The sequence below is a fragment of the uncultured Tateyamaria sp. genome, from assembly GCF_947503465.1.
Classification (GTDB): domain Bacteria; phylum Pseudomonadota; class Alphaproteobacteria; order Rhodobacterales; family Rhodobacteraceae; genus Tateyamaria.
In genome coordinates, this window is sequence record NZ_CANNDN010000001.1 from 2180638 (window position 1) to 2236836 (window position 56199).

The 56199-nt window shown below is 59.9% G+C and carries 57 protein-coding genes (2 of these 57 cut by a window edge); 26 read left to right on the forward strand and 31 right to left on the reverse strand.

Annotation, left to right across the window (positions count from 1 at the left end; translation table 11 throughout):
• From Q0844_RS10845 to Q0844_RS10870, 6 genes are all read right to left on the reverse strand, one after another.
• Positions 1–1261: the 5' portion of an FAD-dependent oxidoreductase gene (locus tag Q0844_RS10845; protein WP_299044654.1), read on the reverse strand. It extends 1184 nt beyond the left edge of the window; only the first 1261 of its 2445 coding nucleotides appear in the window; it begins with the start codon at positions 1259–1261; its stop codon lies beyond the left edge, outside the window.
• A 1-nt stretch (position 1262) separates the two neighbouring features.
• A complete protein-coding gene (locus Q0844_RS10850) occupies positions 1263–1634 on the reverse strand; it encodes a GFA family protein (protein WP_299044656.1) in 372 nt (123 codons plus the stop codon).
• 1 nt (position 1635) lies between these two features.
• The gene (locus Q0844_RS10855) at positions 1636–2256 is read right to left on the reverse strand and encodes a LysE family transporter (RefSeq protein WP_299044657.1); all 621 of its coding nucleotides are present in this window, start codon (positions 2254–2256) and stop codon (positions 1636–1638) included.
• Entirely contained in the window at positions 2256–2828 is a 573-nt protein-coding gene (locus tag Q0844_RS10860) for a helix-turn-helix domain-containing protein (protein ID WP_299044658.1), read from the reverse strand. Before Q0844_RS10860 ends, Q0844_RS10855 begins: the two co-directional genes overlap by 1 nt.
• Before the next feature lie 66 nt (positions 2829–2894).
• The gene (locus Q0844_RS10865; protein ID WP_299044660.1) at positions 2895–3347 is read right to left on the reverse strand and encodes a GAF domain-containing protein; all 453 of its coding nucleotides are present in this window, start codon (positions 3345–3347) and stop codon (positions 2895–2897) included.
• A 73-nt stretch (positions 3348–3420) separates the two neighbouring features.
• Entirely contained in the window at positions 3421–4593 is a 1173-nt protein-coding gene (locus tag Q0844_RS10870) for an acetyl-CoA C-acyltransferase (RefSeq protein ID WP_299044662.1), read from the reverse strand.
• Between the two features lie 91 nt (positions 4594–4684).
• Here Q0844_RS10870 and Q0844_RS10875 point away from each other — a divergent pair, with 91 nt between their 5' ends.
• From Q0844_RS10875 to Q0844_RS10885, 3 genes are all read left to right on the forward strand, one after another.
• Positions 4685–5023, forward strand: a complete 339-nt coding sequence (locus Q0844_RS10875; protein WP_299044664.1) for an STAS domain-containing protein — start codon at positions 4685–4687, stop codon at positions 5021–5023.
• Between the two features lie 83 nt (positions 5024–5106).
• Complete coding sequence (locus Q0844_RS10880) at positions 5107–5502, forward strand: ATP-binding protein (protein ID WP_299044665.1); 396 nt, start codon at positions 5107–5109, stop codon at positions 5500–5502.
• A gap of 231 nt (positions 5503–5733) precedes the next feature.
• A complete protein-coding gene (locus Q0844_RS10885) occupies positions 5734–7308 on the forward strand; it encodes a gamma-glutamyltransferase family protein (protein WP_299044667.1) in 1575 nt (524 codons plus the stop codon).
• A 39-nt stretch (positions 7309–7347) separates the two neighbouring features.
• On the opposite strand, the gene hspQ is transcribed toward Q0844_RS10885, so the two are convergent.
• Positions 7348–7674 (reverse strand): heat shock protein HspQ, encoded by a 327-nt coding sequence (hspQ, locus tag Q0844_RS10890; RefSeq protein WP_299044668.1) that lies wholly within the window; start codon positions 7672–7674, stop codon positions 7348–7350.
• A gap of 85 nt (positions 7675–7759) precedes the next feature.
• On the opposite strand from hspQ, the gene Q0844_RS10895 reads away from it, so the two are divergent.
• Positions 7760–8641, forward strand: coding sequence for an AEC family transporter (locus tag Q0844_RS10895; protein WP_299044670.1), 882 nt, complete (start codon positions 7760–7762; stop codon positions 8639–8641).
• A 69-nt stretch (positions 8642–8710) separates the two neighbouring features.
• On the forward strand, positions 8711–9286 hold the full coding sequence (locus tag Q0844_RS10900) for a lytic transglycosylase (protein ID WP_299044672.1): 576 nt from the start codon (positions 8711–8713) through the stop codon (positions 9284–9286).
• Positions 9287–9289: 3 nt separating this feature from the next.
• Here the strand turns inward: Q0844_RS10900 and Q0844_RS10905 are convergent, their stop codons facing one another.
• The 4 genes from Q0844_RS10905 to Q0844_RS10920 all read right to left on the reverse strand — a co-directional run bounded on the left by Q0844_RS10905 (position 9290) and on the right by Q0844_RS10920 (position 15573).
• Positions 9290–9883, reverse strand: a complete 594-nt coding sequence (locus tag Q0844_RS10905; RefSeq protein ID WP_299044674.1) for an outer membrane lipoprotein carrier protein LolA — start codon at positions 9881–9883, stop codon at positions 9290–9292.
• A 99-nt stretch (positions 9884–9982) separates the two neighbouring features.
• Positions 9983–12838 carry a DNA translocase FtsK gene (locus Q0844_RS10910; protein WP_299044675.1) on the reverse strand — a complete coding sequence of 952 codons (2856 nt, stop codon included), beginning with the start codon at positions 12836–12838 and terminating at the stop codon, positions 9983–9985.
• A gap of 18 nt (positions 12839–12856) precedes the next feature.
• Positions 12857–14035, reverse strand: a complete 1179-nt coding sequence (locus tag Q0844_RS10915) for an aminotransferase class I/II-fold pyridoxal phosphate-dependent enzyme (RefSeq protein ID WP_299044677.1) — start codon at positions 14033–14035, stop codon at positions 12857–12859.
• A gap of 209 nt (positions 14036–14244) precedes the next feature.
• Entirely contained in the window at positions 14245–15573 is a 1329-nt protein-coding gene (locus tag Q0844_RS10920) for an amidase family protein (protein WP_299044679.1), read from the reverse strand.
• A 47-nt stretch (positions 15574–15620) separates the two neighbouring features.
• Between Q0844_RS10920 and Q0844_RS10925 the strand changes: the two genes are divergently transcribed.
• On the forward strand, positions 15621–16883 hold the full coding sequence (locus Q0844_RS10925) for an FAD-dependent monooxygenase (protein ID WP_299044681.1): 1263 nt from the start codon (positions 15621–15623) through the stop codon (positions 16881–16883).
• A gap of 34 nt (positions 16884–16917) precedes the next feature.
• Here Q0844_RS10925 and Q0844_RS10930 read toward each other — a convergent pair whose 3' ends face one another.
• The 5 genes from Q0844_RS10930 to Q0844_RS10950 are packed head-to-tail and all read right to left on the reverse strand — an operon-like array spanning position 16918 to position 19974.
• Positions 16918–17094 (reverse strand): Trm112 family protein, encoded by a 177-nt coding sequence (locus tag Q0844_RS10930; RefSeq protein ID WP_299044683.1) that lies wholly within the window; start codon positions 17092–17094, stop codon positions 16918–16920.
• A complete protein-coding gene (locus Q0844_RS10935; protein WP_299044684.1) occupies positions 17091–17732 on the reverse strand; it encodes an LON peptidase substrate-binding domain-containing protein in 642 nt (213 codons plus the stop codon). The genes Q0844_RS10930 and Q0844_RS10935 overlap by 4 nt, the downstream gene beginning before the upstream one ends.
• A 27-nt stretch (positions 17733–17759) precedes the next feature.
• Complete coding sequence (locus tag Q0844_RS10940; RefSeq protein ID WP_299045289.1) at positions 17760–18677, reverse strand: co-chaperone YbbN; 918 nt, start codon at positions 18675–18677, stop codon at positions 17760–17762.
• A 35-nt stretch (positions 18678–18712) separates the two neighbouring features.
• Positions 18713–19141 (reverse strand): GNAT family N-acetyltransferase, encoded by a 429-nt coding sequence (locus Q0844_RS10945; RefSeq protein WP_299044686.1) that lies wholly within the window; start codon positions 19139–19141, stop codon positions 18713–18715.
• A 44-nt stretch (positions 19142–19185) separates the two neighbouring features.
• Positions 19186–19974 (reverse strand): exodeoxyribonuclease III, encoded by a 789-nt coding sequence (locus Q0844_RS10950; RefSeq protein ID WP_299044687.1) that lies wholly within the window; start codon positions 19972–19974, stop codon positions 19186–19188.
• 329 nt (positions 19975–20303) lie between these two features.
• Between Q0844_RS10950 and Q0844_RS10955 the strand changes: the two genes are divergently transcribed.
• Together Q0844_RS10955 and Q0844_RS10960 are read left to right on the forward strand one after the other, a co-directional pair.
• Positions 20304–21290 (forward strand): TAXI family TRAP transporter solute-binding subunit, encoded by a 987-nt coding sequence (locus tag Q0844_RS10955; protein ID WP_299044689.1) that lies wholly within the window; start codon positions 20304–20306, stop codon positions 21288–21290.
• 83 nt (positions 21291–21373) lie between these two features.
• A complete protein-coding gene (locus Q0844_RS10960) occupies positions 21374–23494 on the forward strand; it encodes a TRAP transporter permease (RefSeq protein WP_299044691.1) in 2121 nt (706 codons plus the stop codon).
• Here Q0844_RS10960 and Q0844_RS10965 read toward each other — a convergent pair.
• Entirely contained in the window at positions 23481–24401 is a 921-nt protein-coding gene (locus tag Q0844_RS10965; protein WP_299044693.1) for a hydrogen peroxide-inducible genes activator, read from the reverse strand. The two genes, Q0844_RS10960 and Q0844_RS10965, sit on opposite strands and share 14 nt — an antisense overlap.
• Before the next feature lie 113 nt (positions 24402–24514).
• Between Q0844_RS10965 and Q0844_RS10970 the strand changes: the two genes are divergently transcribed.
• From Q0844_RS10970 to mnhG, 8 genes are read left to right on the forward strand one after another with little or no spacing between them, the layout of a single operon-like run.
• Positions 24515–25480, forward strand: a complete 966-nt coding sequence (locus Q0844_RS10970; protein ID WP_299044694.1) for a universal stress protein — start codon at positions 24515–24517, stop codon at positions 25478–25480.
• The gene (locus Q0844_RS10975) at positions 25477–27747 is read left to right on the forward strand and encodes a putative monovalent cation/H+ antiporter subunit A (RefSeq protein ID WP_299044696.1); all 2271 of its coding nucleotides are present in this window, start codon (positions 25477–25479) and stop codon (positions 27745–27747) included. Before Q0844_RS10970 ends, Q0844_RS10975 begins: the two co-directional genes overlap by 4 nt.
• Positions 27744–28163, forward strand: coding sequence for a Na+/H+ antiporter subunit B (locus Q0844_RS10980; RefSeq protein ID WP_299044698.1), 420 nt, complete (start codon positions 27744–27746; stop codon positions 28161–28163). Before Q0844_RS10975 ends, Q0844_RS10980 begins: the two co-directional genes overlap by 4 nt.
• Positions 28163–28528, forward strand: a complete 366-nt coding sequence (locus Q0844_RS10985; protein ID WP_299044700.1) for a Na+/H+ antiporter subunit C — start codon at positions 28163–28165, stop codon at positions 28526–28528. The genes Q0844_RS10980 and Q0844_RS10985 overlap by 1 nt, the downstream gene beginning before the upstream one ends.
• Complete coding sequence (locus Q0844_RS10990) at positions 28525–30024, forward strand: Na+/H+ antiporter subunit D (RefSeq protein WP_299044702.1); 1500 nt, start codon at positions 28525–28527, stop codon at positions 30022–30024. The genes Q0844_RS10985 and Q0844_RS10990 overlap by 4 nt, the downstream gene beginning before the upstream one ends.
• Positions 30021–30506 carry a Na+/H+ antiporter subunit E gene (locus Q0844_RS10995; protein WP_299044704.1) on the forward strand — a complete coding sequence of 162 codons (486 nt, stop codon included), beginning with the start codon at positions 30021–30023 and terminating at the stop codon, positions 30504–30506. Before Q0844_RS10990 ends, Q0844_RS10995 begins: the two co-directional genes overlap by 4 nt.
• Positions 30503–30811, forward strand: a complete 309-nt coding sequence (locus tag Q0844_RS11000; RefSeq protein ID WP_299044705.1) for a cation:proton antiporter — start codon at positions 30503–30505, stop codon at positions 30809–30811. Before Q0844_RS10995 ends, Q0844_RS11000 begins: the two co-directional genes overlap by 4 nt.
• On the forward strand, positions 30808–31122 hold the full coding sequence (gene mnhG, locus Q0844_RS11005) for a monovalent cation/H(+) antiporter subunit G (RefSeq protein ID WP_299044707.1): 315 nt from the start codon (positions 30808–30810) through the stop codon (positions 31120–31122). The genes Q0844_RS11000 and mnhG overlap by 4 nt, the downstream gene beginning before the upstream one ends.
• Before the next feature lie 27 nt (positions 31123–31149).
• Here the strand turns inward: mnhG and Q0844_RS11010 are convergent, their stop codons facing one another.
• From Q0844_RS11010 to Q0844_RS11045, 8 genes are all read right to left on the reverse strand, one after another.
• The gene (locus Q0844_RS11010; protein ID WP_299044709.1) at positions 31150–32559 is read right to left on the reverse strand and encodes a 3'-5' exonuclease; all 1410 of its coding nucleotides are present in this window, start codon (positions 32557–32559) and stop codon (positions 31150–31152) included.
• 1 nt (position 32560) lies between these two features.
• Positions 32561–33079, reverse strand: coding sequence for a hypothetical protein (locus tag Q0844_RS11015; protein WP_299044710.1), 519 nt, complete (start codon positions 33077–33079; stop codon positions 32561–32563).
• A gap of 3 nt (positions 33080–33082) precedes the next feature.
• Positions 33083–34495, reverse strand: a complete 1413-nt coding sequence (locus Q0844_RS11020) for a DUF294 nucleotidyltransferase-like domain-containing protein (protein ID WP_299044711.1) — start codon at positions 34493–34495, stop codon at positions 33083–33085.
• A gap of 106 nt (positions 34496–34601) precedes the next feature.
• Positions 34602–36386: a sodium:solute symporter family protein gene (locus Q0844_RS11025; RefSeq protein WP_299044713.1), complete on the reverse strand. Its 1785-nt coding sequence runs from the start codon at positions 36384–36386 to the stop codon at positions 34602–34604.
• Positions 36387–36391: 5 nt separating this feature from the next.
• A complete protein-coding gene (locus Q0844_RS11030; protein ID WP_299044715.1) occupies positions 36392–36676 on the reverse strand; it encodes a DUF4212 domain-containing protein in 285 nt (94 codons plus the stop codon).
• 263 nt (positions 36677–36939) lie between these two features.
• Complete coding sequence (locus Q0844_RS11035; RefSeq protein WP_299044718.1) at positions 36940–37626, reverse strand: adenylate kinase; 687 nt, start codon at positions 37624–37626, stop codon at positions 36940–36942.
• Positions 37626–39599 (reverse strand): acetate--CoA ligase, encoded by a 1974-nt coding sequence (gene acs, locus Q0844_RS11040; protein ID WP_299044720.1) that lies wholly within the window; start codon positions 39597–39599, stop codon positions 37626–37628. Before acs ends, Q0844_RS11035 begins: the two co-directional genes overlap by 1 nt.
• Before the next feature lie 371 nt (positions 39600–39970).
• On the reverse strand, positions 39971–41932 hold the full coding sequence (locus tag Q0844_RS11045; RefSeq protein WP_299044722.1) for a cache domain-containing protein: 1962 nt from the start codon (positions 41930–41932) through the stop codon (positions 39971–39973).
• A gap of 214 nt (positions 41933–42146) precedes the next feature.
• Here Q0844_RS11045 and Q0844_RS11050 point away from each other — a divergent pair, with 214 nt between their 5' ends.
• From Q0844_RS11050 to Q0844_RS11060, 3 genes are read left to right on the forward strand one after another with little or no spacing between them, the layout of a single operon-like run.
• Entirely contained in the window at positions 42147–42851 is a 705-nt protein-coding gene (locus Q0844_RS11050) for an ABC transporter permease (RefSeq protein WP_299045291.1), read from the forward strand.
• Positions 42848–43561 (forward strand): ATP-binding cassette domain-containing protein, encoded by a 714-nt coding sequence (locus Q0844_RS11055; RefSeq protein WP_299044724.1) that lies wholly within the window; start codon positions 42848–42850, stop codon positions 43559–43561. Before Q0844_RS11050 ends, Q0844_RS11055 begins: the two co-directional genes overlap by 4 nt.
• Entirely contained in the window at positions 43558–44358 is an 801-nt protein-coding gene (locus Q0844_RS11060) for a substrate-binding domain-containing protein (RefSeq protein WP_299044726.1), read from the forward strand. The genes Q0844_RS11055 and Q0844_RS11060 overlap by 4 nt, the downstream gene beginning before the upstream one ends.
• A 99-nt stretch (positions 44359–44457) precedes the next feature.
• On the opposite strand, the gene Q0844_RS11065 is transcribed toward Q0844_RS11060, so the two are convergent.
• The 4 genes from Q0844_RS11065 to Q0844_RS11080 are packed head-to-tail and all read right to left on the reverse strand — an operon-like array spanning position 44458 to position 46903.
• A complete protein-coding gene (locus tag Q0844_RS11065) occupies positions 44458–44943 on the reverse strand; it encodes a DUF6505 family protein (RefSeq protein ID WP_299044727.1) in 486 nt (161 codons plus the stop codon).
• Complete coding sequence (locus Q0844_RS11070; RefSeq protein ID WP_299044729.1) at positions 44940–45650, reverse strand: biotin/lipoate--protein ligase family protein; 711 nt, start codon at positions 45648–45650, stop codon at positions 44940–44942. Before Q0844_RS11070 ends, Q0844_RS11065 begins: the two co-directional genes overlap by 4 nt.
• Positions 45647–46708, reverse strand: coding sequence for an Mrp/NBP35 family ATP-binding protein (locus Q0844_RS11075; RefSeq protein ID WP_299044731.1), 1062 nt, complete (start codon positions 46706–46708; stop codon positions 45647–45649). The genes Q0844_RS11070 and Q0844_RS11075 overlap by 4 nt, the downstream gene beginning before the upstream one ends.
• A 3-nt stretch (positions 46709–46711) precedes the next feature.
• Complete coding sequence (locus tag Q0844_RS11080) at positions 46712–46903, reverse strand: DUF6494 family protein (protein ID WP_299044733.1); 192 nt, start codon at positions 46901–46903, stop codon at positions 46712–46714.
• 55 nt (positions 46904–46958) lie between these two features.
• On the opposite strand from Q0844_RS11080, the gene Q0844_RS11085 reads away from it, so the two are divergent.
• The gene (locus Q0844_RS11085; RefSeq protein ID WP_299044734.1) at positions 46959–47690 is read left to right on the forward strand and encodes a hypothetical protein; all 732 of its coding nucleotides are present in this window, start codon (positions 46959–46961) and stop codon (positions 47688–47690) included.
• On the opposite strand, the gene Q0844_RS11090 is transcribed toward Q0844_RS11085, so the two are convergent.
• Entirely contained in the window at positions 47684–49630 is a 1947-nt protein-coding gene (locus Q0844_RS11090) for a 4Fe-4S binding protein (RefSeq protein ID WP_299044736.1), read from the reverse strand. The genes Q0844_RS11085 and Q0844_RS11090 overlap by 7 nt on opposite strands.
• 360 nt (positions 49631–49990) lie before the next feature.
• Here Q0844_RS11090 and Q0844_RS11095 point away from each other — a divergent pair, with 360 nt between their 5' ends.
• From Q0844_RS11095 to fdh3B, 6 genes are all read left to right on the forward strand, one after another.
• Positions 49991–50524 carry a DUF3305 domain-containing protein gene (locus tag Q0844_RS11095; RefSeq protein WP_299045293.1) on the forward strand — a complete coding sequence of 178 codons (534 nt, stop codon included), beginning with the start codon at positions 49991–49993 and terminating at the stop codon, positions 50522–50524.
• On the forward strand, positions 50521–51072 hold the full coding sequence (locus Q0844_RS11100; RefSeq protein WP_299044739.1) for a DUF3306 domain-containing protein: 552 nt from the start codon (positions 50521–50523) through the stop codon (positions 51070–51072). The genes Q0844_RS11095 and Q0844_RS11100 overlap by 4 nt, the downstream gene beginning before the upstream one ends.
• Before the next feature lie 14 nt (positions 51073–51086).
• Entirely contained in the window at positions 51087–51695 is a 609-nt protein-coding gene (locus Q0844_RS11105) for a molecular chaperone TorD family protein (RefSeq protein WP_299045295.1), read from the forward strand.
• A 53-nt stretch (positions 51696–51748) separates the two neighbouring features.
• Positions 51749–51937 (forward strand): twin-arginine translocation pathway signal protein, encoded by a 189-nt coding sequence (locus Q0844_RS11110; protein ID WP_299044742.1) that lies wholly within the window; start codon positions 51749–51751, stop codon positions 51935–51937.
• A 146-nt stretch (positions 51938–52083) separates the two neighbouring features.
• Positions 52084–54981 (forward strand): formate dehydrogenase subunit alpha, encoded by a 2898-nt coding sequence (locus Q0844_RS11115; protein WP_299044744.1) that lies wholly within the window; start codon positions 52084–52086, stop codon positions 54979–54981.
• A gap of 13 nt (positions 54982–54994) precedes the next feature.
• Positions 54995–55603 carry a formate dehydrogenase FDH3 subunit beta gene (fdh3B, locus tag Q0844_RS11120; RefSeq protein WP_039689579.1) on the forward strand — a complete coding sequence of 203 codons (609 nt, stop codon included), beginning with the start codon at positions 54995–54997 and terminating at the stop codon, positions 55601–55603.
• Positions 55604–55711: 108 nt separating this feature from the next.
• On the opposite strand, the gene Q0844_RS11125 is transcribed toward fdh3B, so the two are convergent.
• Positions 55712–56199 carry the 3' portion of a hypothetical protein gene (locus tag Q0844_RS11125; protein WP_299044747.1) on the reverse strand. Its footprint extends 136 nt past the window's final position, so 488 of the gene's 624 nt are visible here — the last part of the coding sequence; its start codon lies beyond the right edge, outside the window — the gene reads right to left on this strand; it ends in the stop codon at positions 55712–55714.

The window sequence follows — 56199 nt, forward strand, 5'->3', positions numbered from 1 at the left end:
GGAAGTGCATCGCATATTCGTGGCCATAGGTTTCCAGCGCCTTGGCCAGACAATAGTCATGATCTGCGCAATCAGTGTAACGGCGCGGATCGACGGCCCACATGTCCCACTCGGTTTCACCGTGCATGATCCATTCCGACAGCACTTTTCCCGCACCACCCCCCTGGGCGATGCCAAAGGTGAACGAATGCGCCTCGAACGCGTTCTTGACACCGGGCATCGGCCCGATCATCGGCAACCCGTCAGGGGCGTATGGGATGGGCCCATTGATGTTGCGACCCACGCCAGCCGTCCCAAGTGCGGGGACACGTTCCATCGCGTCCTCGATGTAGAACTCGAGCCTCTCCAGATCGTCCGGATACAGTTGGAAGCTGAAATCCTCGGGCATTGGATCGTCGGGCGTGACCCAGTGCGCCTTGCAATTGCGTTCGTAGGGCCCGAGATTCAGGCCGTACTTGTCCTGACGCAGGTAATAGCTGATGTCCACGTCGCGGATCATCGGCATCTTGTGGCCCTTTTCCTTGGTCCACGCTTCCAACTCGGCAATTGGCTCGGTCAGGAAGTATTGGTGCGACATGACCACCATCGGCACGGTGCGCCCACCGAACGGCTTGAACATTTCACCCACGCGCTGTGCGTAATAGCCAGCGCAGTTGGCGACATATTCGGCGCGGATGTCGCCCTTCGCGGTCTTCACGATCCATTCGTCGCCATCCCGGTCGATGCCGATCACGGGGCAGAAGCGTTCGATCCGACCACCGGCGTCACGCGCACCTTTCGCCATGGCCTGGGTCAATTGCGCCGGATCGATGTCACCATCCAGCGGGTCCCACAATCCGCCTGCAAGATCATGGGTCTCCATGAACGGGTTGAGCTCCTTCAACTCGTCCGGTGTGCACATCTGCATATCAAGGCCCTGATACCGACCCATGCCAGCCACACGCTCGAACTCCTGCATCCGCTCTTTGGAGTGGGCCAGGCGCAGCGCCCCGGTGACATGGTAGTTCATGGGGTAGTCAACGTCGTCGGCCAGCGTCCGATACATCTCCAACCCGTAGCGTTGCATGTTCATCACCGCCCACGAGGACGAAAAATTAGGGCAGTTGCCTGCAGCATGCCAGGTCGACCCCGCCGTCAACTCGTTCTTTTCCAGCAGTACGCAATCTGCCCATCCGGCCTTTGCCAGATGATACAGGGCCGACGTGCCGACCGCGCCACCTCCGATGATGACCACGCGGGCCGTTGTTGGAAAATCACTCATCTCAGTTCTCCCTTTGCGGAACGTTGTCCGCGATGTCGTAGTAGTCGCCCTTGTCAGCGATAAAGATATGGCGGTCTAGCGTCAGGCCGGTTGCGCCGTCGATGGTGCCGAGCGAATAGCTGATCTTCTCTTCGCCCTTCATTTTCCAGAACAGGAAGCACCCGCAAGTGGGGCAGAAACCGCGCTGGGCAATGTCGCTGGAGGCATACCATTTGACATCGCCCGAAATGGTCAAGTCGGTGTCGTATGCCAGACCGCACGCCCAGTGATGCCCCGATTGCTTGCGGCATTGCCCGCAATGGCATGCGCTGGACCGAATCGTTTCCCTGACTTCGAACGTCACTGATTTGCAGTTACAGGACCCTGTCAGCATGCTACGCCCTCGCCGGTGTGCTGGATGCACCCAAAAGGACGCCATAGATGACAAAACAGACGGCCATGACACGGCGGACCCACACGTTGAACACAGCGCCCAATGCCGCGCGCCCAATGCCGGCCCCCAGCGCGGTAAAGCCCGAATAGCTGAGCGCAGTGATGGTCAGTGCGGTCGGCACAAGCACCCACATCTGGTCCCAGACCGGCACATCCGGCTGCACAAATTGCGAGAACGCGGCAAGGTATCCCGCCACGCTTTTGGGATTGATCGTGGCGATGGCCAACGCCCGAACATAGACCGATTTTCCGGAGTGTGCCGAAACCTGTGGCGGCGTCCGCGCCATCAGCCAACCGCGCACCCCCAAATAGATCAGAAAACCGGCCCCCACCAGTTTCGCCGCAAAGAATGCAGCCGGCGAAGTCGCGACAAGCGCGGTGATGCCGGCCGCCGACAAGATCAGGAAAAGCGTCGCTTGGGTCAGAATGGCAAGGATGCCAGGCACAGACCGGCGGAAACCCAGCGTCATTCCGTTGGTGATACAATTTATTGCATTTGGTCCCGGGGTGGTCACGAACACCACCCAGAACAGCGCGAATATGATCCACCCTTCAAACGACATCAGTAAATCGGCGGTGCAATAACCCAGATCGCGACCGCAGGCGCGTCATAGGGGTTTTTCCACCGAAACGGCTCGCCCCGGATCCGGAAGCTGTCGCCGGGAGCGATGGCAAAGGTCTGGCCGGCAATCTCAAGGTCCAACCGACCCGAGACCAGATAGCCGACCTCTTGCGTCGGGCGCGTGACGGCCTGCGTGATCTCGCTGTGGGGTTCGAAGGTGGAGTGCACCATCTCGAAGTCGTCGGTCAGATCCGGGGACAGAAGCTCTTCGACCAGCCCGGCGGTCCGCGAACCGATTGGCCGCCGTGCCCCGCTGCGCACCACATATCCCTCTTCGTTTGCGGGGGCCGCGCCGCGCCGAAACAATGTGGATACTGCAATGTCCAACTTGGCCGCGATGTGACGAAGATCGGTGATCGACGGTTCCGACAGATCCCGTTCGACCTGGCTGACCCACCCGACGGACCGACCCAAGGCATCTGCCACATCCTGCAATGTCAATCCGCGCGCCTTGCGCAACGCACGCAGGTCAGCACCAAGGCTGTGAGCAGTTGTCGGATCGGATTGAAGCATGGACCGTGAAATTCCTCTGTCGAATTTCACGTAAGGGAAAGCAAAATGAAAAATCAAGCTAGATTTTCACGAGCGCGCAAAAACATCCCGGAGAATCGCGCTGAGCGCGGCGGCGTCGCCTTGGGAAAAGGCGTCGGGTTGATCACTGTCGATATCGAACACTGCAATCAGGGTGTCATCTGCATCCGTGACCGGCAGAACCAATTCTGAACGGATTGAACTGGCGCAGGCGATATGACCGGGAAAGGCATCGACATCTGCCACCAGTTGCACCTTGCCCGTGCGTGCAGCAGCACCGCAAACCCCGCGCGAGAACGGGATTTGAAGACACCCGTGACCGCCCTGATACGGGCCGATCTTAAGCATCTGGGGGCCTGTCACGCGATAGAACCCCGTCCAATCAAAGCGGTCGTCGCTGTGGTGCACCTCGCAGGCGACGGTTGCCATCAACGCAACAGTATCATCTTCGCCATCCGTCAGGCTTTGGATCGTTTTCGAAAGGGTTTCGTAGTCGGGCACGGTTTGTCCTTTTGGTGCATGTCAGGACTGGGGCGCCGCCCCAGACCCCGTCGTATTTTAGGTCGGAAGAAACCTAGGCCCGCTCAATCGCGATGGCTGTACCCTCTCCTCCACCGATACAGATCGCGGCGATGCCACGTTTGAGGTTCCGTTTTTCGAGCGCGTTCAGCAATGTCACCATGATGCGGGCGCCGGATGCGCCGATCGGGTGACCCAAGGCACAGGCACCGCCGTTGACATTGACCATATCATGGCTGACCCCCATTTCGCGCATGAAAGCGAGCGGGACAACGGCGAATGCCTCGTTCACCTCCCAAAGGTCCACGTCATCCGTGCTCCAGCCGATCCGGTCGAGCAGTTTTTGTGCGGCGGGCACAGGTGCAGTTGTGAAAAGGCCCGGTGCTTGCGCGTGGCTGGCATGGCCCAGGATGCGGGCGCGAGCGGTCAGACCTTGTTGCTCTGCCGCGTCTTGAGAGGCAAGAACCAGTGCTGCGGCCCCGTCCGAGATCGAAGACGAATTTGCCGCCGTCACGGTGCCACCGTCGCGGAAAGCTGGTTTCAAGTGCGGGATTTTATCAGGCCGCGCTGTGCCCGGCTGCTCATCTGATTGAACTACGACGGCCCCTTTTCGGGAGTTGACTTCAACCGACGCGACTTCTCCGTCGAACGCTCCGGTCTCAATGGCCGACTGGGCACGTCTAAGCGAGGTAAGCGCGAATTCGTCCTGTACGTCGCGGGTGAATTGGTAGGTTTCTGCGCAGTCTTCGGCAAATGTGCCCATCAGGCGGCCCCTGTCATAGGCGTCTTCAAGACCATCAAGAAACATGTGGTCCACAACCTGCCCATGGCCCAGACGGGCGCCGCCGCGCATCTTGGGCAGCAGATAGGGCGCATTTGTCATACTCTCCATACCGCCGGCGATCATGATGTCGGCATGACCCAGTGCAATTTGGTCATAGGCCATCATCGCAGCCTTCATTCCGGACCCGCACATCTTGTTGAGGGTTGTTGCCGGAACCTCTTCGCCCAAACCGGCGGCAAATCCGGCCTGGCGCGCGGGCGCCTGGCCCTGCCCGGCGGGCAACACGCAGCCCATAAGAACCTCGTCGACCGTTACGACGCCTGCACCCTCCAACGCAGCCTTGATCGCAACACCACCCAGATCAGACGCCGACATATCCGACAATGCGCCCTGGAACCCCCCCATTGGGGTGCGTGACGCCCCTGCGATGACAACTGGTTTCATGGCTCATGTCTCCGTTCGAATGGTGGCAACCGAATAGTAAGGATTGCCGCCTAGACAGACAATGTAACCAGAGAATTGCAAGAGGGCGCATATGGATCTTCGCAGCCGATCAGAAGACAGCCTGCAAGTGGTGTCTGTTCATGACAGTCGCATTGATGCCGCTGTCGCCATCGAGTTCAAGGAAGCCATGCGCAGCGCGACCGACGGCGGCAACGACACCGTCGTCCTGGACCTGAGTGAGGTGCAGTTCATCGATTCAAGCGGGCTGGGTGCCATCGTCGCCGCCATGAAGCAGATGGGCCAATCGCGGAAGCTCGCGTTGGCGGGGCTGACGCCGACTGTCGAAAAAGTGTTTCGACTGACCCGCATGGACAGCGTGTTTCCCGTTTTCCCCACGCTTGATGGGGCCATTACCGAGTTGAAGACCTGAATTTGCCGATCCAGATGAAAGTTCTGTCAATGACCCGCACAACCTCCTTGCCTGATATCCAAATCTCGGTCGTGAGTGGACACATGGCTGTAAGAGACGCACTTGGTCAGCTTCTTGAGGGACTGAAACCTTTGGCGCTTGATATCGAAGAGGCAGGGACAGTCGAACTGGTGATGGCCGAGGCGCTCAATAACATTGTGGAACATGCCTATCCCGAAGGTGCGGCAGAGGGCCCGATCAAAATCACCTGCACACATCAAAACGACGGGCTGCATCTGACAGTGGTCGATTCAGGGCGCGCCATGCCCGATGGGCAAACTCCCGTAGGGGCGGCCGCGGATCTGGACGTGGATTTCTGCGATATGCCTGAAGGAGGGTTCGGGTGGTTCCTGATCAAGGATCTGGCCAAGGACGTCACATATCAGCGGCAGGACATGAAAAACCTGTTGCGCTTGCGCTTGGCCGTGGCCGTCGCCTGACGCACCGCCCGCAGGGAATTGCGGATATCGTAAAAGCGTCCACGATCCACCACAATCCTGCCCGATTTGCCCATCATACCCGGTCTTGTAGCTGCATATAGCTTCCCTCGGTGTCGCGTGTAATTGCCCCCACCCAGTGCGCGGCACCGAGGATCTTCATCCCCAATATCAAGTGGACAAGCCCCCGGAGCCGTTTAGGTTGCGCCGTGCAACGACACGACGGGGACAAATATGCGCGACTTCCATCTGCCGGGACGCTCGCCGGTGCTGGCCACATCCGGCATGTGCGCCACATCGCACCCTTTGGCCGCTCAGGCCGCCATCGACATCCTGAAGTCCGGGGGAAATGCCATGGACGCCGCAATTGCAGGCGCCCTCCTTCTGGGCATCTGCGAACCGCAGATGACGGGCATTGGTGGCGATTGTTTTGTCCTTTGGTCCGATGCTGATGGCAAGATCCAGGCGCTCAATGGGTCGGGGCGTGCACCGGCAGCTTTGAATGCGTCGGACCTGCGTGACGCAGGCGAAACCACTGTTCCGACCTACAGTGCCCATGCCGTGACAATCCCGGGCGCGATTGATGCGTTTTGCACCCTTTCGGATCGCGTCGGTCGCCTTGGTCTGGACCGGCTTCTTGCCCCGGCGATCGAATATGCCGAACGCGGCGTGCCGGTTGCCCCGCGCGTGGCATTTGACTGGGCCAAGGATCAGGCCGTTTTGCAGGGTGCGGCCCGGGCCGCCTATCTGATCAACGGCGCGGCGCCACAGACCGGTCAGATCTTTGCCGCACCGGGCCAGGCAGACGTGTTGCGACGCATCGCGAAAGACGGACGCGACGCTTTCTATACGGGCGAGGTGGCTGACGACATGTTGGCGACCTTGACAGCTTTGGGCGGGACGCACACGGCCGAGGACTTCGCCACAACGGCCTGCACCGACACCAAGCCGATCCGCAGCACATACAAGGACCTTGAGTTGGTCGAGCATCCCCCGAATGGGCAAGGTGCGACAGCCAATCTCATGCTCAATATCCTGGGCCATTTCGACATCGCGGGGATGGACCCCTGGGGCACAGATCGCGCGCATATCGAAGCCGAAGCTGCAAAACTGGCTTATGACGCGCGCAATCGGTTCTTGGCAGACGCAGATTACACCACGCGGCTGGATCACATGATGGCCCCGGAAACGGCAGCGCGACTTGCCGCACTGATCAACCCGAAAAAAACCGTGACGAACGCCACGGTTCTCAGCGAGCAGGTGCACAAGGACACGATCTACATCACTGTTGTGGATCGCGATGGCATGGCAGTGTCGTTGATCTACTCCATTTTCCACGGGTTCGGGTCGGGCATTGCAACGGACAAGTTCGGCATCCTGTTCCAGAACCGTGGCGCGGGTTTCACACTCGAAGCCGGGCATCCAAACGAACTTGAGGGCGGCAAGCGGCCGATGCATACGATCATTCCTGGTATGCTGACAAAGGGTGGGAAACCGATCATGCCATTCGGCGTGATGGGCGGCGCATATCAACCCAACGGCCACGCTCGCTTCGTCTCGAACCTTGCGGACTTCGGGCTTGATCCGCAAACCGCCATCGATGCGCCGCGCGCATTCTCGGATGCTGGCGACATGAAGGTTGAGCGTGGGTATTCGGATCAGGTGCGAGATGAATTAAGCGCCTTGGGCCACAACGTCAGCATACCGGACACGGCGATTGGCGGCGCTCAGGCCATTTTAATGCGCGACGATGGTGTCCTGGAAGGCGCAAGTGACCCGCGCAAGGATGGCTGCGCACTTGGCTACTAAGTGTCACTCGCAAGGCGGAGGTGTCCTCTGCCCTGCGCGTCAATTCAATTGGAAATGCAGCGGATAAGCGCCATCCTCGAACGGGCCGAACAGGTCAGGAATATCGGGGTGGTCCACGGGCTGGCCGGAATAGTCGGCCACAAGGTTCTGCTCGGACACATAAGCCACATAATAACTTTGGTCGTTCTCGGCGAGAAGGTGATAAAATGGTTGCGCCTTCTTGGGCCGGCTGTCTTCGGGGATGGCCTCGTACCATTCATCGGTGTTCGAAAACTCGGGATCCACATCAAAGATCACGCCGCGAAACGGGTGTTTCTTGTGACGGACAACCTGGCCCAGATGATATTTTGCGCGTGTTCTTAGCATGACATTGCGCCCCCTACCGGTCGTGACTACACGGTGCAAGGGACACTTGTCCAATAATTGAGCGCAATTTCGCTGGAAACAGTCTGTGAACCTGGCCGTAACAGTCTTGCACATCGTGGCCCCCGTCTTCCTGCTGGCGGGCATCGGGTTTGCATGGGTCAAGGCGGGTTTGGAATACCGCATTCAGTTCGTCACGCAATTGGCGATGACACTGTCGCTGCCATGCCTGATCTTCGTGTCGCTCATGCAGACTGACATCGACCCGGCGGCCCTGGGCGTCCTGTCGGTGGCATCGGTCGTTGCGTATGGTGCGATCACGATCGCCTTCCTTGCACTGGTCCGCTTTGCACGCCTGAACACCCGCACTTACGCAGCGCCCCTGATCTTTGGCAACACCGGCAACCTTGGCCTGCCCCTCGCCCTTTTCGCGTTCGGGGAAACCGGTCTCAGCTACGCCATCATCGTTTTCGCGATCATGGCGCTGTGGTCCTACACGTTTGGCATCTGGCTGGTCGCCGGGGCCGGGTCACTGGGCAAAGTGCTGCGCGAACCACTGGTTTGGGGCACGGTTCTGGGCGCAGTGTTCTTGTGGCAAGGCTGGCAAACGCCCACGTTTCTGACCAATGCGCTGGACCTTGTGGGGCAAATGGCAATCCCGATGATGCTGATCACGTTGGGCGTTGCCGTTGCACGCCTGTCCGTCAAGGGACTAATGCATGCGGCGGCCCTTTCCGCCGTCAAGCTGGTGCTGTGCACTGGCACCGCGTGGATCGTCGGGCGGTATTTTCAACTGGACCCGATCGCATTCGGCGTTCTTGTCCTGCAGGTTGCCACACCTGTGGCAGTCACCTCTTATCTGTTGGCGGAGAAATACGGTGCACATTCAGACAAGGTGGCAGGCCTTGTTGTCGCATCTACCCTGATGTCCGTCGCAGCCCTGCCCGTGATCCTTGCCTTTGTCCTATGACAAATCGTGATTTCCACCGCTGCCAAAATTCGCTAAACTAACAAAAAACATAAAAAGCGAGTGAGGCAGATGAGCAGACTCTTTCGCGCGATGGCTTTGGTTCTTTTGGCTGCCAGCTGTGGTGGCGGGTCAGGTACGGCCCCCAACCGGTTGGACAACGCCTGTTCCATTGTATCCGAGCGCCCCGAATACCTTCGCGCCTTCCGGGCAGTCGAGCGCAAATATGGCGTGCCTGTGCACGTGCAGATGGCGACGATTTATCAGGAAAGCAAATTCATCTCGGATGCGCGGCCCCCATACCGCTACGCGGCGGGCGTAATCCCGACTGGCCGTATTTCAAGCGCCTATGGCTACAGCCAGGCGCTGGACGGGACGTGGGATGAATACAAGACATCCACCGGCAAGCGCATCGCACGACGTGATCGCATCCGTGACGCCACCGACTTCATGGGTTGGTACATGGCCGAAACGCAATCACGGCTTGGCATTCCCGTCACCGACACGCGCAACCAGTACCTCGCGTATCACGAAGGGCGCACGGGCTATGTGCGCGGGTCCTATCGCAACAAGGCGTGGTTGATGCGTGTCGCGGGCGAGGTTGATCAGCGCGCTAACATGTACGCAGTGCAGCTGCGCTCCTGCTAGGGGTCAGTCGGTCGTTCGACGCGGCGCATCAAACAGGCGGTTCGAAATCGTGCCGCCTGTTTTCAACTCTGCCAGTACAACAGTCGTCTGACCGCCACCGCTGTCGTTGATCACCCATTGACGCAGTTGCACGGGATCACCCGTGAATTTCATCTGTATGTTGCCGTATTCGGGGTTCTCAGGATCTTGCGCTGTCACCACAGTGGCCGTGCCGTCAAAATCGTGACCTACGACCATGTTGGCTTGCGACAGGTTCACATTCCGCGCGAGGATCAGCGACAATGGCGTGCGGCGCAGCGGATAGGTTTCAGGCGGCTGGTTCGACTTTGAATCGACGATGTAGACAGCGTTTGCACTGGCAACAACCAACCCTTCGTTGGGTGGATTGTACTCAAACCGCATTTTGCCCGGCCGCTTGATATAGATCTTGCCGGTATCGACCGTCCCATCATCATTGATCTGCGTGAACGTGCCTTCAGCCGTGCGCAAGTCGTTCAAGTAGCTTGAAATCGTGTTCAATGGCAGCTTGTCTGCCCACGCCGCTTGCGCGGTCACAACAGCCAGCGCGAACGCTGCGACTCGGGTCCAAAGGGTCATACCGCTCACCTTCCTTATTTTGGTCTTCGCCCTGATATAGGCCGAGACCGGGTGATATGCGATATCAATGGGGACCGAAGCTGTGCAGTTCCCCGCCGATCACTGCTCGGGCACCAAAATCTCGCGCTTACCCACATGGTTGGCGCTGCTGACGACACCTTCGTCTTCCATCTGCTCAACCAGACGCGCCGCCTTGTTATAGCCGATGGCCAGCTTCCGCTGGATGTAAGAGGTCGAACATTTGCGATCCTTGATCACAATAGCGACCGCCTGATCATAAAGCGCATCCTCACCATCCGTGTTCCCGCCCAGACCCAGGACAGCATCAATATTACTTTCCTTGTCCTCGGGCGGGCCATCCACCACACCAGACACATAGTCCGGCGCACCAAAAGCCTTGAGGTGGTTCACAATCTCTTCGACTTCCTCGTCGCTCACAAAGGGTCCGTGGCACCGCGTAATCTTGGCCCCACCTGCCATGTACAGCATGTCACCCATGCCCAGCAGTTGTTCGGCCCCCATCTCGCCCAGGATGGTGCGCGAGTCGATTTTCGACGTTACCTGGAAGGAAATCCGCGTCGGGAAGTTCGCCTTGATCGTCCCGGTAATCACATCCACGGACGGACGCTGCGTCGCCATGATCAGGTGGATGCCGCTGGCCCGCGCCATCTGCGCCAGCCGCTGAATGCACGCCTCGATCTCCTTGCCCGCAACCATCATCAGGTCGGCCATCTCGTCCACGATGACCACGATGTAGGGCATCGCCTCGGGCGCAAACTCCTCCGTCTCAAAGATCGGCTCGCCCGTCTCGTCATCAAACCCGGTCTGCACGGTACGCGAGAACATCTCGTCCTTGGCCAGCGCCTCTTTCACCCGACCGTTGTAGCCGTCGATGTTGCGCACGCCCATCTTGGACATCTTGCGATAGCGTTCTTCCATCTCGCCTACGACCCATTTCAAGGCGACAACCGCCTTTTTCGGGTCGGTCACAACAGGCGATAAGAGGTGCGGGATGCCGTCATAGACGCTCAGTTCCAGCATCTTGGGGTCGATCATGATCAACCGGCATTCCTCGGGCGTCAGCTTGTACAGCAGCGACAGGATCATCGTGTTGATGGCCACCGACTTACCGGACCCCGTGGTGCCCGCAATCAAAAGGTGAGGCATCTTGGCCAGGTTCGCCACAACCGGATCACCGCCAATGTCCTTGCCCAAGGCAAGCGGCAGCTTTTGGTTGCCGTCACCAAAATCACGGCTGGCGAGGATCTCGCGCAGCACAACCTTCTCGCGGTTCTCATTCGGCAACTCGATACCGATCACAGACCGACCGGGCACGGTCGACACACGGGCCGACAGGGCGGCCATGGACCGGGCAATATCGTCAGCCAAACCAATCACGCGGCTGGCCTTCAAACCGGGCGCAGGTTCCAATTCGTACATGGTGACAACGGGGCCGGGACGGACCGAAACGATCTCGCCCTTCACACCATAGTCATCCAGCACGTTTTCCAGCATCCGCGCGTTCTCTTCCAACGCTTCGTCACTCAGATGATGGCGCTGCACGACGGTCGGGCTTTCCAACAGGTTCAGGGGCGGCAGTTCAAAGCCCGGGTGCGTGTCTTCAAAACTCAGCTTCGGTTGCGCTTCCAATTGGGCACGGGTGCTGGGCTGCACCGGTTTACGCGCGGGCTGGTGCACCACGGTGCGAGGTTCAGCCAAGGGAATTGTAGGCGTTTCTACCGGCTCCGGAATAGGCGCATCCAACTGCTCTGGCTCAGGCGCATACGCCTGTTGTGGTTCGGGTGCGTGGGCCGCAGTCAAAGGCGGCTCTGACCGACCCAAAGATGCCGCCGCTGTCAGCGGTGGCTCGGGCGGCAGGATCGGTTGCGGCGCTGTATTCAGGACAAGCGGATCGGGACCACGACCACGCCCCTTGGTCAATGGTGCCACGCTTTCGGCCTGCACGGCCGGGTTGGATCGGACCCGGGATTTGATCACATTGGCGATCTTTGTCTTGATCCGTTCGTCACCTGGGCCGTCACCCACATCCACATCAGTCCAGGCTTCGACCAGTTCTTGTTCCGGCATTTCATCCGGCATCGTTGGTTCAGCCCGTTTGATGAGGCTGGGCACCCGCGACAGAAGGCTGGGCTTGGCGGCCTCTTCGTAAGGCTGCACGTCGTATTCAGCCACAGGCGGCGCTGCAGCGGCATAAGCTTCGGCCTCCGCCGCTTCTGCCTCGCGTGCGGCGCGCCGCTCGGCCTGACGTTCCTGCATGGTCCGCGCAGCTTGCAAAGCCCCGGTTGCGCCGCGGCCCAGAACAGTCATCAAAAGGGCATAGGCCATGACCAGTCCAACCAGCAGGAACCGTGCCAAGCGCGCAATTTCCGCCCGGGTAAAGCCCAGAACAAATGCGCCGAACACCACAATCCCGATGCCCATCAACAGCGACATCAGTTTCACGGCAAAGCTCGATCCGATGGGCAACACGGTCAGGATTAAGGCCATGACCGTGTCACCAAAGAGCCCGCCCAGACCGAATCCGTGAGTGGCAAGCCACAATTCACCCGGCTGCAAGGTCGCGGCATAGATCGACCCGAACGCAATCGCGATAGGCGCAAAGATCAGACGCCCCAACGCCCGCTCCGTCCCAAGGTGCAGCGCAAAGCGTACGCCCCAGACCATCAATACAATGGCGATGCCAAAGACACCCCACCCGCCAATCATGAACAGTGGCGCTGCAACAGACGCCCCTGTCCGGCCCAGCCAGTTTTGCACGGGCGCGTCGGTGGATGCCATCCAGTTGGGATCATCAGGCGTATAGCTCAACATCATCGCCGCCGCGATCAGGCCCGCAATCAGCAGACCGATGCCCACCAATTCACGACCGCGTTTTTCCAACGCCGCCTGCATCCCGTGATCAAAAAGCGGATCTCGCCGTGTCTGATATGCCATGCCTCGCCTCGTCTTTTCTTATGTGGCGTAAAGAACGTCGCGGATCGCCATCAGGCCCCGTTCCGTCTCTGCCTTTGGGGCCACAAGGGCGGCCCTGATAAACTCATGTCCCGGATTGAACCCGTCGATCTCGCGCGCCAGATAAGCGCCTGGCAAAACACGTACGCCGGTCTCTTGCCACAACTTCAACGCCGCCGCCTCGCCATCGGGCACGGGCAACCACAAAAAGAACCCGGCCTCCGGTGCCATGTATCCGGGCACGTTGCCCAGGATGCGATCCGCCATGTCGTACTTCTCGTGATACTGCGCGCGGTTGTCGATAACGTGCTCTTCATCGGCCCAAACTGCCGCCGCCGCATGCTGCAAGGGCGTCGGCAGCGGTGAACCCGCATAGGTCCGCAACTGCTTGGCCTCACGAATGGTCGCTGGCCCACCCACAATAAATCCCGATCGCAACCCCGGCAGGTTCGACCGCTTTGACAACGAATGGAACGCCACAACACGCTCGGGATCGGCAGTGCCGATACATTGCAACACTCCCACTGGCGGGACATCGCGGTAAATCTCGGAATAGCACTCGTCGGCAAAGACTTGAAAATCATACCGTTCCGCCAGCGCAATCAGGTCCCGCCAATAGCGCTCCCCTGCCACAGCCCCTTGCGGGTTCGCAGGCGAACACATGTAACAGGCAACAGTCCGGTTGAGGATCGCGGGGTCAACCGCGGCAAAGTCCGGCAAATGCCCCGTCTCAGCCGTCGCAGGCACCAGCACCGGCTCCGCCCCCGTCGAAATCGCCGCAAGCATATAGACCTGATAGAACGGGTTCGGCATCAGCACGACCGGCTGCTGACCGTTTTTCACCTCGGGGCACAGCGCCATACCGGCGTTATAGAGCCCCTCACGCGTGCCATTGAGCGGCATCACGTTGGCATCGGCATCCATCGCCCCGCCATATCGGCGGCCCAGCCAATCACAAAACGCCTGCCGCAACTCGGGCAGCCCTTCGTTCGGCGGATAGTTGTTGAACCCGGCTGCGTGCTGCGTGATCACGTCGGTGACCCAGGCCGGAAAGGCGTGTTTGGGCTCCCCGATGGTCATATGCACGACGTCACCGCCCGGCTCGATATGATCAAGCAAGGCGCGCAAGCGCGGAAATGCGTAAGCCGGAAGGTTCGAAAACCGCTCGGGAAACTTCATAAAACTGCCTCAGCTTCGGGATCGTTTTCGCCCCGTTTGTCTGAATGTACCCCAAGCACGACTCCGCCGTCCAGAAAAACCACGCCAAAACGTCACCTTGTGGCAATTCCGCCAATCCCCGCTTCTTTCGGCCCGATATATCCCGGGGAGCGCGAGGGGCAGCGCCCCTCGTCACCCAAAGATGGTGTCGCCGCAAGGCGTCCTTTGGATCAGCTCAACGCAGCTTCTGCCGCCACGCCCAATCGCAAGAGCGCTTCTTCCCCATTCTCGGCACCCATCAACATGATCCCGCAACTTGGTACACCCGTCGGCAAGGTCAGCGCACAGATACCCATCAGATTGCCAATCCGGGTGTTGCGCAACGCCAGCAGGTTCTCTGTCTTGTAATAATCAGTGTCGCTGTTCAGGCGCGCCAGATTGGGCGGCAGGATGGGCGCTGTCGGTGCCAGCACTGCGTCGAAGGGTGCAACCGCGGTGTCCCACGCGCGCCGTGCCATATCAAGTTTGGCCCAAGCCGCATTGTAGTCCGGCGCGCTGAAATCCTTGCCCAACCGAAACCGCTGCAGGATTTCTGAATACATCGCGTCCGGCTGCGCTTCGATCACATCGCGCCACAATCCATATACTTCGCCGGGCATCAAAGGCCCGGCTTGCGCCATGGCTTCCTCCAATTCCGGGACGTCCAATGGCTGAACAACCGCACCGGCTGCGCATAAACGCTCGATCGCGCTTTCATAGGCCGCACGCGGTGCATCGCGAATGTCGTCCAGCACCACTGTCTTCAAAGCCGCAAATCGACGCCCTTTCAGGCGCGCGCCCCGCAAGTCGCCGGGCGGTTGACCGGCAAGCGCCGCCATCAGCAACGCGGCATCCTCGACCGTCTTGGTCAGAGGCCCAACGGTGTCGAATTTCAACGACAGTGGCACACATCCTTCCAGCGACAGCCGACCATGGGTTGTTTTGAGCCCGACAAGATCGTTCCAAGCCGAGGGGATGCGCACCGATCCTCCCGTATCGGACCCGATCGCCGCAGGCGCGAGACCAAAGGCCACCGACGTTGCCGCCCCAGAGGATGACCCACCCGGCACGGCATCCGCATCGTTCACACAGGGCGGCGTCGCCGTAGACGGGTTGTGGCCCAACCCCGAAAACGCCAGTTCGCTCATATGGGTCTTGCCCAAGCACACCAGCCCGGCCGCCGTTGCGTTTTGCACCACAACCGCATCCCGATCCGACACGCGCCCAAACAGCAGTTTCGATCCCGCCTCGGTCCGGTCGCCCGCCGTATCGAAAAGGTCTTTCCAACTGATCGGCACGCCGTCCAAAATCGACAGGCGTTGACCCGCCCGGGCCCTTTGGGATGCGGCATACGCCTCGGACATGGCCCGATCCTTGGTCAACCTCGCATAGACTTTGTCACGCAGCGCGTGGCCCTCGATCCTGTCAAAGAACGCCTCGGCCAAAGAAACGGGATCGACGTGACCTGCACCGATGGCCCGTCCCATGTCTGCGGCGCTCTTGCCCAACCATTCCTGCATGCTTCACCCTCTGATCACGTGCGCGGACGGTAGCGACGTCGCAGCGCATGGACAATCCCAAGCACCCCGCCATATTGCGGTCTATGACGCATGACAGCGATATCCTGATTGTGGGCGGCGGTCTGTCAGGACCCATCCTCGCCCTCGCGCTTGCCCAGGCGGGCCATTCGGTCACAGTGATCGACGCGCTCAGCGAAAAGGTCCGAAAAAATGCGGCATTCGATGGCCGCAGCTACGCTGTTGCGTTGACCTCACAACGACTGCTTGCCGGCATCGGTATTTGGGATGCGCTGACGGATCACAGCCAACCGATCCTTGAAATCAAGGTCTCCGATGGCCGCGCGGGTGAAGGTCCAGCGCCTTTCTTCATGCACTTCGACCATGCCGAGATCGAAGAAGGACCGATGGGTTACATGGTTCAGGATCGTCATATTCGGCGCGCTCTTCTTGATGCGATGGCCGCCACCCACAGGATCACACATCTGTCTGCGGAAACTGTCGTTGCACAGGATATCGCACCGGGTTCGGTGACCGTGACACTGGCATCAGGTACGTGCCTGTCCGGCAAGGTGTTGGTCGGCGCCGACGGCCGCAACAGCGGCACAGCGCAACGCGCAGGTATCAAGCGCACCGGGTGGGGCTATGGCCAGACGGCACTGGTCTGTGCCATCGCCCATGAAAAACCCCACAACGGCATCGCGCACCAGTTCTTCATGCCGCAAGGACCGCTTGCAATCCTTCCGCTGCCCGGCAATGTCAGTTCCATCGTTTGGAGCGAAACCGCCGAAAACGCCACCCACTTTCATGCTTTGCCCGATGACGACTACTTGACGATGCTCAAGCCAAGATTTGGCGACTTTCTGGGCAACATCAGCCTCGCCGGGCAGCGCTACACATATCCGCTGTCCCTGTCGCTTGCTCAATCCCTCGCCACCGATCGCGTCGCGCTGATCGGAGACGCGGCCCACGGTGTTCACCCGATTGCCGGGCAGGGACTGAACGCAGGCATGCGCGATATCGCCGCTTTGGCCCAGGTTGCCACCGACGCCGTGCGCCGGGGCGAAGACCCTGGCAGTGGTGCCGTTCTAAAACGGTACGAAGAATGGCGCCGCTTCGACAACACGGCGCTTGCCATGGCGACAGATGGATTCAACCGGCTGTTTTCGAATGATAATATACTTATCCGCAACATGCGCGACATCGGGATGGGTCTTGTGAATGCCCTTCCCGGGGTGCGCCGCAGCTTTATTCGCGAAGCGGCCGGATTGACTGGTGATCTGCCGCGATTGATGCAGGGGCAACCCTTGTAGCTGCAGGGCGGATGTGACGTCGACCGCCCGGACATCAGTCCAGTTTGCGTGCCTCGTCTTCCAGCATGACAGGAATGCCATTGCGAATGGGATAGGCCAGTTGCGCGGGTTCGGAGATCAGTTCCTGCTTTTCCGCATCGTACCGCAAGATCGCATGGGTCAGCGGGCAGATCAGCGCCTCAAGAACCCTGCGATCAATCTCGATGCTCATTGCATCATCTCCCCCTCACCACCGCGCAACGCAAACTCGATCAACGTGACCAACGTTTCGCGACGCGTACTGAGCGACGGCGCTTCCAGCAAGGCTTGTTTGTCCTCGGGATCAAAGTCCAGCATCATCGAAAGCGAATTGATCAGCAATTCGTCATCGGCATCCTTCAGTGTATCCCAATCCGCTGAAAGGGACTGCGCAGCAAAATAGCGCCCCAAAAGATCAAGGAACATGGGCCGGTCAAAAGTGAGGTCTTCTTCCGTTCGACCCTGGTCGCGGTCAAAGCCTGACCAAGACACTTCGCACCGGCGGTAGGGTGTGAATCCATCCACTTCAGTCTGGACCCGGAAACGTGAAATACCCGACAAGGTGATCAGATATCGGTTGTCCTCGGTCTCGGAAAATTGGGTGACGCGACCCGCACACCCAATTGTGTGCAAACCGTTGCCCTTGCGCCCTTCCACCTCGTTCGGTTGGACCATGCCGATCAGACGGCCGGGCGTTTTCAGCGCATCATCAAGCATCTGCAAATACCGCGGTTCGAAAATATGCAACGGCAATCGTGCGCGCGGCAAAAGCAGCGCCCCCGGAAGCGGAAAGACCGGGATCACACCGGGAAGGTCAGCCACTTTGATCATAAAATGTCAGCTAGCCCGCAATGCGGCTCAGGCAAATATCATCGATGACAACTTGCGACGCCCGTTCAGCACAATCGGATCGTTCGGCTTGAGCGCGTCAAAGATAGTGAACAATTGGGCCTTCGCTGCCCCATCATTCCATTCGCGATCCTTGCGAAAAATCTCCAGCAGCTCATTCACTGCACTTTCGGTGTCCCCGCTGGCGTGCAGGGCCTGCGCCAGGTCAAACCGCGCCTGCAGATCGTTTTCGTCGGCTGCGACCGCAGCCCGCAATTCTGCCACCGGGCCTGCATCCGCGGCCTGCCGGGCAAGTTGCAATTGCGCATGTGCGGCTTCCAGTTCCGGACTTGCCGATATCTCGGCGGGGGCGCCGTTCAGGATGGCTTCGGCCTGATCCAGGTCTTCCATCGCGATGTGGGCCTGCACCAGTCCGCCATATGCGCCTGCATGATTGGGGTCTTCGCCCAAAATAGCCGCGAAAGTCTGCGCGGCATCCACCGCTGCCCCTTCGGCCAGCATCTCTTCTGCCGCTGTCACGGCGTCGTTCAAACTGTCTCCCGGTGCTTCACCACCAGCCGCCTGAATGACGCGATCAATGAATGCGGTGATCTCGGAACCAGGCACAGCCCCCTGAAAACCGTCAACTGGCTGACCTTGCCAAAAAGCATACACCGTTGGGATAGATTGAATGCGCAATTGGCCTGCGATCATCTGTGCTTCGTCCACATTGATCTTGACCATCCTCACGGCACCCTTGGCCGCTTTTACCGCGTCTTCCAGCAACGGTCCCAGTGTCTTGCAGGGTCCGCACCACGGCGCCCAAAAGTCGACGACAACGGGTATCGTCTGGCTGGCTTCGACAACGTCTTGCATGAACGTCGCTTCCGACCCGTCCTTGATCAGGTCAGCATCGGCAGGTCCTGCGGACAATCCCAAATCCATCATCATCTGTGTTCCTTCGTGGCGCGGCAGTGCGCGCTTTATATGGACCTCTCGGAGGCTGGTGCCAAGTCACTAAGGTCAATCCGCAAATGTGGGAGCATGCGACCCGCAATGGCCTCGGACGGAACCCGACCAATCACACGGGCGCCCATCCGTTCATAAAACGGCGCCGCGTCAGGGTCGGCCTCGATCTCCAGCCTCGTGGCCCCGGCTGCTTGCGCGGTTCGCATCGCCCAGCGCATCAGTGCACGACCGACACCCTTGCCCATTGCTTCCGGTGCCACAAACAGCTTGTCCAGATCCGCACAAGAACCGTCGACGACCAGTTTGCAAATACCCTGCGGTCCGCCTGCATCAAAAACAACAAGGTGACCATCCGCCAGATCGTCTTCGGTCAGCTGCAAGACGGCGCGCGCCGCCTTCATGAATTCCACGTCATACCCCCAATGCGCCTTTGACCGATGCATCAGATCGGTCAGGCGGCGCAGTTCATCCCGTCGCGCGGGCCGGATCAAAGGTCAAACACGGCGAACACAGGCGCGTGGTCACTGGGTTTTTCCCAGCCGCGCGCCTCCCTCAGGATACGGCTGCCATGGGCCGCATTCGCGATGTCGCCGGTGGCCCAAACATGGTCAAGGCGGCGCCCCTTGTCGGCAGCATCCCAATCCTTGGCCCGGTACGACCACCAGGAATACAGTGGTCCTTCGGGAATGTCCTGCCGAGTGACATCCACCCAACCGCCCGCATCCTGCGTTTCGGACAGATGCTCAACCTCTATCGGGGTGTGGCTGACAACTTTCAACAATTGCTTGTGCGACCACACATCGTCCTCGCGCGGGGCGATATTCAAGTCGCCGACAAGAATGGACTTCTGTGGTTTGGCCGCGTGAAACCGATCGCGCATGTCGGTCAGATAGTCGAGCTTTTGTCCGAATTTTTCATTCTTGTCTCGATCCGGAATGTCACCACCTGCCGGCACATAAAAATTGTGCACCGTAACCCCGTTTTCAAGCGTGCCCGCAATGTGTCGGGCATGGCCAAGTCCGGCAAAATCCTCCGCGCCGGCCTCAACCATCGGAATTTTCGACAGGATCGCGACACCGTTGTACCCCTTGTCCCCACGTGCCACCATGTGGGTATATCCCAACGCGTCGAAGCCTTCGCGCGGGATCTTGTCGACCGGGCTTTTGCACTCCTGAAGGCACAAAACATCCGGCGCTTCCTTTTCCAGCAGCTTCAGCACAATCGGTTCGCGCAGACGGACAGAGTTGATGTTCCAGGTGGCAAGGGTAAAGGACATGGCGCTGCTCCGGTTTAGGGTCGAAGATCAGACTAGTCACGCCTGCGGGTGGCCTCCACCCGGAAAATGCGAAACCCGGGCACTATCTGTGCCAGATCCGAAACACCCCGGTCTTTGCACCAAACCCAGTGAAAAGCTGTGCGCACATGATCCGTTCAAGCAAAAGTGTATGGGTCCAAAACCCTTGTCCCGTTGGGCCAGTCGGCACAGAATGGCTTATGCGGGTCCAAATACCTTTTCATGACCATACGTAAACCTACGTTCACGGTGTTCGGCAAATTGAGCCGCTGATCACAGCGGGTATGACCTGACAGGAGGAGCAAAATACCATGACCTATACACCCAAATTGTTCAAAGCGATGGCCCTCGCCAGCGCTCTCGGCTTGGCTGCAACTGCAACCAACGCGCAGGACCGCAGCGATTGGCCCGACAGCTTCTCGGTCGGCACAGCCAGCCAGGGTGGCACTTACTTCGTCTACGGCGCAGGCTGGGCAAACATGGTGTCCGAGGCCCTTGGTATCCCCGGCGGCACCGAAGTTACGGGCGGCCCAGTGCAGAACGCGGCCCTTGTGCAAACGGGCGATCTGGACATGGCCATGGTCACGATGGGTCCTGCCTTTGATGCGCTCAACGGCAACAGCGCGCTGGCACCGGGCCTGCAGCATGACCAGATCCGTGCAATCTTTCCGATGTACAAGACCGGCTTTCACGCGGTTGCACTGACCAGCTCTGGCATTACCAGCTTTGCGGATATTCCCGACGGCGCTGTTGTGGGTGTCGGCCCGGCGGGCGGGACACCCGGCACGTATTGGCCCCGTATCCTTGAAGGGATGGGCAAGAATGTCGAATTTCGCAACGGCGGCGCCGCGGACCTGGCAGGCCAGCTTCAGGACGGGTTGATCGATGTCTACACTTGGGCCGGCGGCCTGCCATACCCGGCGTTCAGCCAATTGGATGCGCAAACCGACGTGACCTATTTCGGCTTTACGCCAGAGGAACAAGCGGCGGTCATCGGGTCCCAACCGGTGGCCGAATTCTCGATCCCCGCTGGGACCTATCCATCACTGGAAGAAGATCAGTTAAGCGTATCGATGTGGAACTTTGCCATTGCCCATGCCGATTTGCCGGACAGCTTTGTTTATGCGGTCGTTGACACAGTGATGGGCAATAACCCCAAGATGCTGGAAATCCACAAGGCGGCGGTCGAAACATTGCCCGAAAACTTCGACAAGAACACGTTCCTGCCCTGGCACCCCGGCGCAGCCCAATGGTTCCGAGACAACGGGTTCGACATTCCCGCGGAACTTGCTGACTAAGCGCGTGTGCACGATATAATCTATCGCGGCACCCCCCCTGTTCGGGCGGGGTGCTGTTTTCATGCAGTTGGGGGACAAGGCGGATGACTGAGACAACGGCGCAGCCACAGCCATTGGACCCACCAGAGGTCGACACGCCCGCAGACACAGACCTGCTGACCCGCATCGGCTTCCTGCTTTGTGCTGTTTATGCTGGGTGGCACCTTTATGTTCTGAACATCGCCCCACTGGAAACCTGGACCTTCCGCATCATGCACATTGCGGGCGCACTTCTTCTTGGGTTTGGCACAAGTGCGGCCATGTCGATGCGCCCTGCACCCATCACACCGGCGACGCGGGTATCGCATCTGTTGGGTGCGGTTGCCTTGGCCGGCACAGGTGTTGCGCTGGCGTCTTTGTTGGCCGCAATCCTTTTCTTTGAGCCGGGCACGCCCGCGCCGCCGCCCTGGACGCTGGCAGCATTTGGCTGGGCGCTTGCGGGTGGTACACTTCTGGCAATTGTGACCGGTTGGTTCCATCCGGCACGCAAAGGCCAACTGCCGCTCACTGACATCGCCCTGATAATCGCGACACTGGCAAGCTGCGGCTTTATCCTGTTCAGCCTAGACGCACTGTCGCTGCGCCTGCGGGCAGGCACACCCTTTGCCGATCCGAACAACGGCTGGGCGGCCTTCGTCATCATCATCATGATCGCGGAACTCACCCGTCGCCTTGCAGGGCTGGCGCTGGTGATCATCGCGATGGTCTTTATCGTGTATGCTTTCGCAGGACCCTGGATGCCGGGTTTCCTCGAACATCGCGGCTACGACGCCAAGCGGTTCTTCACCTATGTCTTTACCGACAATGGCGTGCTGGGGCCGACCACCGCCGTGTCATCGACCTATATCATCCTGTTCATTGTTTTCGCCGCTTTTCTGCAAAGTTCGAAAGTCGGCGACTATTTCGTGAATTTCGCCTTCGCCGCTGCCGGGCGTGCCAAGGGCGGCCCAGCCAAGGTTTCGGTGCTGGCCTCGGGTCTCATGGGCATGATCAACGGCACATCTGCCGGCAATGTCGTGTCCACCGGCTCACTGACGATCCCACTGATGAAAAAAGTCGGGTACCGCCCCCAATCCGCGGGCGCGATCGAGGCGGCCGCGTCAACCGGTGGGCAGATCATGCCGCCCATCATGGGCGCGGGTGCGTTTATCATGGCCGAGATCACGGGCATTCCCTACACGGAACTGGTGGTGGCGGCGCTGATCCCAGCAATCCTCTATTTCGCATCCATCTACTTCATGGTCGATTTCGAGGCGAGCCGCACCGGCATGCGCGGCATGCGGTCGGATGAACTGCCGAAACTTGGAGAACTGGCAAAGCAGGCCTATCTTTTTCTGCCCATTGTCATCCTGATCGGCGCCCTGTTCAGCGGCTATTCGGTGATACGCGCGGGCACCCTGGCCATTGCGTCCGCAGCTGTCGTCAGTTGGCTGACCCCCTATCGCATGGGGCCAAAACAGGTATACGAGGCACTGGGCAACGGCGGTCGCATGTCGCTGCAAATCATTGTCGTGTGTGCCTGCGCTGGGCTGATCGTTGGGGTCATCTCGCTGACCGGGGTCGGCGCGCGCTTCTCCAGCCTGTTGTTTGATCTGGCCCAGCAAAGTACCCTTCTGGCCCTGATTTTCGCAATGATGATCTCGGTCATCCTTGGCATGGGCATGCCCACCACTGCCGCTTATGCCGTGGCTGCATCAGTTGTCGCGCCAGGCCTGATCGAGATCGGGATCACCCCACTCATCTCGCACTTCTTCGTGTTCTACTTCGCAGTCGTTTCGGCGATCACTCCGCCTGTGGCGCTGGCGGCTTATGCGGGGGCGGCAATTGCAGGGTCCGAGCCCATGCGGACCTCGATCACCAGCTTCAAGGTGGGCCTTGCCGCCTTTATCGTACCCTTCATGTTTTTCTACAGCCCGGGCCTGCTGATGGAAGCCCCATGGTATGTCAGCTTGCGCAACCTCGTGACGGCCCTGATCGGCGTCTACATGCTGGCGGGTGCGGTTCAGGGGTGGTTTTTCGGGGCGGCAAGCGCCGTCATCCGTTTGATCCTGTTGGTGGGGGCCGTCTGCATGATCTCGGGCGATTGGCGCACTGACCTGCTAGGCATCGGGATTGCCGGTCTACTGACGCTGCGCGGACTGAAAGAGAGGCCTAACCCAGCATGACCAGTTCGCGTGCCTGGACGGACAGGATATCGCAAATTTCGTCGCCAAGGTCCTGATATTCTGCCGCGCGCGCCGTGCTGCGGCGCCAGACCATGCCGATGGTACGGGACGGCGGTGTGCCACGAAACGGGCGGGACAGAACCAGCTCCTGACTGGTGACTTCGGATCGCACATACAACGCTGGCAGCAACGACAGGCCCATGCCCATCGCCACCATCTGGCGCAATGTATCGAGGGACGTCCCTTCGAATTCGGCGGACAACACGGCCCCGTGTTGCGCGCATATCCGTTCCACCTGATCGTACAGCCGGTGCCCGCGCTCCAACGCCATGATGGTTTCGCCTTGCAACATGCTGGGCGCGATGTCCGTTTGCCTCGCAAACCGATGATCAAAGGGCATGACAACCGACAGGGGTTCCCGAAACAAGGGGCGCGTCTCGAACTCGGCCTCCTTGATCGGAAGCGGGAAAAACAGCAAGTCCAACGCCCCCGTGCCCAACGCGTCCAACAGGTGCTTCGGCAGGCCCTCTCGGACATAAAGCTTGAGCTGCGGATGGCTTTTGTGCAGATCAGGCACAAGGATCGGCAACAGATACGACCCCAAGGACTGCACAACGCCCACTTTTATGGTGCTATTCAAGCTGCCGCTTTGAAGGGTGGAAAGGGTCCTGATTTCTTCGACCTCGCGCAGCGCCGTCCTGGCGTGCTGGATAACCTGCTCGCCCAAGGGCGTTGCGACAACACCGCCGCGGCTGCGTTCAACCAGGACTGCGCCCAGCTTGCTCTCCAGCTCTTTCAATTGCGCGCTCAGCGTCGGTTGTGTCACGTGGCAGGTTTCGGCCGCCCTACGAAAATGCCCGGTATCGGCAACCGCAACCAAATAGCGCAATTGTTGCAATGTGGGCATTGGCGGCTTCCCTCTGATGATAGACGTTATCTATCAATTTTTACCTGAATTTCAATTTGATCAATCACGGATCGTTCCCATTTCAGGTCGATGATGATGCGGGGGATTCACAGATGAAGCGGTTCAGGAACATTCTGGTTGTGTCGAACCCCGAAGGGATATCAGAGGCGCTTATCGCTCGCGCCGCTTGGTTGGCACAGGCAAATGGGGCAAAATTGACGCTGCTGGACGTCTCTGAAACCGACCAGTCGGATTTGTTGCGTCTGTTGTCCACGCTGTCCGGCACCCGTGCTCAGGAAGTGAACGAGGATCTGCTGGCCGCACGCAAGGATCAACTGGAACAGGTGGCACGGACGTTGCGCGACAAAGGTGCGGATGTGTCGACAAAACTGGCCCGTGGCATCGGCTTTATTGAAGTGATCCGGCACGTTCTGATTCATGGCAATGATCTTGTGCTGAAAGCCGCGGATCAGACACCGGCCTGGAGTGTTCTGGGTGGTCCCGATCTACACTTGTTGCGCAAATGCCCTTGCCCGGTCTGGATCCTCAACAGCATGGCGGAACCATCGTCGCGGCGGATCATGGCGGCTGTCGATCCCGACCCCGAAGACGCGACGCGTGATGCGCTCAACAACAAGGTGATGCAATTGGCGACGTCACTGGCCGTTCAGGATGATGCACACGTTGATGTTCTGAATGCCTGGTACCTTTATGACGAGCATCTGCTTCGCAGCACCCGCGTGCACACCCCACCGGAAGAGGTCGAAGCCCTTCTCCTCCGGACCAAGCAGGACAGCCACGGTCGTTTGACTGCATTGACGGACCGTTACGCGGAATTTGCCGACCGGATGCGGGTCATGCATGTCAAAGGAATCGCGGCGGATGTCATCGCGCAGCACGCCCACGAACAACGCGTTGACACGCTGGTGATGGGTACGCTTGGGCGCACGGGTCTGTCGGGCATGTTCATCGGCAATACAGCCGACACTATTCTCAGCCGGGTCACTTGCTCCGTCCTTGCCGTCAAGCCAGAAGGCTTTATCTCACCTGTGACGACTGAAGAACTGGACAGACCTTGAACGATACGGCCACCGCGACCAAACCCTCGGGAAATGGCATTGTCGGTCTGATTCCAGTTGGGATTGCCCTTCTGCTTTTTGGATGGTTCCTGAGCCTTGCCCCGGCCATTGCCGATGGGCAAAGCCTGCGCTTGGTGTGGGAATGGGTGCCATCGCTGGGCATCTCGCTGTCTTTTCTGCTTGATGGTCTCAGCCTGACCTTTGCGCTTCTGATCTCGGGGATCGGCGCGCTGGTTTTTCTGTATTCAAACACCTACCTCGCAGGCCATCCGCAATTCACGCGTTTCGCGATGTTTTTGACCAGTTTCATGCTTGCGATGCTTGGGCTGGTTCTGGCAGACAATCTGATTGGGTTGTTCGTGTTTTGGGAACTGACGACGATCACGTCCTACCTGCTTATCGGTTTCGGGCATGATACGGAAAAAGGCCGCCGATCCGCCTTGCAAGCGCTGTTTGTCACGGGCGCCGGGGCGCTGGCGCTGCTTGCCGGGTTCATCTTGCTGGGCATCAGCATGGGCAGTTTCGAATTGTCGGTCATCCTGGCGCAAGCAGATGCGTTGAAAGCGCACACGCTGTATCTGCCAATACTGATCCTGATCCTGGCGGGCACATTTACCAAGTCGGCGCAATTTCCGTTCCATTTCTGGCTGCCCAACGCGATGGCCGCGCCCACGCCGGTATCGGCCTTCCTGCACTCGGCCACGATGGTCAAGGCAGGGGTGTACCTCATGGCACGTTTGCATCCGGGCATGTCCGGCACCGATGTGTGGTTCTGGACCTTGACCATTGCAGGCGCCTTCACAGCGGTTTTCGCAAGTATTCTGGCCTTGCGGCAGACAGATCTGAAGCAAGCGTTGGCCTACACCACGCTCATGGCACTGGGCACGCTGACCCTGTTTCTGGGCCAAACCTCCGGCTATGCCATGACTGCGTTCGCAACCTTTCTGGTCGTGCATTCGCTTTACAAGGCGGCGTTGTTTCTGGTGGTGGGCTGCATCGACCATTCCACCGGCACGCGCGAGGCCGAGGTGTTGGGCGGGCTGGGTCGCGTGATGCCGGTTACGGCTTTCGCCGCTGGACTTGCCGCGCTGTCGATGGCCGGGTTTCCGCCATTCCTTGGCTTTATCGGCAAAGAACTGAAATACGCCGGTATCCTCGCCATCGGGTCAGAGCCATTCCTGTTTGCGTCCGCCCTTCTGCTGGCGAATGCGTTGATGTTCGCCATCGCAGGCATCGTCGCATTGCGTCCCTTCTGGCAAAGTACCGGCGAAGCCCTGCCGCGTACCCCGCATGAAGCGCCTTGGCCCATGCTGATCGGACCTGTCATGCTGGCCGTTCTGGGTGCGCTTTTCGGGGTGAACCCCGACCTGTTGCAAGTGTCGCTGGTCGATCCAACCGTCAAATCGCTGCTCGGCTCCATCGAAGACGCGAAAGAGCTTCAGCTGTGGGCGGGCGTCAACATGCCGTTGATCCTGTCCATCGCAACCGTAGCGTTGGGAACCGCGCTCTACCTCGGACACAGGCCATTGCGGGTTGCACTGTCTCGACTTGTCGAGGCGTCACCCAGTTTTGACCGCGGCTGGGACCGGTTTCTGGCGGGTCTCAAGGGGTTTGCAGCCTGGCAAACGCGGCTCATTCAACCAGGCGTCCTGCGCATATACATTTTTGCGACATTCGCCACAGTTCTGATTGCCGTCAGCGGCACGATGATTGCACGGCAGGCATGGCCCGCCATGCCCGATCTGTCCGATGTCACCTTGCAAAACATCGCCCTGGTCCTTCTGATCAGCGCAGGCGCGATCCTGACCGCGATCACAAGTTCGCGCATCACCGCGATGGCCGCCCTCGGGGTTGTCGGCATCGGGGTCGCGATGATCTTCATCGTATTCAGTGCGCCAGATGTGGCTATCACCCAATTGCTGGTGGAAACCCTGGTTGTGGTGCTTGTCGCGGTGGCGCTGTTGCGCTTGCCGTTGCTTGACAAGGAGGGGCGCGACCACCGTCCGATTGACGCGATCCTGGCGGGTGCCGTCGGCCTGTCCGTCACGTTGGTCCTGCTTGCAGTCCTTGAAACTCCGCTTGATCTGCGGCTGACCGAGTATTTCGAAGTGACTAGCTGGCCCGAGGCCTACGGACGCAACATCGTCAACGTGATCCTGGTCGACTTCCGGGCGCTTGATACCTTTGGCGAAGTGGCTGTGGTCGTCATCGCCGCCCTGTCTGCCTACGCACTTTTACGCACGACACACCCAAGGAAAGACCCATGAACTCGATTATTCTCAGGGTCGGGACGCGGTACTTGTGCGGAATCCTGGTGCTGTTCTCGCTATACATGCTGATCCGCGGGCATAATGAACCCGGTGGCGGCTTTATCGGCGGGCTGATCGGGTCCACAGGCTTTGTGCTTTTTGCCATTGCGTGCGGCACGGCCGACGCGCGTGCCGCCCTCAAGGTTTTGCCACAGAACATCGCGATGGCAGGGCTGGGCATCGCCTTGCTCGCAGGCATCGCCGCAGCGGTGTTTGGCGACGCCCTGTTCACCGGCCAATGGCTTTTCATTAATGAAACACCCGAGAACAAGGGCCTCCCGATTTCCACCGTGCTGGTGTTCGATATTGGCGTCTACCTCGTGGTGTTCGGATCCATCCTGTCCATCGTCTTCGCCATGGAGGAGGAAATCTGATGGAGGCCCTTCTTGCCATAACAATCGGTGTTCTTGTCGCGACGTCAGTGTACCTCATGTTGGCCCGCAACGTGCTGCGATTCATCTTTGGGCTTGTACTGATCTCGAACGCGGCGAACCTGACGATCTTTGTCTCCGGGCGGTTGACGGCCGGGGCACCACCACTGATCCCCGCAGGTGCGGACGGACCGGTCGGTGATGTCGCCAACGCCCTACCCCAGGCGCTGGTTCTTACCGCCATCGTGATTGGCTTTGGCCTGTTTGCATTTGCGCTTGTGCTGATGTTCCGCGCCTACACAACGCTGGGCACGCTTTATTCGGATGACATGCGGGTTGCTGAGCCGCGTACAGAAGACGCAAAATGACCTGGACACTTGCCACACCTCTTGTGCTGCCCTTCCTGACGGCAGTGCTGGCCTTCCTGACGCGGTTCGGGCCTGCAGGTCGTTGGATCAGCGTGATGGGCAATGCGGTCCTGCTGGCCGCGGCCATCGTCTTGATGGCGCGCGTCCTGGATGAAGGCGTTGTTGCCGCTCAGATGGGCGGTTGGGCAGCGCCGTTCGGTATCACCCTGGTGGCTGACTATCTGAGCGCAGTTATGGTCGTAATCACGGCCATCACCGCACTTGCCGTGTCCATCTATGCGCTGACGGACATTGATGACCGCAAGGAACACCTGGGCTACCACGCCCTGTTCAATATTCTGATCGGTGGCGTAATCGGGGCCTTCCTGACCGGCGACCTGTTCAACCTTTATGTCTGGTTCGAGGTCATGCTGATTTCGTCCTTTGGCCTGCTGGTTCTGGGCGGAAAGAAGGAACAGATCGATGGCGGGATCAAATATGTCACGCTTAACCTGATCTCGACCATCCTTTTCCTGTCGGGCATCGGTCTGCTCTACGGCATGACCGGTACGCTCAACATGGCCGATATCGCACGCAGCTTGCCGAATGTCGAAAACCAGGGGCTGGTGACAGTCATCGCCATGATGTTCATGGTCGCCTTCGGCGTCAAAGCGGCAGTGTTCCCGCTGTTTTTCTGGTTGCCCGCCTCTTATCACACACCCGCTTTTTCGGTGTCTGCCGTGTTCGCAGGTCTTTTGACCAAAGTCGGTGTCTATGCGCTGATCCGCATGTTCACGTTGGTTTTTGACGCAGATATCGGATTCACGCACACCATCCTGTTGTGGGTCGCTGCGCTCACCATGATCACCGGCGTGCTCGGGGCGGCTGCCCAGAACGACATCCGCAAGATCCTGTCCTTTCATATCGTCAGCCAGATTGGTTACATGATCATGGGGCTGGCCCTTTTCACGCCGCTCGCAATGGCGGGGGCCGTGTTCTATCTGGTCCACCACATCGTGGTAAAAGCCAACCTGTTCCTGATCGCAGGGATCGCAGAACGCACGGCAGGATCGACCGACTTGAACAAAATCGGCGGACTGTACAAGGCGGCGCCAGTGCTTGCCGTACTCTTTTTCATCCCCGCATTCTCGCTGGCAGGGTTTCCTCCGTTGTCCGGGTTCTGGGCAAAATACGTGCTGGTGGCCGCCGCCCTCGAAGATCAGGCGTGGATCATCGCGGCAGTGGCTTTGACGGTGGGACTGCTGACGATCTTTTCGATGACGAAAATCTGGGCCGAGGCGTTCTGGAAACCGCATCCGGACGGGATTGAACCATCGCTTTCCGCCCTGACACCCCAGGCCAGACGGCATCTGCTGCTGCCAATTGCCGGGCTTGCGGCCATGACCCTTGTCATCGGGTTTTTCCCGGAACCGTTTGTTTCCTTCGCCAAGGCGGCTGCGGCACAGTTGCTGGATCCTACAGACTATATGACGACGGTGTTGGGAGGTGACGCATGAACACGCTTGTCGCCAACATTTTCTTTGCCGTCACCTGGATGATCTTTTTCAACACGTTCAACTGGCTATCCGTGCTGTCGGGGTTTGCCGTCGGATACGCGATCCTGTGGTTGATCCAGCCGCTGACCGGCGTCAAATCCACCTATTTCAAGCGGGTCTGGTACTGGGCCAAGCTGTTGGTGATGTTTAACTATGAACTGATCGTGTCGAGCGTCGAGGTGCTTTGGGACATCTTCACGCCCACGCACCGGTCAAACCCGGCCATCGTCGACATGCCCCTTGATGTAAAGTCGGACGCGGGCATCCTGCTGGTGACAAATCTGATTTCGCTAACCCCGGGCACGCTCAGCATTGATGTAAGCGAGGATCGCAAAACGCTGAAGCTGCATGTGATGTTCGCAGACGACCCCGCCGCGGTCTGTCGGTCGCTGAAAGACGGCATGGAACGCTGGGTGATTGATGCCGTGGAGGATCGTGAATGACGGCCTTGATGGACACTGCCCTTTTTCTGGGCTTTGCCTTGGTATTTCTGGGCGTGGGATTGGCACTGGTGCGACTGGCCATCGGTCCGACCCTGCCGGACAGGGTTGTTGCCCTGGATCAGATGACTGTTTCGATTGTGGCGTTCTGCGGCTTGGCGGCCATCCGGTCGCAGGACCCCGCTTTCCTGGATGTGGCATTGGTGTTGGCGCTGGTGGGCTTTCTGGCCACGGCAGCTCTGGCACGATTTGCCGAGCGGGTGGTGGTGCGCCGCCGTGCAGAAGAGAATGAGGAAGACGAGACATGATTGATGCCATCGCCGCCATCCTTGTTTTCCTCGGCAGTGCCATGACCGTCGCCGCAGGCATCGGCGTTCTTCGCCTGCCCGATGTATTTACCCGCATGCATGCCGCCACAAAGGTGGGGACATTGGGATCAGGCCTGATCATGGCGGGAACGGCCCTGCATTTTGCGGACCCCGCAATCGTATTGCGCTGTATTCTTGTGGTGTTCTTTCTGCTTTTGACCGCGCCGATCGGTGCACACATGATTGGTCGGGCCTCGTTGCGTCTGGGGATCACGCCGTGGACCCAAAACTCGGATGACGAAACGCGCTGAACGTATCGCGGTTTGAAGCATGTGGCTTCAGTTCAAATCACGCAGCAATCGACCGTGTTTCTTGCTTTCAGCAATCACATCGGCAAGCGTGCGCAGTCCCCTGCCTTCCAGCAAGGGGATCAATTTGACCAGAGCTTGGGCCGTAGCCTGCGCATCACCGAGGGCGGTGTGACGCAGATCGGCATGGATGGTGATGCCGAGCCGTTCACACAAAGCGTCGAGCGAATGCGCTTCGTTTGTGCCGAAGACGATGGCGGACAACAGAACCGTGTCCAGAACCGGGTGATCCCAACGGACACCTGTTTCGTCTTCTCCACGCCGCAAAAATGCCAGATCGAACGGCGCATTATGCGCAACCAAGACCGCATCCCGGCAAAAGTCATGCAGCGCCTTCCCGGCCGTCGGGAAATCAGGCGCACCGCGCACATGTTCGTCACGCACATGATGCACAGCAGTGGAAGCGGGCGGGATCGGGCGACCGGGGTCGACATAAGTGTCCAGCACCTCGCCTTCGACAATGCGGCCGTTCAAAACCCGCACAGCCCCCAACTGCACCACATCGTCAGTGGTAGTCGACAGGCCGGTGGTTTCGGAATCAAAGGCGACACAGCACAGTTCGGACAAAGGGGTTTCACGCTGATCCGATGCGGCCGCTGCATTCAGCAAATCAAAATCATAAACCAGCGGTCGGGCCGCATCCGGGGACAATTCCGCATCCGGCACGTCTATTAACAGCATGAAGCCCGACCCATCCAAAGGCTTCAACCGAGCGGCAAAGTTCTGAACTCCGTCTTTGTCGCGCAAGTCAAAGGCGGCCTCGGCCCCTGTGCGGTTTATCTCGGACTTCGCGCGGCCCAGATCAGCGGCATAGAAGTAGTCGACCAGCGGCGCCTTCAGTCGCGGCGCAGAAATGCCAGACAAAATCTGCGCCGCCTGTCCGTCATACAGCACAATACAAAGATGATCGTTCACCATGATCGTGGCCACCGGAATCTCGGTCAACAACGCAGTCAGCCGCTCGGTCTCTGATTGCAATTGCGCCGTTTTGCGTGCCACTTCCGTGGCCGTATCGATCAGACCTGAACCGAGGGTCGTGGACACCGCCCGCGCCGCTGGGGCAAGATCCCCCAGATAGCGGGCACTATCGGTGCTCAACGCCGTCTTGACCCCGGAATGCGCGCGCAGGCGCAGATCTGCGGCCAGCGCATTGATCGGTTTGGCGACGTTTTCGTCAAAAAGCAGCCAGACAACCAACGCCAGCCCGGTATTGAGAAAGGCAAACAGGACAAATGCAGTGACAAAGGGCCCGGCGGGCAGGGCAGTTTCCGCCCGTGCCCAGCCGAACCACATCGTCCCCGCCACCAGCACCACACCACCCGCCGCCAATAGACAGAAGAACAGGAAAATGCGCAGGCGCAGGGGCAGTTGGGTCGCCATCTCAGGTCTCGCACACCATTATCAGAATGGGATCATCAGCCGGAACGCTTTGCCAATCCGCATCGCTGATCGAGCCATCGGCGGCAAATTTTGCACCATCAACCAGCACGGCAGATCGGGCACCGGCGCAGTCCATCAGCATCGGCAACTGGTTTACAGGTGCCCAGCGCCCGAAAAAATATAGATCGACAAGCCGCTGATCAGGCTGTGCCGCGTTCCGGCGCAGCGTTGCCACATCCACCGCCACGAACCGCTTGGTATAGGGGCGCAATTGAGTCCAAGGGCGCAACCAGCTTTGTTCGTCCACGGTCATCGCAATTTCGACCCCTTCGGGCAACCGGTCCGCCGTGCGGCCAAACCACGTGTATTCGTTCGAGATTGTCATGCCGATCATGCCGGCCCCGGCCGCCACAGGCATCAGCCACTTGGGCAAGCGCCGCCCCGTCAGCATGTTCAGCGCCATGACGATGCCCGCACAGCCGATCCCGGCAACGATGGTCGCAATCAATTCTACAAACATGGCCTACCCCAACGCTCCCTTGCCCGATCCTATGGCGGACTGCATCGTTTTGACGACGCCAAACGCATCACGCAGATGGCCACGTTCGAACCCGGAAAGCGTCGCAGGGGACAGCGCGTTGTCCGGTCGCTGCCCGGCCCTGATCTGGCGGGCCTGATGGCGCAACCGCGTGGTTGCGATCAAGTCATAGGCATCCAACAGATCAGCCCCACCCGTCGCAGACAAGGTTCCGGCGGTGATCGCGGCCTCAATCCGGGCGCGCGTGTTCACTGCAGGCAATTGTCCCTGCAGCGCATAGAGCCGCCCCAGATCGACAAAGGGCACAACACCGTTGTGCTTCATATCCAACAGCCCCCGCGGCAAGCGATTGAATATTCCCAGCGGGGGTGCATGCTTCAATGAATTGGCGATCATATGGGCAACAAAAATCGAATTCTGCGATGCTTTCGCCAAGGTGTCAGCCCGAAGGTCGGCAATCAGGCTGACATCGCCTCCAATCTCGCGCAGGTCAAACATGACCGACGCCAACATCTGTGCCTCCGGATTGGGCTTGGCAATCCACCCCTCAAAGTATCCGCGCCAGACACGCAAGGGCTGACACCAGCGAGGGTTCGTTGCCATCATGTCACCGGGGCAGTACACGTACCCGCACGCGTGCAAGCCATCACTGACGATCTGCGCAAGCTTCGCGAAGTACGGCATGTCGGTGTCAGCCACATCATCGGACAGGATCACACAATGGTCCTGATCGGACACGCCCGTTTGTTCGCGCCGCCCCTGACTACCGCAGGCCAGCCACAGATAGGGCACGGGCGGTGCGCCCAGTTCGGCTTCGGCCCGTTTCAACAATTGGCGGGTGACGGTATCGGCAATATCGGTGATCAGACGCGTGATGACCGCGTGCGGTGTGCCCATACCGACCAGCTGCGCCAGCAAAACCGGAATGCCAGCCGTCGCCTTTGCCATCGCGGGAATATCGGGCGCGTCAGCCACACGGCGCACCAGCTCTGCCGAGGACATCGCTTGAAACCGGGTCAGATCGGTCTGTGTGACGATGCCCAAAAGCCGGCCCGCATCAACAATTGGCACATGGCCAATCCGACGCTCCATCATCATATGCAGTACGTCGAGACCAAGGGCACTGGGCGGCAAGGTCAACGGATCTGCCGACATGATATGCGAGACAGGTAAGTCTCTGCTCAGACCAGCAGCCACAACTTTGGCATTCATGTCGCGTACCGTGACGATGCCGTGAAACCGGTCCGCATCGGCCACGCAGACCGAAGAGATATGGTGTTTGGCCATCAACTCTGCCGCCTGTCGGATAGGCGTGTCGGCCAAGCATGTCACCGGGTTGCGGGTCATCAACCGATCCACCGGCAAGACGGTCAAATCCTGATGTGCAGCCAGGGCCATGTAACACCCAATTTTGGAAAACAGACGCGCCCACAGCCGAAACGGCAGGCGCGTCCAGGATTACAAAGCGCGTCGCGGGGATAGAAACCGCAGCACGCCCGAGGCCTTAGTGGTCCGCCGCAGCAGCGCCAGCGCCACGCGGGATACGCACGCTTTCCACAAGGTCCTTGATCTCTTGTGGGGTTTCCTTGGTCATACCGGCCACCACATACGCCACACCAAAGTTGACCATGGCCCCGATCGCACCGAATGATGTCGACTTGATTGGCCCAAGCAGGGGATCTGCGTCGGTGAACAGGTTGGTGTCAGGGATAAAGAACCAGCCCTTGTGCAGGAAGATGTACAACAAGGTCACGACCAGACCGGCCAGCATGCCCGCAACCGCGCCCACGTTGTTGATGCGGGTGGAAAAGATGCCCATCATCAGCGCGGGGAAGATCGAAGCTGCGGCAAGTCCAAAGGCCAATGCCACCGTCTGGGCCGCAAAGCCCGGTGGGTTCAGACCCAGGATCACTGCCACCACAATCGCTGCCGCCATCGAAATTCGGGCTGCGAGCAGCTCGGATTTCTCGGACATGTTCGGGGTCAACTGCCCCTTCAGCAAGTCGTGGGACACCGCCGAAGAGATCGCCAGAAGCAATCCAGCCGCCGTGGACAGAGCCGCCGCAAGGCCGCCTGCCGCCACAAGGCCAATCACCCAGCCCGGCAGGGACGCGATCTCGGGGTTGGCCAGCACCAGGATATCACGGTTGAACTTGGTCAACTCGTTGCCTTCCCAGCCATTGGCGGCCGCTTTTTCCTGCAACTCTGCATTGGCATCGTTGTAGTACTGGATCTGGCCGTCGCCGTTCTTGTCTTCCCAGTCCAGAAGACCGGTTTTCTGCCACGTTTGCATCCAGCCGTATTCCGGATCGTTTTCGATCTGTTCGACAGTGACGGCGGCGGCTTCGGTCCCATTTGGCCACATCAGTTCAGAGATGTTAAGGCGTGCCATGGCACCCACCGCAGGGGCGGTCAGATACAGCAGCGCGATGAACACCAGCGTCCAACCCGCAGACCAACGTGCGTCAGACACGCGGGGCACGGTGAAGAAGCGCATGATGACGTGGGGCAGACCTGCGGTACCGATCATCAGGGACAAGGTGAACAGCACCATGTTGATGGTCGATCCATGTGCCGCCGTGTACTCGGCAAAGCCAAGATCGGTGACGATCTGGTCCAGTTTCGCCAGAAGCGGCTCACCGGACTCAACCGAACCGAACAGGCCAAGTGCCGGGATCGGGTTGCCTGTCAACTGGAGTGAGATGAAGACCGCCGGGATGGTGTAGGCGGTGATCAGAACGCAGTACTGTGCGACCTGCGTGTATGTCACACCCTTCATGCCGCCAAACACGGCATAGGCAAACACCACGCAGGACCCAATCAGCAGGCCCCATGTTGTGTCGATCTCAAGGAAGCGACCAAAAGCGATGCCCACACCCTGCATCTGACCGATCACATATGTGATGGAGGCCACAAGCAGACAGATCACGGCCACAAGGCGCGCGGTCTTGGAGTAGAAGCGGTCACCGATGAACTCGGACACGGTGAACTTGCCAAACTTGCGCAGGTAAGGCGCAAGCAGCAGTGCCAGCAGCACATAGCCACCTGTCCAGCCCATCAGAAAGGACGAGTTGTCATACCCGGTAAAGGCAATCAGACCCGCCATCGAAATGAACGAAGCCGCAGACATCCAGTCGGCGGCAGTGGCCATCCCGTTGGTGACAGGGTGCACGCCGCGACCGGCGGCGTAGAATTCTGATGTAGACCCCGCGCGGGCCCAAACGGCGATACCAATGTAAAGCGCAAAGGACGCGCCCACAAACAGCAGGTTGAGTGTAAACTGATCCATGGCGATTACTCCTCGTCCACGCCGTATTGCTTATCGAGCTTGTTCATCCGCCAGGCGTAGAAAAAGATCAGGGCCAGGAAGACCAAGATCGATCCTTGCTGAGCAAACCAGAAGCCCAAGTCTGTTCCACCGACGGCGATACCACTAAGCATCGGGCGCAGGATGATGCCGAAGCCAAAGGACACTACGGCCCAAATCACCAGCGAAATTAAGATCATGCGGACATTGGCTGCCCAATACCCTTTGTCCGTTTCGGACACTTGAGCGGTGTTTGTCGTTTCCTCCGACATGACGGCTCCTCCTTTGGTTTCAGGTATGAGGCCGCAAAGCCCCTTTGGTTTGGATGGCTTGGGTTTAGGTCCCTGGCCTGTGGTCATTTTCATCCACTGTGACGCACCTGTGCGTCGTGTTCATTGACGCGGATCAAGCGGTTCACAGTGGGTGTTACGCGGCCCCGGACACGCCGGGACCATCCTGCAACCCGCGCAGACGGGATGCAGGCGCGGCCACACACACAGCCACGTTTGCTCATGTCTTTGTTGGCGTGTGACGCTTAGGTCGTGGCGCCTTTCACCATCCCCGACAGTTCGGTCGCAATCACATCAATCGCCCCCATCGCGTTCAGGGATTGAAGCACGCCCTTGCCGTCGTAATAGGCGATCAGCGGTGCCGTCTGTTTGTGGTATTCGGTCAACCTTTGGCCCACCGTTTCGGCATTGTCATCCGCCCGGCGCTTCATATGGCTGCTGCCACACTTGTCGCAAATGCCCAGAACCGCAGTCGGCTTGTGCACGTCGTGGTAGCCTTCGCCGCAATTGCCGCAGGTGAACCGGCCAGAGATGCGGGCAACCATCGCCGCGTCGTCTACCTCAAGGCTGATGGCGGCATTTATGTGCTGCCCGCTGCTGGCCAGCAGATCATCCAGCGCTTCGGCCTGAAGGGTGGTGCGAGGAAAGCCGTCAAGGATCACACCTTTGGCGCAGTCGTCGTCCGCCAGTCGGTCCTTCAGGATGGCAATGACGATCTCGTCGCTGACCAGCCCGCCCGATTCCATCACCGCCTTGGCTGCGTGACCGGCCTCCGTGCCCGCCGCCACAGCGGCACGCAGCAGATAACCGGTGGACAATTGCACGAACCCAAACTGCTCTTGCAGCATCCGGGCCTGCGTGCCCTTGCCTGCCCCCGGAGGACCAAGCAGGATAAACACGGGCGCGGTTGCAGTAACCTGTGTCCCGTCCATCAGTCATCACTCCGGTTCATGCGGTTTTCGATCAGGTCATCGACCACCGAAGGATCAGCCAGCGTGGACGTGTCACCAAGCGCGCCAAAATCATCTTCGGCAATCTTGCGCAGAATACGGCGCATGATCTTGCCCGACCGCGTCTTGGGGAGGCCGGGTGCCCACTGGATGAGATCGGGCTTGGCGATGGGGCCAATCTCGGTCCGCACCCACACTTCCAACTCTTTGCGCAGCTCCGGTGTGGGTTCTTCACCATTCATCAGTGTGACGTAGGCATAGATACCCTGCCCTTTGACGTCGTGGGGATAGCCAACGACAGCAGCTTCGGCCACCTTGGCATGGGCCACAAGCGCGCTTTCAACCTCGGCCGTACCCATCCGGTGTCCGGATACGTTGATCACGTCGTCGACGCGACCGGTAATCCAGTAGTCCCCATCCGCGTCCCGGCGGCAGCCATCGCCCGAGAAATAGTAGCCTTTGTAATCGCCGAAATAAGTTTTCTCGAACCGCGCGTGGTCGCCCCAAACGGTACGCATCTGACCCGGCCAGCTGTCCTTGATGCACAACACGCCCTCGATGTCATTGCCGTCCAGTTCGACCCCGCTTTGCGGATCCAGCACCACGGGATGCACACCAAAAAAAGGTTGCTGGGCAGAGCCAGGTTTCAGGTCTGTGGCACCAGGGAGCGGGGTCAGCATGTGGCCGCCTGTCTCAGTTTGCCAGAACGTATCGACGATGGGGCAATTCCCCTTGCCGACCACCTCGTGATACCAGGTCCACGCTTCCGGGTTGATCGGCTCACCAACCGACCCCAGCAGGCGCAGCGACGACAGATCATACTTGGTGACCCAATCATTGCCGGCACCCATCAGCGCACGAATGGCCGTCGGCGCGGTGTAGAACTGCGTGACCTTGTGGCGCTCGCACACATCCCAGAAGCGGCCCGCATCGGGGAAGGTGGGCACGCCCTCAAACATGATAGTTGTCGCGCCATTGGCCAGCGGCCCATAGACGATATAACTATGGCCCGTGACCCAGCCGACATCCGCCGTACACCAGAACACATCGCCCTCGTGATAGTCGAACGTGTATTGATGGGTCATCGCGGCATAGGTCAGATACCCGCCCGACGTGTGGACAACGCCCTTGGGCTGGCCAGTAGAACCAGAGGTGTAAAGGATGAACAACGGATCTTCGGCGTTCATCTCGGCCGGGGCGGAATAGTCCGACGCCTCAAGCGCCATCTCGTTGTAATCATAATCGCGGTCGGTCCAGGTCGTCTGACCCTCGGTCCGTTTGACAACCAGACACTTCACGCTGTCCTTGCAATGCAGCAGGGCGGCGTCCGTGTTCGACTTCAGCGGCGTTTCCCGTCCGCCTCGGGGCGCGTGATCAGCAGTGATGACAACCTTTGCGTCACAACCATTGATCCGCGCCCCAAGCGCGTCCGGGGAGAAACCGGCAAACACGATGGAATGGATGGCACCGATGCGGGCGCAGGCCAACATCGCATAAGCGGCTTCCGGGATCATCGGGAGGTAAATGACAACCCGGTCGCCTTTGCGCACCCCCAGCTCTTCAAGGATGTTCGCCATCTTGCAAACAGAGCGGTGGAGGTCGCGGTATGTGATATGTTGGGGGGCATCCTTGGACGTGTCATCGGGTTCCCAGATGATCGCCGTCTGGTCGCCGCGTGTGTCCAGATGCCGGTCGATGCAATTGGCCGCTACGTTCAGCGTGCCATCTTCGAACCAGCGAATGTCGATGTTGCCCGGCTCGAATGACGTGTTCTTGACGGTGGTATAGGGCTTGATCCAGTCCAGCCGCTTGCCGTGTTCACCCCAGAATGCATCGGGGTCCGACACGGACGCGGCGTACATCTTGGCATAGCCTTCGGCGTCCAGATGGGCGCGGGCCTTGGTCTCTTCCGATGGGGGGAAAGTCGCCGCATTGGGCGTGCTTTGAATGTTCATTGTGTCTCCTCCGGTTTGGACCAAACGCCGCTCTCCATCGGCTTTCTGATCCGGGGCGTGTAAAACTCGCCTGTCGAAGGTCACAATACACTGTTCTGTAAAATCATGCTTTCCTGTCTGGACTTGAACGATTTTTTTGTAAATTTATGTTCTTATTGAAGTTCGAACTTGTAAATATTTTTGATTTCGTCTCGTTTTTTCCAAGTTTTTCTGAGATGTAGCATTTTCTCGCCAAGCGGGAACCGAAACCGCGCGCGTCCTGTTAGCGTGTAACAGGTGCGGGGGTGAGGATGTGACAAATTGTCAACCAACGGTGACGTATCGCCTTTCAACTTGAAACGCCGGACAAAACCGTCCTGCTGAGTCGCCGCTTAATCGGTCAGGGCGTGCGCCACTTCGGCTTGCACGGCGGCGGGCAACCAGATCTCGAAACAGGCACCCTGCGCCGGCGCATTGCGCACACGGATGATTCCGCCGGCACGCTGGATCAGGGTTTGCGAAATCGAAAGGCCCAGCCCAGTGCCTTCGGCCTGCTTGGTTGTGAAGAAGGGGGCGAACACCTCGTCAATGCGTGTCGGCTCAATGCCTGGCCCCGTGTCAGACACAGACACGCAAACACCCATCTTGCCATCCCGTTCGGTGTCTTCCGTCTCGATGGTCAACGTGCCTTGCGCACCCATTGCCTGAACTGCGTTCATGATCAGATTGATCAAGACCTGCTGCATCTCGCCGGGGTCTATACGCACTTCCAGTGTGGCGTCCAATCGGGTCGACACGGTGATGTCGGATTGTGAAATCACGTGGTTCACCAGAACCAGGCAATCCGTGATCACAGGTGTCAAAGGCACGGCCTGTTCAAAGTCGGCAAATTCGCCCGGTCGGGCAAATTGCAGCAATTTGCCGACGATGGTCTGAATACGTGCGATCTGTCGATCGACAAGGTCCAGTTCGGTTCGGATGTCTTCGCTTTTCTCACCCAAACTGTCGCGGATCACGTCAACATTGCCCTGGATGACCGCGACCGGATTGTTGATCTCGTGCGCGACACCCGCCGTGATCTCACCGATCGAAGCGAGCTTTTCGCTCATCACCAGTTGGCGAAACGTCTCTTCAAGCTTTTCATTCGCGCGTTTCAACTCTGCCGTCCGCTGATCCACGCGCACATTCAACTCTTCATTCCAGGACCGAAGCGCTTGGTCCCGTTCTTGAACCTGATCCAGCAGATCATCAAGGTGTCCCGCCACCTCACCAATTTCTCCGGTGCCGCCCCCGTCGCCATTGCGCGCAGACAGGTTGCCCCGCTGAACGAGGAACATCGTGTGGGTCATCCGTTCAAGCGGCGCAAAGATGCCCTTGGCCAGCCGGAGGAACACCGGTGCTGACAGCAAGAGGACTGCGGCGAATGCCGCGAGGATAACAAGAAATGCGTTACGCTTGGCGACGGTAAAAGGCTCTTCCAGAAAACCGACATACAGCATGCCCACATATCCGCCAAAGCTGTCCCGCAGCGGCAGATAGCCCGAGATGTACCAGTCATTCACAACAAAGGCGCGATCTAGCCAGGTACGCCCCTCGCCCAACACCTTTCCGCGAACGGCTGCCGACACACGGGTGCCCAGCGCGCGCACGTCCTCGAAAAGGCGCACGTTGGTCGATACGCGCACGTCTTCCAGAAACAGGGTTGCCGTGCCCTGCCGCGACCCGCCCGCAATCGCGTCCTGATAGACCAGCGCATTGATCGTATCGATAAATCCAAGGTTCCGGTTCAGCAGGATGCCCCCAACCAACACACCGTCCCGGCCCGCCAAAGTCACGGGAACAGCGGAGTGGATGACCATACCGCGATCTTCAACAATGCGGTCCGTGGGTACCGCGGCTTCCGTCTCGATCAGGGGCAGGCTGGCCCGGTCTGCAAGGGTTGGCGAAATCCGGGCCAATTGCTCGCCTGAAAAGATATCGATTTCGGTGCGGCCTTGCCCCTGCGCCGCACTTGTTACAACCGGCCAGGTATCCGTGATATCAGTACGGGGAAGATAGTGCAGGAAATCCAGTTCCAAAGCCGCGCGTTTGTCTTCAAAGAATGCGGCGAACCCGGACGGGAGTGTTTCAGCAAATTCGACGGACCCCGCCACCGCCTGCAATTCGTCCCCCGTCTCAACCATCAGCCGGGACAGGTATTGCTCTGCGATCCGCAAGTCGCTTTCGACATTGGCGATCAGCACCTCGTCATAATCCGCCGTCCACCGCGTCATGCCCAGAAACAGCAGAAGCGGCATAAGCACGACCATCGGGGCCAAGGCCAGGATAAGCAGACGGAAACGGACGGAATTCATGACACCACGCTAACTCAGCCACGTCATTTCCGCAAAGCAACCGCATATCATCGGTTGAATGCAATAATCGGACGCCAGAAGGCGGACATAATGACCCGCAAAACCTGCCTCTGATTGCATGGCGGGTACAAGGTGACAGCGCCACAGAACAGGGCTGGTATCACCCTGCAAAACCGTTCAATTTCACGACAAATGCGCGAAGGGAGGGTCGGCCATCGTCGATCTTTGGGAGGGACTGCGCCACGCCTTCTGGCTGATGGTCACATTTGATGCGGAGTTGGCAGAGATCGCTCTGCGCTCGCTTCGCGTCACCCTTACCGCGTTGTTGATCGCCTGCCTCATTGCCCTGCCCCTGGCCGCGCTCCTGGCTGTTCGGCGGTTCCGGTGGCGTCGCGCGACTATTGCGATGTTGAACGCATTGATGGGCCTGCCGCCGGTGGTGGTTGGCTTGATCGTTTACATCATGTTGTCCCGTTCGGGTCCTTTCGGCGCCTTGGGCCTCTTGTTCACGCCCACGGCCATGATCGTGGCGCAGGTCATCATCATCGTGCCGCTGATCGCGTCCATCGCACACCAGTCCCTGCGCGAACTGTGGGCGGAGTATCACGACCTTCTCATCTCCATGAATGTCACGCAGTCGCAGAAAATGCGAACCTTGCTTTGGGATGCACGGCGAGCCCTGTTGACCGCGGCATTGGCCGGTTTTGGTCGGGGTATCGGCGAAGTGGGGGCCATCATGATCGTCGGCGGCAACATCGACAATGCCACGCGCGTGTTGACCACCGCCATCGCGCTGGAAACCGGCAAAGGAGAATTTGCATTGGCCCTCGCGCTTGGCTTCATCCTTATCGCGCTTGCGCTGGGGGTGAACCTGACAATCCACTGGATTGGCCAAACGGAAAGGGACAGCCGGTGGTGACAGAGCTTTTTCCCCTGACTCTTAGCCAAGCCGAAACGTCACGGCGCGGCAAGCGGCTGGTTGGTCCAATTGACCTGTCACTGGACGGCAAGGGCCTGTGCGTTGTGATGGGGCCAAACGGATCAGGGAAGACAACCCTGTTGCGCCTGATGCACGGGACGGCGCGGCTGACGGGTGGGGCCGTCACATGGGCATGCCCAACGTCGGAGGCCCGGCATCACCAGGCGTTTGTCTTTCAACAACCAGTTGTCCTGCGCCGCACGGTCGAGGAAAACCTGACCTACCCGCTGCGCCTGCGCGGCGTTGGTCGGAAACCGGCGAAACACTCGGCGCACGAATGGGCCGAACGAGTCGGGTTGTCCGCGCATCTGAACAGACGCGCCATGGTGTTGTCAGGAGGCGAGCAACAGAAGCTGGCCATCGCCCGCGCGCTGATCACGGACCCGGCGCTTGTCTTTCTTGACGAACCCACCGCATCGCTTGATGGACGCGCCATGCGCGAGATCGAGGCGATACTGCTTCAGGCCAAGGCCGATGGCACACGGCTGATCCTGTCAACCCACGACATGGGCCAGGCGCGCCGCATTGCCGACATGGTCGTCTTCATGCTGGGTGGCAAGGTGCATGAAACCGGTGCGGCAAATATGTTTCTGAATGCGCCACGAACGCCCGAGGCACGGGCCTTTTTGCAAGGGGACATTGTCGTATGAAACAGGCAGTTTTTCTGGCGATGCTTTTGATTTTCGGAACGGCGGCACAGGCGGCGGATCAGATGCGCATGGCTGTCACAACGTCGTTCCATAACTCGGGCCTTGCGGACATATTGCTTCCTGAAATCGCCAAGGATCTGGACCTGGAGGTACAGTTGCTGGTCGTTGGGACAGGGCAGGCACTCAAACTTGGCCAAGCTGGCGATGTCGATGCAATCCTTGTCCATTCCCGTGCAGCAGAAGAGGCCTTCGTCGCCGAGGGCTATGGCACGCATCGGCGCGAAATTATGTATAACGATTTTGTCTTTGTCGGCCCCGCAGACGATCCCGCCCGCATCGCGACAAAGCAAGACACGCGCATGGCGCTGCAAGCCATCGCATCGGCACGTGCGTCTTTTGTCAGTCGCGGAGATGACAGTGGTACCCACAAAAAGGAACTGAGCCTTTGGAGGGACGCAGGACACGATGTGGACAGTTTCGGGCCGTGGTACCGCGCCGTCGGTGCAGGAATGGGGGCCGCGCTCAACACCGCTTCGGGCCTTGATGCTTACATCCTGTCGGACCGTGCCAGTTGGCTCAACTTCGGCAACAAGGGCGGGCTTGCGTTGCTCTTTGCGGGCGATCCGGTGCTGTTCAACCAGTACGCTTACTTACCGGTGAACCCCGCACGCCACGCACATGTTCGGGCTGACCTGACCGCAAGGCTTGAGGGATGGCTGACATCAGACCGGGCCAAAGAATTGATCAACGCGTACACCATCGATGACGAAACGCTATTCGTCTTCAATGCAGAGTAAGGTCCGCGAAAGGAGGCCGGTCGACCGCTTTCTTGACGCGCCCGGCGGACAGCAACGCAGCCATTGCGGTCGAACAGGTATGGCCCATTCGAAACTGCTTCAATGGTCGTGCCCGGTGTCCCCATGGACGGCGAATTGGTCCAGACCCGCGTCCTGCGGCTGAATCGTGCGGTATGCTTCGCGCACACCCGCCTCCGTCAACTCACGTGCAACTGTCAGCAACGTGTTGGGATCATGATCTTCGCACAGGTCGATCATCTGAGATATCTCTTCGGTCGCGACGGGCCGCGCGGCCTCAGCCGATGGTGCGCCGTAATATGTTACAAAATGCTGGGCCAGCAGATCGACAAGTTTCTCCAACTCGGTTTGTTCCAATTGCGTGACGGCGACAAAGGTCACGCGCCCTCCCGTTTCCAAGCCGAACCAGCCATTGGCGAAGGCCTGGCGCGCCTTGCCAGACAAATCGCCCTCGCCCCAGTTTGAAAACTCGAACCCGCCGGAAATGCACCATTCTCCGGTTCGCGCCGGTGAGGCAAAGACATTCATGTCGCTTTCGTCAAAATGGATCGCACGCGCAAGTTTCATGGCCCATCCTCCAGAACGGTTGTGAGCGGGATCAAATGGGTGGTTTTGTCGTCGCGCAAAAGCATTCCGAAATCCTCGTCCACGCCCAGAAATGCACCTGTTAGAGACTGATTTTGAACATCCTCACCCACGCCATGCGCCAACCCGCGCCATTCCGTGTGCAAGCTTGCCGATCCTTCATCTTCCCAGCGATTAAGCCAGTTCAGCGTATGCCGTGACCACGCTTCGAGAAGTGTCGGCGGCGCCACGTCGGCGCAACCTTCGGCAAACAGGGCCGTGTCGTCCGGCGTCAAACCCATGTCTTCTGACGGGGGCATTAGCGGCAAGGTGAAACCGATGACCAGCCAATCGGGCAAGGCTTCGGGATCACGCTCGGATGCCATGGCACGGAATCCGCCACACCGTGCACCGTTCACGCGGATCCCGCCCCACCAATCCAGATGCACCGAAACCTCGGGCGGGGCAAGCGCCCCCAACGCGTTTTGAAATCCCACACCGCACAATGGCAGCATGGTCATCGCCTTTGACAATGGCACCTCGGGCGCAAAGACCAGCGCCGCCTCCATTTCGGCCGCGCCCAGTTTATAGGCGATCAAGCCTGCATCACAGCCCAAGGTCGCCCGCATCACAGCATGATCAAAGGCGCGGTCCGGCGCTTCTTCTCCCCACATCAGCGGGGGGAATGTGAGGTCTGTGGCGACGCTCATGCAACGCCTACTTGGACAAGCGCAGCGGCCACATCCTGAAACGCCCTGGCCTGGGCACTATCGGGCTGGCTTACGGCGATGGGGGCACCCCCGTCGGCAGCGAGGCGTATCTGCAGATCCAACGGCACTTCGGCCAGCAGCGGCACACCCAGCTTCTCGGCTTCGGCCTTTACACCGCCATGTCCGAATACGTGTTCTTCATGTCCGCAACTTGAACAGATATGCGTGCTCATATTCTCGATCATACCAACGATCGGCACATGCAGTTGCTGGAACATGTCCACACCTTTGCGCGCATCCAAAAGGGCGACATCCTGCGGTGTAGAGACGATGATTGCCCCATCCACCGCAAATTTCTGCGACAGCGTCATCTGCACGTCACCCGTACCGGGCGGCAGATCCACAATCAGCACATCCAGGGCGCCCCACTGCACCTGCGTCATCATCTGTTGCAGCGCACCCATCAGCATCGGCCCGCGCCAGACAACCGCCTGGTCGTCGTTCATCATCAACCCGATGGACATCATGGTCACACCGTGGTTCCGCATCGGCAGGATGGTTTTGCCATCAGGCGAAGCGGGTCGACCGGAGACGCCCAGCATCCGCGGCTGAGATGGACCATAAACGTCTGCATCCAACAGGCCCACGCGCCGCCCCTGTTGCGCCAACGCACAGGCGAGGTTGGCGGAGACAGTGGATTTGCCGACGCCGCCCTTGCCTGACGCCACCGCCAGAATGCGGTTGATGCCGGGGACCTTCTGGGGGCCTTTCGGCTCTGCGGCGCGTTGTGGTTTCAAGTCTGGCGGCGGGGCCTTCTCGGTGTGGCCGGTCAGGATTATGGACACGGTTTCAATCCCGTGTAGTGCGCCAACCGCCGCCTCCGCCTTTGCTTTCACAGCCTCATACTCGGCCGCTTGCGCCGGGTTGATCTCCATCACGAAACGGACTGTACCGCCGTCGACGTTCAAGGCCCGCATCACGCCCGAAGACACAATGTCGCCGCCTGGCGCCTCGATCCCTTTCAAGGCGTCCAGAACCTGTTCCCTGCCTGTTTTCACGGTTCAGTCCTGTCCCTTGATCTCGCCCGTGACCTCGTGGGTCATGTCCAGTTCATTGATGGTGATGACGGCCTTGACCGCATAGGTCTTGCCGCTGGTATCCGCCTCGCGCATGGCCTCTTCAATCGCCTGTTGCGAGGTCACGCCGACCTGCTTCAGGAACTTGCGCATGGACATGTTGAAATCGTCGCTCATGGCTCGGGTCTCCCTATCGTTGACGGATCGCGTGGCAGCGACTTACGCTAAGCTCATGCGACTTGTTATGGTGATCTTGGCCTTGTTGCCCTGTTTGGCAATGGCCGATGACAAGCGGGTGGAGTTCTATGCCCCGCCTGCGTTGGTCGAAAGCGGACTGATCAAGCATATCGCGCCGCGCTTTTCGCTGAAAACCCAGGTTCGGGTCGAAATCGTGGACGATCCGGGCGCGGCGGAACTGGTGTTGGGCCCTGAGGGGAGCGCGCTGTTTTCCGGTTTGGGTAAGGTCTGGCACATGGACTTGCGCAGTGACGGTAAGGGCGCACAGCGCTTTGCAGACTGGCTTGCTTCCGATGTGGGCCGCCGCACGGTTCAGAGTTTTGCCCCCGACGGTGTGCAGATCTTTACAGAGCCGAAGGTGGAAAAGACTGTCGTGGCCGAGGTCGAGATGACCGGCAATGCGGTGGCGGGACAGGAGGCCTCGTGGGCCAAATGCGGGCGCTGTCATGTGACGGAACGGGGCAGGGGCGGCTTTGGCATCGGATCGACCCCCAGCTTTTTCGTAATGCGCGGGTTCGAAGATTGGCAGGCGCGCTTCGCCGGGTTCTATGTGTTGAAGCCGCACGCCGCGTTCACACAGTTGGAGGGGGTCACGGACCCGTTTCCCATCGACCGCCCGTCGCCTATTGCGCCAATCGAATTGACGCTGGACGATCTGGAGGCGATCCTTGCCTACGTGGCCGCGTTGGCCCCGGCCGATCTGGGCGATCCTTTGATCCATCAGTGATCGCGTCGTTTTGACAGGTAGTCATCGGTGGTGCGCACGCGGGGTCGTTCGCCACCCTGGAACGGGTTGTCGTCAGCGTGGAACTGCGCCGTGACCCGGCAATTGTCGCACATCTGGATCATGCGCAGCTTGTCGCCCGTGAACATGGCATGGTCCTGCAGCTTTTCCGTGATCCGGTCGATGGCAGATTTGGAGCCGAACAGCGCGCCGCATTCAATGCAGGGAAACGGTTCTTCCTCGTTCAGCACCACTTGGGTCAGCGCCGCGTCGGTCAGGTTCAGGCGCGGTTCGTAAGCAATCGCGTCTTCGGGGCAGATATTAGCGCACAGGCCGCATTGCAGGCAGGCGTTTTCCTGAAACCGTAGTTGCGGCTTGTCTGAGTTGTCACCCAAAGCGCCGGAGGGGCAAAACGACACGCAGGACAGGCACAGCGTGCAGGCATCGGTGTCGACCAGCACCACACCGTAAGGCGCGCCGTCGGGCAGCGCGATGCTGTCGGTGTCGGGGTGCAGCGCCTTGGCCGCTTGGCGTGCGATCTGGCGCCGCGTGCCCATGGGGCGGACGGGGGTCGCGACGGGGGCCGTGGCCGTGGCCGCGTAAAGCGCGTCGCTCATGGCGTCCGGGTCGGGTGTGTCGAGCAGGGTGGCCTTGCCGTCGCCTGCGATGGCGGTGGTGAGCGCGATTTGCGTCGATAACGCTGCCACATCCGCCTTGGGGCCGGGCAAGAGCGTGACGCTCGCGAACCCTGCGGCAAGGGCGGCAACCGCCTCGGCGTGGCCAAAGGCGCCGATGGCCGACATCTCAAGCGGGATAGTATCGGCAGGCAGGCCGCGCCCGTGGCGGGCCGACAGGCGGATCATTTCGGCCCCATGGCTGTCATGGACCAGAAGGCGGGGGGCGGTGCCGCCCGCGTCTAGGAATGCCTTGGCCATGGTCTGGACCCGGCGCATGGTCAGGTCCACGGGCGGCGCGTCATAGGTGATGGCCCCCGACGGGCAGGCGGCGGAACAGGCACCGCAGCCGGCGCAGATCATCGGGTCGATTGCAACATGGTCCCCGGCGGAGGTGATGGCCCCGGTGGGACACAGGTCAAGGCAGTTGGTGCACCCCGTCTGTTCCGCGCGGGAATGGGCGCAGAGCAGGGGGGCGGTTTTGACATAAAGCGTCTTTTCGAAGGTGCCGGTCAGGTGCGAGGCGGCGAGGATGGCTGCCGCGACACCGGGCGCGTGGCTTGGGTCCGCGCGTAGATAGCCGTCGCGCTTTTCATGGGCCGGGAACAGGGGTGTATCGCCGCGCAGGTCGAGCAGGATGTCGCATTGCGATCGTGCGCCGTCTTGCGGGTCCGTCAGGGTAAACGCCCCGCGCCCGCCCGGTTCGATCTGTTGCAGGGCGTCGATGACCACCTCGAACTGTGCGAACGCGCCGGACGCGCGGCGCAGTGTGCCCACCACCACGTCATAGGCGCGGGTGTCGGGGATGTCGGCGGCGTCCGACAGCAGGACGGTGACGCCCAGATGATCCTTGAGCTGTTCGGCGGCATCGATCGCGACAGCGGCGGGGCCGAGGATCAGGCACAGCCCTTCGCTGACCACATCAAGCGTCTTTTCCGGCTCGGACGGCAGCATGGCGTCAGCGATGAGTGCAGACATTTTGGGCAGTTTCGGGGCGGCATCGTCGCTCCACCCGGCGCGGTCGCGCAGGTCCAGAGTGGGGGGTGCAGGCAAGTCCAGACCCTCTGCCAACTCCTCGAACACGCGGGCTTCCTGGGTGCAGCAAAAAACTGCGTCGCCCCGCTCAAGTGCGGCTTGGGCCCGGTCCAACTGAGCAGTGCAGAGCGCTGAACAGGGTGGGAGGACGTCGAGGCCGGTCGCCTGCGACAACCCCTCTGCGTCGATGGCTTGAGTACCCAGACAATCGCATGTTATCAGTGACTTGGCCACGTCATTCCCCTTGCTGCGACGGTTCAATTCCCTACCGTCCGGCTGGATGTTTCGTGCAGCGTAGCCATGATTCGCAGCGGTTCACAAACCGTTTTCCAGATCAACCGCGCCCCGAAGAGGTTCTTATTTCGGTCCGCTGATTCGCGATTCGGTATGCAACTGTATTCCCGACTGAAATAGTCGTGATGGACATTTCGACCCTGCGCGCGACGGACCCCGGGTCAGGCTGGCCAAATTGCCTTGGCGCTTCCGTATCAAGCTGTTTCGGCAACATGCCGCTTTGAGGATGAATTTTTTGGCAGTTTTATGACGGCCAAGGGAGGACATAGGGTGATCCGAAACCCCGAACAGTACCAAACCATGCCTCTGGGCGTCGTGTTGCGGCGCTTGCCGGGTGTGACGCGTTGGGCCTCCTATTCCTGGAAAGCCGTGGCTGTCTTGCCTGGTGCTGGCCCGGCCGATTGGCAGGAGATGCGGCACGAAGGTGAAGCCGTGGAGTACCACGCCGCCACCTTGCCGCTGGACCTGCATGGGGCCGAGACGGAGGCGTATCTGCACGGCTTGTCCGCGGAGGTGCCCAGTATCTACGTCGTGATGCGGGAATGCCCCGGCGATCAGCCGCTTGAGGTGTTGTTGGTCACGGCTTCGCCCTACGAGGCGCAGGACTATACCGACAGCGGCGAAGAGATTGTCGAGAAGGTGCCGATGCCTGCCGGTTTGATGGCGTGGGTGCAGGGCTTTGTCACCGACTTCCACCAGGACGAAGTGTTCATCAAGCGCAAACGCGACAAGAAGCGCACCGACCTGACGCAGGACGGCATTGGTGATCCGAGGATTTCATCGGCGGCGGACATCTATGCGTCTCCTGCGCGGCAACGGAGGCGGGTGCATTGAGCGCGACACGCGACTTCTGGTCCCGCCGACGTGCCGGGGTAGAGGCCGAGGAGCAGGCACTGGAGGCGCGTGCCGTCGAGGCGCAGGATGCGGAACTGGCCGAGCGCCCGGACGAAGAGATTTTGGCCGAGTTGAACCTGCCCGAGCCGGAGGCGCTGGACAGCCCCGATTCGGTGCAGGAATTCCTGAAGGCCGAGGTGCCGCAGCGCTTGAAGACCCGCGCGCTGCGCCGCTTGTGGCGGCTGAACCCGATGCTCGCCAATCTGGATGGGCTGGTGGATTACGGTGAGGATTACACTGACGCGGCCACGGTCATCGAGAACATGCAGACCGTCTATCAGGTCGGCAAAGGCATGATGACGGCCTTCCTTGAGGACGAGGAAGAGGAGGCTGAAGAGGCCCCCGTCGAAGAGATCGACGAGATTGCAGACGAAGAAGAAGAGGCGCCGCTGATTGCCGCCGCCGAACCCACCCCCTTGCCCGAACCGGAGCCCGAGCCGCCTGCGATGCCGCAGCGCCGGATGCGGTTTGCGTTTGATACTGCCTGATGGAAGAGCCGAAGATGACAGCCGCCGAAGACACTTCAATCGCTGACATGGATCGCGCGCGTGCGGATCTCTACAACTTTCTCGGCGCGTTGCTGGCGGGGCCACCGGATGAGATGTTGCTGAGCCAGACCGCGGGTCTGAGCGGGGATGCCACGGAGCTGGGGCAGGCGATTGGGACGCTGTCCAAGCTGGCCAAAGTCACCAAGCCCAAGGCGGCGGAGTCCGAGTTCAACAAGTTGTTCATCGGTCTGGGGCGGGGCGAATTGCTGCCCTTTGCGAGCTACTACCTCACCGGGTTTCTCAACGAAAAACCGCTGGCGACCCTGCGCCAGGACATGGGCCGGATCGGCATGCAGCGATCCGAGACGGTGTTTGAGCCCGAGGACAGTATCGCAAGCCTGATGGAGATGATGGGCGCGATGATCGTGGGCCGGTTTGGCACGCCTGCGGACATCACGGCGCAAAAGACGTTTTTCAACAAGCATATCGGCCCGTGGGCCGGACACTTTTTCACCGATCTGGAGGAGGCGAAGACGTCGGTTTTCTATTCGCCCGTCGGCACGGTGGGGAAGATTTTCATGGCCGTGGAGGCGGAAGCCTTCCGGATGAGCGGCGCTGAATGAGGCGTCAAAAGGGGTGCGGCGACGCATCCGCAACAGCGAGAGGAGACGATCGCATGAGCAAGAAAGATGATGGTGCATCGCGCCGCGACTTTCTGAAGCTGGCCGGAACGGCAGCCCCCGCAGCAGCGGTGGCGGTTGCATCGGCAGGCGGGGCGCAGGCGGCGGCAGAGCCGGACCTGGCTTTGGAAAAGATGCAGGATACCGCGCATACGCGTGCGTATTTTGAGAGCGCCAAGTTTTAAACTGCGCAAGAAGATCGCAACGCCCGGGAATAAGCCCGGACGGGGCAGGAGATCAGCGACTGGTTGCGTGACGCCCGACTGCTGAGACCCATTGAGAGACCAAGCGAGCCATTCGGGAACGATGGCAAGCAAGGGAGGAAGCAACAATGCTTAGGAAAAAGACCAACGGGGTTGCGCGACGCCCCCAGCGGACAAGTATCCTGACCGAAGCGGCAAACGCTTCGGTAGACCGGCGCGCGTTTCTGCGCGGATCGGGACTGGTGATCGGGGGCCTGTCGGCCATTGCCGCCACGGGCGGAACCGTCACCCAGGCCAACGCTGCCACGGCGGCAGCGGGCAAAGTGGATTTGAAAAAGACGGTGTGCACGCACTGCTCGGTCGGCTGTACGGTCGTGGCCGAGGTGCAGGACGGTGTCTGGACGGGGCAAGAACCCGGCTGGGACAGCCCGTTCAACCTTGGTGCGCATTGCGCCAAAGGGGCTGCCGTACGTGAGCACGCCCATGGTGAGCGCCGCCTCAAGTACCCGATGAAGAAAGAAAACGGGGAATGGAAGCGCGTTTCCTGGGAACAAGCCATCGACGAGATCGGCGGCGGCATGATGAACATCCGCGAGGAAAGCGGCCCGGACAGCGTCTACTGGCTCGGCTCGGCCAAGCATAACAACGAACAGGCCTATCTGTTCCGCAAGTTCGCGGCCTACTGGGGCACGAACAACGTGGATCACCAGGCGCGGATCTGTCACTCGACCACCGTTGCGGGTGTTGCGAACACATGGGGCTACGGCGCCATGACCAACAGCTACAACGACATCCATAACTCCAAGGCGATCTTTATCATTGGCGGCAACCCGGCGGAGGCGCACCCGGTGTCCCTGCTGCACCTGCTGCGCGCCAAGGAGCAAAACAACGCCCCTGTCATCGTGTGTGACCCGCGCTTTACCCGCACGGCTGCCCACGCGGATGAATATGTACGCTTCCGTCCCGGTTCGGACGTGGCGCTGGTCTGGGGTATCCTCTGGCACATCTTCGACAACGGGTGGGAAGATCAGGAATTCATCCGCACCCGCGTCTGGGGCATGGACCAGATCAAGGAAGAAGTAGCCAAGTGGACGCCCGACGAAGTCGAGCGTGTCACAGGCGCGCCTGGAAGCCAACTCAAGCGCGTGGCGCGGACGCTGGCCAACAACCGCCCCGGCACCGTGATCTGGTGCATGGGTGGTACGCAGCACACCAACGGCAACAACAACACCCGCGCCTACTGCATCCTGCAACTGGCCCTGGGCAACATGGGCACCAGCGGCGGCGGCACCAACATCTTCCGCGGCCACGACAACGTGCAGGGCGCCACGGACCTTGGTGTTCTGTCCCACACGCTGCCCGGCTATTACGGTCTGTCCGCAGGCGCTTGGGGCCACTGGGCCCGCGTCTGGAGTGAAGATTCCGACTGGCTGGCCGATCAGTTTGCCAAGGTTACGGGCGCTGATGGCAAGGAGAAGTCGCTTCAGAACCTCACCGGTATTCCGGTGTCGCGCTGGATCGACGGTGTGCTGGAAGATCCCGAGAACACGGATCAGCCTGCCAAAGTCCGCGCTATGGTTCTGTGGGGCCACGCGCCGAACTCGCAGACCCGCATGGTCGAAATGAAGAAGGCGATGGAGCAGCTGGATATGCTGGTTGTCATCGACCCCTTCCCGACCGTGTCTGCCGTGTTGCACGACCGCACGGATGGTGTGTATCTGCTGCCCGCCTGCACCCAGTTCGAAACGCGTGGCTCTGTCACCGCGTCGAACCGGTCGATCCAGTGGCGTGAAAAGGTCATTGATCCGCTGTTTGAATCCAAGCGGGATGAAGAGATCATTGCCCTCTTCGCCCAGAAGTTCGGCTTCCATGACCGTATCTTCCGCAACATCAAGCTGGAAGAAGACGGCCTGACGCCCGAACCCGAAGACACGCTGCGCGAGATCAATCGCGGCATGTGGACGGTGGGATATACCGGTCAAAGCCCCGAGCGCATCAAGAAGCACATGGCGAACCAGCACACGTTTGATCGCACCACCTTGCAGGCCATTGGTGGCCCGGCAGATGGCGATTACTACGGTCTGCCGTGGCCCAGCTGGGGCACGCCCGAGATGAACCACCCGGGCACGCCGAACCTCTATGACATGTCCAAGCCCGTGGCCGAAGGTGGTCTGACCTTCCGCGCGCGCTTTGGCGTCGAACGGGACGGCGACAACCTGCTGGCCGAAGGGGTCTATAGTGTTGGGTCGGAAATTCAGGATGGATACCCTGAATTCACGATGCAGATGCTGATGGACCTAGGCTGGGACAGCGATCTGACGGACGAGGAGCGCGCGGCAATCGACGCCGTTGCTGGCCCCGAGACCAACTGGAAGACCGACCTGTCGGGCGGCATCCAGCGGGTGGCGATCAAGCATGGCTGCGCACCCTTCGGGAACGCGAAGGCCCGCGCGGTCGTGTGGACATTCCCCGATCCAGTGCCTGTCCACCGCGAGCCTCTGTATTCCAACCGCAGGGACCTTGTGGCCGACTATCCCACCTACGAAGACCGGAAGTTCTATCGCCTGCCGACGATGTACGCATCGATCCAGAAGCAGGATTTCTCGAAGGACTACCCGATCATCCTCACCTCTGGCCGTCTGGTCGAGTACGAGGGCGGCGGGGATGAAACCCGGTCCAACCCTTGGCTGGCCGAGCTGCAGCAGGACATGTTTGTCGAAATCAACCCGCGTGACGCCAACAATCTGGGCGTGCGGGACGGCAGCCAGGTCTGGGTCGAAGGGCCCGAAGGCGGCAAGGTCAAGGTTATGGCGATGGTCACAAACCGGGTGGGCGAAGGCGTGGCCTTTATGCCCTTCCACTTTGGCGGTCATTTCCAGGGAGAGGATCAACGCTCGAAATATCCCGAAGGTGCAGATCCGTATGTGTTGGGTGAAAGCACCAACACGGCCCAGACCTATGGCTATGATTCAGTAACCCAGATGCAAGAGACTAAAGCGACTCTCTGCAAAATCTGGACAGCGTAAGGAGGATTACGACATGGCATTAGGAGGACAGGCGAGAGCCAAGTTCCTGTGTGACGCCGAGCGCTGCATTGAATGCAACGCTTGCGTGACGGCTTGTAAGAACGAGCATGAGGTGCCTTGGGGCATCAACCGCCGCCGCGTGGTCACCATCAATGATGGTGATCCCGGCGAACGGTCGATTTCCGTGGCCTGCATGCACTGTTCGGATGCACCTTGTATGGCGGTCTGCCCGGTAGACTGCTTTTATCAGAACGAGGAAGGAGTGGTACTCCACTCCAAGGACCTCTGCATCGGGTGTGGATATTGCTTTTACGCGTGCCCCTTCGGCGCGCCGCAATTCCCGCAGGCCGGCAACTTTGGGTCCCGCGGCAAGATGGACAAGTGTACCTTCTGCGCCGGTGGCCCCGAAGAAACCCACTCGACCGCCGAATTCGCCAAGTACGGGCGCAACCGGATCGCCGAGGGCAAGCTGCCCATCTGCGCCGAGATGTGTTCCACGAAGGCCCTGCTGGCGGGTGATGGCGACGTCGTGTCAGCCATCTACCGCGAGCGTGTGGTGGCCCGTGGCTTCGGCTCGGGCGCGTGGGGCTGGGGTTCAGCCTATGGGCGTCAGGACGGCTGAATGCCGCTGACCCTAGACAAAGAGAAAGGCCCCACCGGGGCCTTTCCCATACTGACGTGGCAAGCGGGTCGTTGCCCCCAGCAGCCACGCCGCGCCGCAGTGCGGCCTTTAATTTTCACGCCGACAGGTCAGCGCAAGACGGGGTCGGTAGGTACGAGTGGCCATGGCGCCGTTTGTGCATTGGCCGCTGACCGTAATTGGCGCGCTGCCCCGCACGATTGCGCGGCGGGTTTCATCGAATTCTTCACTCGACGGGCACCGGTTCTGGTTGCCGTTGGCGCAAGGCGTATTCATGCGCTCACCCCAGTTCAGGCACACCTGGTCCAGGGCATCGGGATCAAAGCTGTCGTAGACGACAGACCCGGAAATCGCGTTGCGCGACCCGTTGAACGTCTGGGTCTGGGTGCCACCCGGTCCGCTGATGCGGATCCAGTTGATTCCCTCCGCACAGGACGCCGTCGCGCTCCAGCGGATCGACCGTTGCGCGGTATAGGCGTTGCCTGCAGGTTGCGTGCGCTCCCATTCGTGGTTGGCTGGATCGCCGCCCTGCCCCGCAATGGGACGGACAAAGACCGTGACAGCATGGTCGGCTTGCG

What these genes read in the sequence shown, in the direction of transcription:
- Q0844_RS10915 (WP_299044677.1), bottom strand. Translation starts at nt 14,035, where the DNA reads ATGAAGTTTCCCGAGCGGTTTTCGAACCTTCCGGCTTACGCATTTCCG.
- Q0844_RS11115 (WP_299044744.1), top strand. Translation starts at nt 52,084, where the DNA reads ATGCTTAGGAAAAAGACCAACGGGGTTGCGCGACGCCCCCAGCGGACA.
- Q0844_RS11000 (WP_299044705.1), top strand. Translation starts at nt 30,503, where the DNA reads ATGACGGCCTTGATGGACACTGCCCTTTTTCTGGGCTTTGCCTTGGTA.
- Q0844_RS10960 (WP_299044691.1), top strand. Translation starts at nt 21,374, where the DNA reads ATGACTGAGACAACGGCGCAGCCACAGCCATTGGACCCACCAGAGGTC.
- Q0844_RS10925 (WP_299044681.1), top strand. Translation starts at nt 15,621, where the DNA reads ATGGACAATCCCAAGCACCCCGCCATATTGCGGTCTATGACGCATGAC.
- Q0844_RS10990 (WP_299044702.1), top strand. Translation starts at nt 28,525, where the DNA reads ATGACCTGGACACTTGCCACACCTCTTGTGCTGCCCTTCCTGACGGCA.
- Q0844_RS10985 (WP_299044700.1), top strand. Translation starts at nt 28,163, where the DNA reads ATGGAGGCCCTTCTTGCCATAACAATCGGTGTTCTTGTCGCGACGTCA.
- Q0844_RS10885 (WP_299044667.1), top strand. Translation starts at nt 5,734, where the DNA reads ATGCGCGACTTCCATCTGCCGGGACGCTCGCCGGTGCTGGCCACATCC.
- Q0844_RS10945 (WP_299044686.1), bottom strand. Translation starts at nt 19,141, where the DNA reads ATGCATCGGTCAAAGGCGCATTGGGGGTATGACGTGGAATTCATGAAG.
- Q0844_RS11085 (WP_299044734.1), top strand. Translation starts at nt 46,959, where the DNA reads ATGCGACTTGTTATGGTGATCTTGGCCTTGTTGCCCTGTTTGGCAATG.
- acs (WP_299044720.1), bottom strand. Translation starts at nt 39,599, where the DNA reads ATGAACATTCAAAGCACGCCCAATGCGGCGACTTTCCCCCCATCGGAA.
- Q0844_RS11035 (WP_299044718.1), bottom strand. Translation starts at nt 37,626, where the DNA reads ATGGACGGGACACAGGTTACTGCAACCGCGCCCGTGTTTATCCTGCTT.
- Q0844_RS10905 (WP_299044674.1), bottom strand. Translation starts at nt 9,883, where the DNA reads ATGACCCTTTGGACCCGAGTCGCAGCGTTCGCGCTGGCTGTTGTGACC.
- Q0844_RS10980 (WP_299044698.1), top strand. Translation starts at nt 27,744, where the DNA reads ATGAACTCGATTATTCTCAGGGTCGGGACGCGGTACTTGTGCGGAATC.
- Q0844_RS10855 (WP_299044657.1), bottom strand. Translation starts at nt 2,256, where the DNA reads ATGTCGTTTGAAGGGTGGATCATATTCGCGCTGTTCTGGGTGGTGTTC.
- Q0844_RS10970 (WP_299044694.1), top strand. Translation starts at nt 24,515, where the DNA reads ATGAAGCGGTTCAGGAACATTCTGGTTGTGTCGAACCCCGAAGGGATA.
- Q0844_RS11030 (WP_299044715.1), bottom strand. Translation starts at nt 36,676, where the DNA reads ATGTCGGAGGAAACGACAAACACCGCTCAAGTGTCCGAAACGGACAAA.
- Q0844_RS10870 (WP_299044662.1), bottom strand. Translation starts at nt 4,593, where the DNA reads ATGAAACCAGTTGTCATCGCAGGGGCGTCACGCACCCCAATGGGGGGG.
- Q0844_RS11105 (WP_299045295.1), top strand. Translation starts at nt 51,087, where the DNA reads ATGACAGCCGCCGAAGACACTTCAATCGCTGACATGGATCGCGCGCGT.
- hspQ (WP_299044668.1), bottom strand. Translation starts at nt 7,674, where the DNA reads ATGCTAAGAACACGCGCAAAATATCATCTGGGCCAGGTTGTCCGTCAC.
- Q0844_RS11070 (WP_299044729.1), bottom strand. Translation starts at nt 45,650, where the DNA reads ATGAGCGTCGCCACAGACCTCACATTCCCCCCGCTGATGTGGGGAGAA.
- Q0844_RS10875 (WP_299044664.1), top strand. Translation starts at nt 4,685, where the DNA reads ATGGATCTTCGCAGCCGATCAGAAGACAGCCTGCAAGTGGTGTCTGTT.
- Q0844_RS10965 (WP_299044693.1), bottom strand. Translation starts at nt 24,401, where the DNA reads ATGCCCACATTGCAACAATTGCGCTATTTGGTTGCGGTTGCCGATACC.
- Q0844_RS10955 (WP_299044689.1), top strand. Translation starts at nt 20,304, where the DNA reads ATGACCTATACACCCAAATTGTTCAAAGCGATGGCCCTCGCCAGCGCT.
- Q0844_RS10850 (WP_299044656.1), bottom strand. Translation starts at nt 1,634, where the DNA reads ATGCTGACAGGGTCCTGTAACTGCAAATCAGTGACGTTCGAAGTCAGG.
- Q0844_RS11065 (WP_299044727.1), bottom strand. Translation starts at nt 44,943, where the DNA reads ATGAAACTTGCGCGTGCGATCCATTTTGACGAAAGCGACATGAATGTC.
- mnhG (WP_299044707.1), top strand. Translation starts at nt 30,808, where the DNA reads ATGATTGATGCCATCGCCGCCATCCTTGTTTTCCTCGGCAGTGCCATG.
- Q0844_RS11020 (WP_299044711.1), bottom strand. Translation starts at nt 34,495, where the DNA reads ATGGCCCTGGCTGCACATCAGGATTTGACCGTCTTGCCGGTGGATCGG.
- Q0844_RS10950 (WP_299044687.1), bottom strand. Translation starts at nt 19,974, where the DNA reads ATGTCCTTTACCCTTGCCACCTGGAACATCAACTCTGTCCGTCTGCGC.
- Q0844_RS10880 (WP_299044665.1), top strand. Translation starts at nt 5,107, where the DNA reads ATGGCTGTAAGAGACGCACTTGGTCAGCTTCTTGAGGGACTGAAACCT.
- Q0844_RS11045 (WP_299044722.1), bottom strand. Translation starts at nt 41,932, where the DNA reads ATGAATTCCGTCCGTTTCCGTCTGCTTATCCTGGCCTTGGCCCCGATG.
- Q0844_RS10930 (WP_299044683.1), bottom strand. Translation starts at nt 17,094, where the DNA reads ATGAGCATCGAGATTGATCGCAGGGTTCTTGAGGCGCTGATCTGCCCG.
- Q0844_RS10935 (WP_299044684.1), bottom strand. Translation starts at nt 17,732, where the DNA reads ATGATCAAAGTGGCTGACCTTCCCGGTGTGATCCCGGTCTTTCCGCTT.
- Q0844_RS11095 (WP_299045293.1), top strand. Translation starts at nt 49,991, where the DNA reads ATGCCTCTGGGCGTCGTGTTGCGGCGCTTGCCGGGTGTGACGCGTTGG.
- Q0844_RS10920 (WP_299044679.1), bottom strand. Translation starts at nt 15,573, where the DNA reads ATGCAGGAATGGTTGGGCAAGAGCGCCGCAGACATGGGACGGGCCATC.
- Q0844_RS10900 (WP_299044672.1), top strand. Translation starts at nt 8,711, where the DNA reads ATGAGCAGACTCTTTCGCGCGATGGCTTTGGTTCTTTTGGCTGCCAGC.
- Q0844_RS10910 (WP_299044675.1), bottom strand. Translation starts at nt 12,838, where the DNA reads ATGGCATATCAGACACGGCGAGATCCGCTTTTTGATCACGGGATGCAG.
- Q0844_RS11015 (WP_299044710.1), bottom strand. Translation starts at nt 33,079, where the DNA reads ATGTTTGTAGAATTGATTGCGACCATCGTTGCCGGGATCGGCTGTGCG.
- Q0844_RS11025 (WP_299044713.1), bottom strand. Translation starts at nt 36,386, where the DNA reads ATGGATCAGTTTACACTCAACCTGCTGTTTGTGGGCGCGTCCTTTGCG.
- Q0844_RS11110 (WP_299044742.1), top strand. Translation starts at nt 51,749, where the DNA reads ATGAGCAAGAAAGATGATGGTGCATCGCGCCGCGACTTTCTGAAGCTG.
- Q0844_RS10860 (WP_299044658.1), bottom strand. Translation starts at nt 2,828, where the DNA reads ATGCTTCAATCCGATCCGACAACTGCTCACAGCCTTGGTGCTGACCTG.
- Q0844_RS10940 (WP_299045289.1), bottom strand. Translation starts at nt 18,677, where the DNA reads ATGATGGATTTGGGATTGTCCGCAGGACCTGCCGATGCTGACCTGATC.
- Q0844_RS11080 (WP_299044733.1), bottom strand. Translation starts at nt 46,903, where the DNA reads ATGAGCGACGATTTCAACATGTCCATGCGCAAGTTCCTGAAGCAGGTC.
- Q0844_RS11010 (WP_299044709.1), bottom strand. Translation starts at nt 32,559, where the DNA reads ATGGCGACCCAACTGCCCCTGCGCCTGCGCATTTTCCTGTTCTTCTGT.
- Q0844_RS11060 (WP_299044726.1), top strand. Translation starts at nt 43,558, where the DNA reads ATGAAACAGGCAGTTTTTCTGGCGATGCTTTTGATTTTCGGAACGGCG.
- Q0844_RS10995 (WP_299044704.1), top strand. Translation starts at nt 30,021, where the DNA reads ATGAACACGCTTGTCGCCAACATTTTCTTTGCCGTCACCTGGATGATC.
- fdh3B (WP_039689579.1), top strand. Translation starts at nt 54,995, where the DNA reads ATGGCATTAGGAGGACAGGCGAGAGCCAAGTTCCTGTGTGACGCCGAG.